Here is a 57,100-nt window from a genome sequence, read left to right on the forward strand (position 1 = left end):
TTCTCGGAAGCTCCCGTCTACAGCCCGTCAGGGCTTAGCGGGAGAGGATGTCACGCCTCATTGCCGCAGTTCACCTGCAGGGCCAGATGGTCGCATTCGGGGCCAAAGTGGCCATCAGGCTCCGTCCGAGTAGCGTGAACGGCCCGGCTCACCTGTCCCGAGAGCAGATGGACCGAAAACCCCATCCCCTGCAGAGCAGCGGCCAGCAGGCTGTTCAGCTCAAAGCAAAAGCCGCCCCGCCGCTCTCGGACGATTTTTTGGAACAAAAAATCCCGCTCCAGGCGAATGGGGCGACCCCAGTGAATATCCAGATTTTCAAACGGCACCCGCAGCAGGTGGGCCAGGTGGATCTGGCGCAGGGTTTGCGGGGTGAGCTGGGTGGGGCCGACGTAGCCAATGCGCTCCAGGTAGGCCCTGATTTGGGCAGGCGTCAGCGGCTCTAGCATCAGCACGGGAGGCGGTTGGGTTGGCGGCAAGCGAGCATCTGGCCTACCCTAGCCTTGCTGCAGCTCCCCGGCCAGAGCCAGAAGAACAGTTTTTGGCGACGCCCCAACTCTCTCCCACCAGAGAACAAAGCAAAAAGAGAATGCTACGATAGCGGCAAGAAAAAAGAAGGCGAAGCGTTACATGGCGGAATATACTCGGTCGATTTCCTTTTACGGGCGGGAAATTGACATCAATATTGGGTTGATGGCTCCCCAGGCAGGTTGCGGAGTCTGGTTGACTTCTGGGGAAACTTCGGTCTTGGTCACGGCTACGCGACAAGCCGGTCGTGCCGGTGTCGATTTCTTGCCTTTGCTGGTGGACTATGAGGAGCGGCTCTACGCTGCCGGGCGGATCCCAGGAGGCTACTTGCGGCGGGAAGGTCGGCCACCGGAGCGGGCCACCCTGATCTCTCGTCTTATAGACCGGCCCCTGCGGCCTTTGTTCCCAGAATGGCTGCGGGACGATGTGCAAATCGTGGCCACCACCCTCTCGGTGGACGACAAGGTGCCCCCCGATGTGTTGTGTATTTTGGGGGCCTCGCTGGCCATCCACAGCGCTCGCATCCCCTTCAACGGCCCGGTGGCGGCGGTGCGGGTCGGCTTGGTTAAAGATGAGTTCATCATCAACCCCACCTATGCCGAGATCGAGGCCGGCGATCTGGATTTGGTGGTGGCTGGCTGTGCCGACGGCGTAATCATGGTGGAGGCCGGCGCCAACCAACTGCCGGAAAAGGACGTGGTCGAGGCCATTGAGTTTGGTTTCGAGGCCGTTCAAGAGCTGCTCAAGGCCCAACAGCAAGTTTTCGCCGATCTCAACATCACCCCTGTGGAGCTGCCCCCGCCCCCTCAAAATGAGGAGCTGGTTGCCTTTGTGGCAGAACACGCCCAGGAGGAGATTCGCTCCGTCCTCAGGCAGTTCCTGGATAAGACCAGCCGCGAGCAACAACTGGAGGCGATCAAGGCCAAGCTAGAGGCCCAGATCCAGGCACGGCCAGAGGGGGATCCCTTGCGGCTGTATCTGCTGGAAAATCCCAAGGAATTGGACAACCAGTTCAAGGCTTTGACCAAGAAGCTGATGCGCCAGCAGATCTTGCAGGAGGGGGTGCGGGTGGATGGGCGCAAGCTGGACGAGGTGCGACCAGTCTCTTGTCGGGTGGGCTTGATCCCACGGGTACACGGCAGCGCTCTGTTCAACCGCGGCCTCACCCAAGTCCTTTCCATCACCACCCTCGGCACCCCTGGTGATGCCCAGGAGCTGGACGATCTGCACCCAGTGGACGAGAAGCGTTACATGCACCACTATAACTTCCCCGGCTTTTCCGTGGGAGAAGTGCGGCCCTCGCGCTCGCCGGGACGGCGGGAGATCGGCCATGGGGCGCTGGCGGAGCGGGCCTTGGTGCCGGTGCTGCCCAAGGAGGAGGAGTTTCCCTACGTGGTGCGGGTGGTCTCAGAGGTACTCTCCTCCAATGGCTCCACCTCGATGGCCTCAGTCTGTGGCTCTACCCTGTCTTTGATGGATGCCGGGGTGCCGATCAAAGCGGCGGTCAGCGGCGTAGCCATGGGCTTAATTAAGGAAGGGGACGAGGTGCGCATCCTCACCGACATCCAGGGCATCGAGGACTTTTTGGGGGATATGGACTTCAAGGTGGCCGGCACGCGGGCCGGGATCACCGCTTTGCAGATGGACATGAAAATTACCGGCATCACCGTGGATGTGGTGGAGAAAGCCCTCCTGCAGGCCAAGGCCGGGCGGGACTACATCCTTGACAAAATGCTGGAGGTTCTCCCGGCGCCTCGGCCCCAGTTGGCCAAAACAGCCCCTCGTCTGCTCACGTTCAAGGTGGATCCGGAAGATATCGGCAAGATCATCGGCCCTGGCGGCAAGATGGTGCGCAGCATCACCGAAGCGACAGGAGCCAAGGTGGACATCAGCGACGATGGCACGATCACCGTGTCCTCCTCGGTGGGCGGCCAGGCAGAAGCGGCTCGGGCGATGATCGAAAACCTGGTGCGGCGGGTGGAAGAGGGGCAGGTGTACCTGGGCAAGGTGACCCGCATCATTCCTATCGGCGCCTTTGTGGAGTTCTTGCCGGGCAAAGAGGGCATGATCCACATCTCGCAACTGGCGGAGTACCGCGTCAGCAGGGTGGAGGATGAAATTGCCGTAGCAGATGAGGTGGTGGTCAAGGTGCGCAGCATCGACCACAAGGGCCGCGTTAACCTCACCCGTCTCGGCATTAGTCCTGAGGAGGCGGCGCGGGTGCGCAACCATCACCCCTGAAGCTGCGGTTTTTCCCCAGCAACTGGGTGGGCAGGGATCCCCTCGCCAGCCGTTGTCAGCGGCCAAGATGGCAGAGGAGGCGCTCTTCAACCTGTTGGCCTCAACATGCCGAATCTCGCTTCTCCCCTTCTTGCTGGCCAAGAGCGTGGCCCTCAGAGGCGACTGTCTCCCTCCCGGCGGCGACTGGGCTGGGCCTTGGCTTGGGGCCTGGGGTGGGCCACCTTGCTCAACCTTTCTGCCCAGCACCCTTTGTTGCTGCGGCTGGAGAGCGACGCCCAGGAATGGCTCTATACTTGGCGCGGCCCTCAGCAACCTTCCCCGGAGGTGGTGATCCTCGGCATCGATGGCCGCATTGATGGGCAGGGAGAAAGTGGTGATGGCCAGCATAATGTTGACTTTCTCTTGGAACGGGCTAACTACGCCGGCCTGACCTTGCGCCTTCTGGAAGAGGCCGAAGCCAGGGTGGTGGTGCTGAACCTGCCCAGCAGCTTTGTGGTGCCGCAGAATCTGGGCAACGAGAACCTAGATGCTCCCCTGCGTCAGGTGGTGCAGCGCTACCCGGATCGCTTGGTTTTGGCCACCCGCAGCAGCGAGAGCTTTGGACGCTCCGAGATCAACATCTACAACCACTTCTTGCCTTTTTCGTCCTTGCGCCTTGAGTATTTGGTGCCGCCAGAGCATGTTCAGGGGGTGGTGCAACACCGAGTCGACAGAACCGGGATCCTACGCCAGGCCCAGTTGCGGGGGCTCTACCTACGCCGCGACAGCCAGGAGGAGCAGATGTTCGCCTCGGTGGAGGCTCTGGCTTTTGCCAAGTACGACCCGGAGAAGGCTAGCCGCTGGTTTCGCAAGCGGGGCTTACAGCCGTTTCAGTTCAATCCCCTTGGCTCTCAGCACAGCATCCCCATCATCCCCATCGAACGGGTCTGTCCGCCGCTGATCTCCCAGACGGGATCCGGCTCCCCGACGCTCAGCCCCGGCCAAGCCTGCCGCGGCCAAGAAGGGATCCCGCCCCTCGACCCCAAAGTTGCCGACCAACTGCGAGACAAAATTGTCCTGGTCGGCTTTGTGGGCGGCTACCCGGAGACCTTCCCGGTGCGGACGGCGGATGGATCCCAGATTGCGGCAGTCGAGCTGCAGGCGCAAATCCTCTCGAGCCTGCTCACCGGAGAGGTGTACCGATCCCTGCCGGCAGGGCTAGCGGCGGGAGTTGTCTTCCTGCTGGGGGCGGGAACGGGCCTGATCTGGGTGCTCTATCGCCCCTCCCCGCGACGGAATTGCTGGGACTGGAAACAACAGCGCTCTCTCCTCTGGCCAGTGGTGGGGCTGGTTGCTTATGAAGGGTGGGCCGTGACCCAATTTTTGCTGTGGCGTTGGATTTGGCCGCTGACCTTGCCGGCTTTGGCCGTCGGTCTAACGGGGGTGAGCCTGCTTCTGACCTTGGTAATCTTGGAGAACCAGGAGCGGCTCTTGGCCCAGCAACAGGAACTGGAGCGCCTGCGCCGGGCCGAACAAGAGGCTGCTATCGACCAAGCCCGCAAGCTGCTCTACCGCATTGCCACCGACATTCACGATCGCGAGCTGCAGGAGCTGAAGGTGGTGATGGACGAGCTGGAGAGCTTGCAATGGCAACAGCAGCAGGGTAAGGATCCCGATCCTGCCATTTACGATCGTCTGCTGGAACAACTGGAAAGGATCGGGCGAGGCATTCGCGAGCAGCTTAACGATGTGCGCACCCTGGCCACCAAGCTGCGCATTTCCCCCAGCTTGCGGGAGGGCTTGCACCGGGGCATCGACACCTATCTGGACGAGCTGATTCGGACGGGCAGCCTGACCTTGCCTGTGGAGCGCCACCTACAACCTCTGGAGGAGCCCAATACCGGCGAGTGGTTCGACCAACGGGAGGACATCTTGCGCTTTTTGCGAGAGGCCATCGGCAATGTCATCGCCCATGTGCAACCTCCCAAGGGCAACGCCTCCTTCGTCAAGGTGTCCTTGGTGCAAAAGGAGCGCCACTGCTGCTTGTCGGTCATCAATGACGGCGTAGAATACGCCCCCAGCCCCGGTGGCGGCTATGGCAGCAAAGCCATGAATACCATTGCCCGCTACCTGCCCAAGGGCTCCTGGCATCGCACCCACACTCCGGAAGGCCATACCTACGTCGAGCTGCACTGGGAGATGCCGCTCTAAAAGACTTAGACAACAGCGGGCAAAAGGGAACTTTTGTCTGTGCTTCAGCGACTCCTACCTAGCTGGTCGCCCAGCCCCGGCAGACCCCAGGCGTAACTTCCCCCAGAGCTTGAGGTACAGCCTGCTAAAGAATCAAGAGGTACAGTAGCAACACTTAGCAAACCCACTTCGGAAGCGGATAGAGGTCTTACCTGCCTGATAAGCTGTCACAACTCTTTGCCGTCAATCCAAAGAATGGGTTGGCATCCCCTCCTCTCCTGCCTCTTGAATACCTGTACCCTATTTTTAACAGGCTGTAGCATCGATGCTCTTGCGAGGGAGCTCAAAGGGGGAAAGTGACTGGAGAGGGTATCTGTTGGATAATGCCCAGATTCCTCGGAAGAGGGCGTGGGGCAGTTTACGCTTTGATGGGCACTTTCTTCTCCAGCCACTGGGCCACTTGATCGGCCAGATCAACCCCTTCTAACTGGCAGATCTCCCGCAGCATAGTTGGGCTGGTGACGTTAATCTCTGTCAGCCGTTCCCCGATGACATCAATTCCAACAAAATAGAGTTTCTCCTGCCGCAGCACTGGCGCCAAAGCCGCGCAGAGGGCCCGTTCTTTTTCAGCAATCTCGGTTTTCTCCACCCGACCCCCAGCGGCCACATTGCCACGGAAATCCCCCTCCCCAGGGATGCGATTGACGGCGCCCAAAGGCTCGCCCTCCAGCAGCAAAATGCGCTTATCTCCCGCTGCTGCCTGCGGCAAATACTCTTGCACCATCACGGGCAGCCGGCCAAACTGAGTGCTCAGCTCGATCAAGGAATTGAGGTTTGGATCGCCGGCATTGACCCGCAGGATCCCTTCCCCACCCTTGCCGCCCAGGGGCTTGAGCACCGCCTGCCCCACCTGCTCGACGAATTGGCGGAGCAAGGCCTTGCTGCTGCTGACGCAGGTACGCGGGATCCACTCTTTAAACCGCAAAGCATAGAGCTTTTCGTTGGCGGAGCGGATCCCGGCAGGATGGTTGAGCACTAGGGTGCGGCGGGGGGAGAGATGATCCAGAAGGTAGGTGGCGTAGAGATAGGCCGCGTCCACCGGCGGATCCTTGCGCATCCATACGGCTTGCATCTGGCTCAAGGGCAACAAACGCCGTTCTTTGACTTCGTACCAGGGATCCGCTCCTAGATCCAACACAATCTCCTCAACGGATCCCCAGGTTTCCCCTTGATCCCAGTAGAGGTCGGCCAATCCAAGGCAAAAAATGCGGTGGCCTCGTTTCTGCAGCGCCTCCATTAGGGCAACGCTGGTGTCGTGGCCCACCTGCAACTGAGACAACGGATCGACAATGAAAGCTACCTGCATGAATGGTTTGAGCAACGAAAAGCTGCCCTGAGTATGCAACAAATTGGAGCGGATTGCTCCGGGCAGGAAGTTAAACCGATGCAGAGCCGTCTTTAACATCCCCTTAACCCTGACCAGCGAAGCAAACGTTAGCTTAGTTAGATGAGATCCCTGTTAGACCTCAGTGTTTCGGCCAGGTTGACCAGGTTTCTGGCTCGCCTGTGAGGAATGGTCTGTCTGTGAGTGTTCCTTCTCCCCAACCCTCCGAGCCGGTTCGCATTGAAACCACGCGGGACTTGCTAGCAGCCCTGCGAGAAGGGCGCTCCCTGCTGGGTGCCAACCTCGAAGGCGCCTACCTCTCGCGGGGCCTGTTCGACCGCATCCAGATGCCCAAGGCCAACTTGACGCGGGCCAACCTGCGCTCGCTCAGTATGCAGCAGGCAGATCTGCGGTTATGCAACTTTCGCCGTGCCGAGCTGGAGCGGGCCAACTTCGCTGCCTCCGATCTCCGGGGATCCAGCTTCAGTCAAGCCCTGGGAGACTACAGCAACTTCACCGCTGCCAAGCTGGACAAAAGCAGCTTTCAGGGGGGACACTTCAGCCATTCCATCTTTCGCGAGGCCAGCTTGGTGGCTGCCAACCTAACGGAAGGCAACTTTTTTGCCGCCGACTTTCGCCAAGCCAACCTCTTTCGCTGCAACCTCTCCCAGGCCATCCTATCCAGTTGCCAGTTGCAGAATGCCAACTTTGACCAAGCCCTCCTGGTGGGGGCCAACCTCCAAGAGGCCCAAATTGAAGGGGCCAGCTTTGTCGGCGCCGACTTTACCGACGCCAAGCTCTCGGACGAAATGCGCAAGTTCTTGATCGAACGCGCGAGCGGCACCAACGAGCTTACTCAGCGGGACACCCTCAACACTCTGCTGGCGGGGCTCCAGCCCAAGTCACGCAAACTGTTTGGATTGCTGTGAACTGTAGCCAGGGCCACTCTTGCGCCAGCCCCAGCAGATCGGTTTTCAAGAGGTCAAGGCAGCGGATGATCCCTCAAAATTGGTTGAGGTCGATTCCAGCTTCGCGGGCCATGGCCCCTATCCCTTTGGCCTTGAGGGTTTTCAGTGCCTTGGTGGAAAGGCGCAAACGAACAAACCGCTTGCCCTCCTCCCACCAGATGCGTTTCCACTGCAGGTTAACCTCCTGCAGACGCTTGGTACGCCGGTGGGAGTGGGAGATGGCGAAAGCGTTGTTGCGTTTTTTGTTGGTCAGTTGACAGCGACGTGCCATGAGATCCAAGGGAACTCAGCTTCGCTATTCTATGGCCTCTTTTTGTCGAGCAGCAAGCTGCAGCTGAGCTTGCAACTGGGCTAGCTCTGTCCTCAATTGGTCAAAGGTTTGTTGGCAATGGTTGACGCTTCTCAGGGGCAGCTCTTCGTTTTTGGCGATGCAGGTGACCTGTACAGATCCGTCAGCGGCTTGGCGGGTGCGATCCACAAACACCTCTACCGTCACCAGTTTGGCGTAGGGATTTTTTCCAGGCGGCTCGCCGGCCACCCAGTAGTCAGGGCTGTTGTGTAGGACAGTAAGCTGGCAACGCTCCAAGACAGCGCGAATCGCTTCGCTTAACTGCTCGGCTGAGCCCATGAGCTGGGTAACGCAGGAGTATCGAGCCATAGGAGAAGCAAGTCACCACGGTTATCCTACCACCAAGTTTTCGGCTCCTGCAGCCAAAGGCGGGCGAGCAAAATTGCGTTTAAGAGTACTTCGCACCGGCTCGGCCAACCCTGCTGTGGGGGAGTAATTGCGTTAAAACATAAGGACATAAAGAGTGCCTTTCGGCTCTTTCCCCAGGAGAGTTGTGATGTCTAGGGTCTCCTGTTTAGCCCGTTCTCTCTTGTTGCTGGGATCCCTGGCTCTGGGTTGGATAGACCTGTCTTCTGCCCAAGCGCAGCCCTTTCAAGCAGGCGATCTGGATGGGGATGGTCGTTTGACGGTGCAGGATCTCAACCTGTTGGGGGCCTATTTGCGGGGAGAACGGGAGTTGACCGACGACCAGATCCGGGCTGCCGATGTCGATCAGGATGGGCGGATTACAGAAGCCGATTGGCAGGTGTTGCAGCAGCGCATTCAGGCGGCCACAGATGCACCCACCGGCCAGGTGCAGTTGGACTCGGCCTACTCTGGGCAGGTGGTGGATCGCCTGACAGGGCAGCCTTTGGCCGGGGTGGAGGTGGCCATTCCGGGGGCAGGGATTTCGGTGCGCACCGATGCCCAAGGGCGGTTTCGCCTGCCGGGGCCGCTGCCGGCAGAAGAAATTTTGGTGGCGCGGCTGGAGAACTATTTGCCCTATTCCCAGAGCACAGGCAACGGACAGACCGGCGGGGATCGGCCTTGGCAGTTGCAGTTGGAGCGCTGGGATCCCAACGCCACGCTGGTGCTGGAGGCCAATGTCATCCGCCTGGGCGATAACCAATATTCTCCAAAGTCGGCGGCTGCCGGGCAATTTCTGGCGCCTGCCCAAGGGGTGGAGATGACCCGCTCCTTCAGCCTAGACCGCCTGCCGCCTCGCCCACCGGTTTTGCGGCTTGGATCCCTGATTGGGTTGGATACTGCCGCTGCCTATCGGGCCGGCCAGTCCCGCATTCCCGGCGCCAATATGTCTCCCATGCGAGTGCTTTTAAACGGAGTGGAGGTGGAGCAAATCCACTTGGGGGGAGACGACCTGCGCATCCCTCTGCCACTAGAGCATCTGCGCCTGGGGCTGAATACGGTTACCTTGCGCACTGGCAAAACGGTGATCCAGCCTGGCAGGATCGCCGGCGGATCCCGGATCAGTATCCCTCTTTTGGGTGGATCCCTGGATATCTTTGTGCCGCTGGGGACTGACACAATCGGCCAGGACGGTGGGGCTTGGGTGGACTATGACGATGTGCAGTTGGCCAATGTCACGATCGAGATCCCCAACTAAATGCCCAGGCTAACTTGCGCTGGCTAGGCCGCGGGGATTTTGTTGCTCAGAAGCTTGCCCGAAGCCTTTTCGACAGGCCTACTGGGCCCTGACGTGTTGACTTTGCGCAGCTTGGTCTTCGGTTTAGTAAACCTGTTTTTAAATTGTTATCCTGCTGGATGGAAAGCGACTGTGGAGCTTATTTCTAAAGCCGTTCCCAGAGGAGTGGAAAGCTCGAATTACTGAAAGTGTGCGGCGGAATTTTTGGGATTTTTCTGGGGTTGAGCCGTGTTGTCGTTTTTCTTCGCTATTTCAGCTTTTCCAGTGTTTTTAGTACTTCGGATCCCTTCAGCTCTAACCTCATCGATGATTACAGGTTTATTTGATTTAATTCCAGGTATTGGAGCCACTATTGGGACTAGCCTAATTGCTCATATTGTCTTATCACAGAGCGTATGGCTCTCTATCCAGTAATTTGTATCTCCCTACAACAAGTAGAAGAGAGCTTACTCCTGCTTCGCGTGATGCAGGGATCCGTCAATATCAACCCTGTGATCATGTTTTTCTCTTTGTTTGTGAGCGGTACTGTGGCCGGCTTGTTGGCGGTGTTCTTGGCCATTCCGGTGACGTGAGTGTTGATCAACTTACTTGAGTAAAAGGGCATCCAAAACGGTGATCTCCGCTTCCAGATTGCCCTTCAGGTTTTCCTCTACACCACCGGGGATCAGGAGCTGTTTTACCAGCGCTACGGCCAGGCCACCCAGGAAACGGTGATCCAGTTTCTGGCTTTTGATAGGGTTGGCTTGCTAAGTGTTGCTACTGTACCCCTTAATTAGGCTGTAGCACTGGGTTGAACAGCTTGGCTCTATCCTCTGATCTACTGCTCCACATGTTCTTTTAGGGCAGTCCATCTTTTACTTCCGTGTCTTGAAAACTGTTGGTCTTAGGTTTTCTCGGCTCAGCCAGCGATAAACCGTTAACGACTGACTTCGTAAATCTATGCGGCTATTGTCGGGCTGTCCCCTTCCTTAACATACCCTACAACTCTCTCCTAAGTCTGGGCTGTGGCTCGTGGAGTTGCCTCTTGGAGTCTGCTCCATGCCATCTTATCTCTAACAGCGTTCCACCCTCAGCCAAATTGGCTATAGCAAGTCAGGGTCAGCCCTATCCCACCTTTTTTATAAAGCCGATAAAAAAAGCCCCATAAAGGGGCTTGTCGCTCAGCGACTTATAAAACTCTAGAGCAATATAGGGAAGCGCTCCATTGAATCTGTTGCTTTAAACACCGTTTTGATCACAGTCACTAGAATCTCAGAAAAAAGGCCAAACTGCGGCAGATATCATTTTTTTTTTAGATTTTCGGGAGGCTGGCCCTACACCGATCGGGCTGCTGTTGGGCAAGCCCTAGCTTGAGGACGACTTGGGATCCGCTGTCTCCCGCCCCAGCCAGCGCCAAGTGGTGGGCAGCAGGGCTGCTGCTAGCACACACTTCAGCAGATCGCCGGGGATAAAGGGGAACACGCCTTTGGTGAGCACGGCCAAGACGGAAGTGGGGCCGACATTCTCGTTCAGCCACACCCCCAGCCAGGTGGCTCCCAAGACGTAGATCAAAACCGAGCAGGAGAGCATGGACGCGGCCATCTTCCAAGGGCTGCGATCCACCCCCCAGCGCTCCACAAACCAGCCCATCAGCCCTGCGGCCAGGGGAAAGGCCAGCAAGTAGCCCCCTGTCGGTCCGGTTAGGTGGCTGAGCCCGGAGCCGCCGCCGTTGAAGAAGGGCAACCCCAAAAGCCCCTCCAGCAGGTACAGCAGCAAGGCGAGAAAGCCCAACCTCGACCCAAAGCCTGCCCCCACCAGCATCACGCCGAAGGTTTGTCCGGTGAGGGGTACTGGCGTAAAGGGCAAAGGGATCCGCACCTGCGCCAGGGCCGCTACCAACAAACTTCCCCCCAACACCAGCATGGAATCCCGAACCCAGGAAGGACGGGTCAGAAGGGTTTGCGCCAAAGGTGTGTGAACAAAAGTAGCAGTCATAGGATATTTGGGGCGCTGAGATACAAGAGATAACAGCTCTTTTCCGAGATCCCCTGACCCATCCCAAAAGCTTTTGGCCAGAGGCTGCAACTAACCGGCAAAGGGCCTTATCTGGGTAGTATATCGCAACCGGAGGATTCTGTACCTATGCACTACCTTGCTTGGCCGCGGCCATTTGTCTGGCGCATCCACTGAATCCGCAGAAGGGTGAGGCAAAAGATGAACCACAAAGCCCCCAGGCTATACCCCGCCAGCAGATCGCTGGGCCAATTCAACCCCCAGTCGGCCCGGCTGAAACCGATGAAGAATAGGATCCCCAGCACTCCTCCAGCGAACCAGCGCCGCTGAGCAGGATAATAGCTTGCCACCAGATAGCCCAAAAGGCCGTAGATTACCGTTGCTGCGATGACCTGTCCACTCCGACAGGATGGGATCCCAAAGATCTGGGCGGGGGCGAGAAAAGGTAGGCTGCAGGATCCCGGCGATCACGGCAGCTCCTAAGGCTGCAACCAACAGTCCCCAAGCCGTCCGTCTTTGTTGGCTGCGCCAGAGCAAAACCCATCCCCAGGCGGTCAAACCCACCAGCCCAATCGGATGCCCTAACCCCCACCCCACCCAAGCCAAGGGATCCAGCCAAGAGCTGGCCCGCTGCAGCCATTGCAAAATCCATGCATCGATGGCTTGACTGGAGGGCGCCAGTCCTTGCAAAGCCAGAGTCAGTCCCCAGAGGACCAGAGCCGAGCCGAGGATCCCGCCCAGGCCCACGGTTGCGCTCAGCAGGGTCAGGCTCGGCGAAACCCGTCTCACCCAGAAGATGGCGAGCTTTTCGGCGGAGTTGGGTTTCCGCACAGGCGGCGCGATGCACCTCGATCTGGACGGGGGTTGTGCCCACCACTTCTCCGTCGACAACCACCTTCTGGGGTGGGTTCGTCTCAACCCAGATGCGGGAAGCTTTGAAGGTGAGGATCCCTTTCAGCTAGAAACCGCAGGAGCCCCGCCCCCCTGCCCCCGTATACGGGGGGTTGGAGCGTGGCCAGGATCTCGGCAAGTTGCACCGGTAAGGGATCAGCTCTTGTTATTCTTCTTCTTCTTGTTCGGGTCGTCGGGATGCTGGCGATCTTCTTCGAGGAACATCAAACTGTGAAGACGAGCTGAGCGGTAGTCGGAGAGGCGCATCGCAAGGGAAGCCCAGGCTAATTTGCTGCCCAAGCCGGACTTCTGGTACAACAGGGAGGCGACGGGAGCGACGCCGACGGCCTTGGCATCGCGGATGGCAGCCAGATCGGCGCTCAAGAAAACAAACTGCCAGCCGTCTTTCTCTGTTTTTTCTTTGATCATCTTCTCGACTTGCTCTTTGCGGAACTCGCGGCTGGCGTTCTCTTGGCCATCGGTTACCACCACCATAACCACCCTCGCAGGGCGATCTGCTTCAGCGAGTTGGCTGAGGCCGCTTTCCAAGTCGGTGATGCCGCGACCCATGGCATCTAGCAAAGGGGTAGAGGCCCGCGGCACATAGGTCTCGCGGGTTAGCTCGGGAACTTCGGCGATGGGCTTGAAACGGTGGATAACTTCGTAGGGATCCTGCGAGTCAAACTGAACCAAAGTGAGGGTGGCAAACCCTGGCTCTGCCCTCTGCTATGGTCACCGGCCTCCTGTAGGAAATCTAACTTGGACTTCTGCCAGCGACCCGTTTGTGAAGGATTCTGTGCAACTATTTGCAAAGGTTATCAGCTTGATGGGCTTTGATAAATCCTTGTCGGCGCAGAGCCCTGAGAGAGTATCTTGAAGCGTCAAACGGCAGTGAAACCGCTCATTGCGCGGATCCCTGCCTTCCCTTTCCCGGGGAGAGAGGAACTGGGAGACGGTCTCAAACTTGTCTGAAATGACCGCAAAACCCTCTAAAAGCCCAGCCCATCTGCTCCTGAGGTCACCGTGCCTTTTTCTGGGTCTAGGGTGACGATGGCGCCGTCGCGGATGAGGCGCGTAGCATCCTTAACTCCCACCAGCACCGGCACCCCTAACCGCAGACCGATCACCGCCGCATGGGAGGAGGCCCCATCTTCTTCGGTGATCACCCCGGCCGCCTGTTTGATCGCCTCCACATAGTTGGCATCGGTAGCGCGAGCAACCAGGATGTCGCCGGCAGTGATCTTGCTGGCATCGAGGCTAGATCTGAGGATGCGGGCCGGGCCGCTGACAGTGCCTTTGCCAAACCCTCTGCCTTTGGCCACCACTGCCTTGACTACCTCTACCTTAATCAGATCGGTGGAGCCGGATACGCCTGGCAAAGTGCCGGCGCTGAGCACCACCAAGTCGCCATCCTTAAGCAAGCCTTCTTCCTGAGCCACGTTGATGGCGGCCTGAAAGGTCTGGCGGGTGGTAGGCAAATCCATGACCAACAAGGGCCGTACCCCCCACACCAACTGCAGTTGCCGCGCCACCTCTACATGAGGAGTTACAGCCAAGATCGGGGTGCGCGGGCGAAACCGGGAGACATTGCGAGCCGTAGCCCCGGTTTTGGTCAGGGTCATCACCGCCACCGCATCCAACTCCTGGGCAATCTCCCCTACGGCGCGGCTGATTGAGTCGGTGACCAGGGTTTTGGGCCGGGGCGAGCCATTGCCACCGGGGCTGCCGTTATTTTGACTCAGCTCCTGCAGGGTGAGGGTGCGCAGGTGTTGGCGGCGATCGACATAGATCGGGCTGAAGTAATCCCGTTCGATGCGCACAGCAATGCGGGCCATGGTCGCCACCGCCTCGACGGGATATTTGCCTACCGCCGTCTCGTTGGAGAGCATGACGGCATCGGTGCCGTCCAAAATAGCATTGGCCACATCCGAGATCTCGGCCCGAGTGGGACGAGGGCTGTGGGCCATGCTGTCCAGCATTTGGGTAGCGGTGATCACCGGGATCCCCAGGCAGTTGGCCATGGCAATGATCCGCTTCTGCAAAATCGGCACCTCTTCCGCCGGCAGCTCTACGCCCAGATCTCCCCGCGCCACCATTACCCCGTCGCTGAGGGCCAGGATCTGGGGCAGTTGTTGGATGGCCTCGTGTTTTTCGATCTTGACAATGATAGGAACCCGCTTGCCGACAGCGGCCATCAGTTCCCGCAGCTCCAGCACATCCGAGGGATCCCGCACAAAGCTGAGGGCCACCCAGTCCACCCCTTGGTTGAGGCCGAAGTAGAGGTCTTCTTTGTCTTTTTCGGTAACGGCGCGGATGCTGAGGCGCACGCCGGGGAAGTTCACCCCCTTGTTGTCGGAGAGGGTGCCGCCGACAATGGTGCGGCAGAAGAGCTCCCCCGCCTCGGGATCCACCGCCTCCACCCGCATCTCCACCCGACCGTCGTCGAGGAGGATCGTCGCCCCTTCCGGCACCTCTTGGGCTAGCTTGTCGTAGGTGACCCAACTGCGCTCCTGGGATCCCAAAATGGGCTTGCTGGTCAACACGAAGGGATCCCCGCTCCTAAGGGTGATCGAGCCTTCGGCGAACTTGCCGAGGCGAATTTTGGGCCCCTGCAGGTCTTGCAAAATGGCGACCTGGATGCCGAGGTCCATAGCGGTTTGGCGGATGAGGCGGATGTTGCGGCGGTGCAGGTCGTGATCCCCATGGGAGAAGTTGAGGCGAAGGGTGGTTGCCCCTTGCAGGATCATTTCCCTTAGGATGGCGGGGTTGGAGCTGGCAGGGCCGATAGTGGCAACAATTTTGGTGCGTCGAAAAGACTCGCTCGAATGCATGGCAATCTTTACCAAGGGAGAGCAGCCCAGATTGTTTCCCCACACAGGGATCCCCTTGATACGATAACCCGTTTTGACACTTCCGGCCTTAAGTGGCGGGGATTTTCAAGCAGCCCGGAAACAGACTCTTAAAGGCGTTGTCAAAGCGCCTCTGCTGACTTTCCACAGACAAAGTCCAAAGGTTGCCGTTACTTCGTATTCGTCGCCGCATGGGCGTCGGCGTTGATGAGCCAACCCTCTGGGGTTCTAAACAGCTCACACTTACCTGCTTTTTCCAGCCTTTTTTACCGCTTCTAGGCAGAAAATGCCATCTTGGGCCTCGACTGGAATGTGTCGCTGCGCATCCGCGGAGAGCAGATCCTCCTCGTGGAGATGGGTGGCAGCATCAACTGGATTTCCCTGCCTCAGTCGCTCACCAGCCGCTGCCGAGAGTGCTGGCGATCGTGCCAAGTGAGAGAAACGGTCTCCATCTGGCCAGGGATCCCACCTGGCGGCTCAACCAGCAGCTCCGTTACTGCAATAACCGCCGGCTCCTCGCCCAAAGCGTGTCGGCCTTCGCTCATCTCAGAGACTCCAGATATTGGCTGAGGTCTTCTTGCAGGCGGGAGAACTCCACTTCAATAGAAAGGCGCAATGCCCCTGTTTTCAACATTACTAACACCTTGGCGGCGTGGGGGCCGGGCCAGATATTGGGATTGCAGAACATCTCCAGGTACAAGTTTGGGGCGGCATGGTGAAACTCAATCGGCGCCTGGGGCTGGCGTTGGGGGCCGCTTGCCCCCACTTTGAGCCGCTCCACAAGGGTTTGCAAAGCCCTGTGCCACTCCCGCGCCCCCTCTGCCGAAAGCGGGAAGCTGGCCGACCCGGTTGCGAAGTTGAGGGCAAACTGAGGAGAATAGGTAGTCATAGAAGCCCGTACCTTCGGCAAGCATTCTCTGGAGGGCAGCGTTGGACAATAACAGTATCTTACGTCAGCTCTTACTAATGGGCGTGGGCACCACCGCTCTGCTCGCGGAGCAGTTGAAAAAGGCTGCTGACGAGCTGGTGCAGAAAGGTCAGCTCAAGCCAGAAGAGGCCTCCAACGTCATCAACAACCTGCTCAACCAGGTGAAATCCGAGCAGAGCAACCTGGAGTCTTACGTGCAGCGGCAGGTGCGCAACGTCCTGCAGGATTTGGGTGTTCCTCGCCAATCGGAAATGGACGAGCTGCGCGGGCGGCTGGATCGGCTGGAGCGGCAGGTGCGCAACCTGGAAAACCAAGTTTACCGCCGCTAGCCGAGCTGGATGGTTCGTTTCTGGCGCTTGGCTTGCCCCCTCGGCCAAGCAGAGTTGGGCAAGGGATCCCAGGCTATACCCTGCAAAACTCTGAAGCCAATTCCCAGCTTTTGAGTCCAGAAGGTCACTGCAATTCCCATGCCAAGCGAAGTTTTGACCATCACGGGCCGCGGGATCCCGCTGGTGGGCAACGACATCGACACTGACCGGATTATCCCGGCCCGTTTCTTGAAGTGCGTTACCTTTGAGGGCTTAGGCCAGCATGTATTTGCCGACGACCGGGCCCAGAATCCCGGCCAGCATCCCTTTGACCTGCCTCAGTACCAGGGGGCAGAGATCTTGCTGGTCAACGCCAACTTTGGCTGTGGCTCCAGCCGGGAGCACGCCCCCCAAGCCCTGGCCAAGTGGGGGATCCGCGCCCTCGTCGGCGAAAGCTTTGCCGAGATCTTTTTCGGCAACTGCCTGGCCTTGGGGATCCCCTGCGTCACGGCGCCCGCCAGCGTGATCCAAACCCTGCAAGGGGCGGTGGCCGAGAATCCACAGCTCCGGTTGACGCTGGATGTGCTCAACAAACAGGTGTGCTGGGAGGATAGAACCGCTGCTGTCGAGATCCCACAGGGGGCCTGGCAGATGCTGGTGCAGGGGACGTGGGATGCCACCGGACAATTGCTGGCCACCCGGGAGCGGATTCAAGAGGTAGCTGCTTCCTTGCCCTATTTGCGATGGCAGCGGGTCAGGTGAGCAGGTTTCTTCCCCCCACTACTCACCTGTGGCTGGGCAGCGCCGACCCCGATTTTCTGGATCTGGCGAGGCGGGAAATTGCGGCAGCGGATCCCGAGGCCGTCTTTCAGCCTTTGCCGGAGGCACCTGGCCTAGTGCGGGTGTGCAGCCAGCGCTCGTTTGCCGACCTTGCCCAGGCCTGGCAGGCTAACCCGCCCATTTTTTTGCGCCACATCTGCCCCATCCACCAAGAGCGACAGCTCGACGAGATCTCCCTGCTGCGCCTCGATCAAAACCTCTTGGCGGCCATCGACCCTGCCCTCAGCTTTTCGGTACAGACGCGCCGGTTTGGCAAGCTCAACGTCAAGCCCTTCCAGGTTAACGCAGCCCTGGCCGAACAGGTGATGGCGACGGTGGGATCCCCTCTGCAGGTCAAGGATCCCCAGCAGGTGATCTCGGTGGTGCTCCTGGCCAGCTCGACAGGGCTCCGGGCTTGGCTGGGCCTGTCGCTGGCGGCGCAAAACCTCTCCACCTGGGCCGGCGGCGTCCACCGCTTTCGCCGCGATCCCGACCAGATCAGCCGAGCGGAGTTTAAGCTGCTGGAGGCCATCCAGGTGTTTCGCGTCCCTTTGCAACCAGGGGGACGGGCCTTGGATCTGGGGGCGGCGCCGGGGGGCTGGTCGCGCATTTTGCGCCTGCATGGCCAGCAGGTGACGGCTGTGGATCCGGCGGAGCTGGACGAGCGCCTCCGCCACGATGCCGGCATTTGTCACCATCGCCTCAGCGCCCAAGCCTATCTGGCCCGCTGTCCAGGTCAGTTTCACCTCATCCTCAACGACATGCGCATGGATGGCCGTGCCTCTGCCCATCTGATGGCGGCTTTTGCCCCTCATCTGGAGCCGCAGGGGGCAGCCGTGATGACCCTAAAGCTCCCCCACCAGCATCGCCTGCGGGTGCTCCGCCAGACCCTAGACATCTTGGGCAGCGCCTTCCCGGTGGTGAGGGCGCGCCACCTGTTTCACAACCGCAGCGAAATTACCCTCTACCTGCAAAAAGGGATCCCGGCCCCTCACTCTTCCACCACCTGAATTTCCCGGCGCAGCACCTTCTCGCGAATGGACTCCAGCAAGCTCATCTCTTCCGGGGAGATTTTGCCATCGGCCCGGATGGCGGCGATGATTTGATCCACCTCGCTGCGGGTTAACTTCTTATCTTCCAGGGCTTGCTCCACCAGCACCTGCAGTTGGGAAAACTCCATAAAACCACTGCTCCTCTGGGCTTAACCGGTCTTCTCACTTCATCCAGGCTATCTGCGCCCATTCCGATCCCCGGCAGGCGCAAGATTCTCTTCAGGTCAGGTATTCTGAAGAAAATGTAAAAGCCTAGGAGAAAACGACCTCATGGCTGGCCCAACTCTCAAGAGCACTGAGCACGACTGCGCCACTCTTTGCCGAGATGGCTGTGTCTTGGGCGACGCCTGCCCCCACCGAGAGGCGGCTCGTCAAGCAGTGGCCTTCGTCATGAACACCGACTGGGAGACGCTGATGCGGATCGCCGAATCCAGGAACCTACCCAAGGATCCCCCCCAAGCAGAGGTGGATCCCCTGCAGTTTTTGGAGAACTACCGCCTGGGCGGCTAGCTAACAGCTCGGCAACAAATCCCAGTGCAGAATCCAGGTGCTTTGAGCCATACTAATTAAATGGGGTCGAATGCCTGGGTTGTATGGTTTGGCCCTGGGTTGTCTTCGGCTTGGTTCTCATTGCTGCCGAGCTGTTTTTGCCGGAGTTGGTGGCCGGGCCGGCGGGTGTGGCTGCCCTAGGGGCTGCTCTTTTGGCCTATTGGGGGTGGCCAGTTTGGGCCCAGTTCTCGGCCTGGATTGTGCTCTCCCTTGGGTTGATCGTTCTCAGCCGGCGTCTGCTGCCCTCTACTTCAACTCAGCTGGAAGATCTCCTGAAGGAATCGCGAGAAGCGCGGGCAGTTACGGCCATTCCGCCGGGCAAGCGGGGTCGGGTCTCCTATCTCGGCTCCACCTGGAATGCCAAGTGCAGCGTCCCCGACCTGGAGATCCAGCCTGGGCAAGAGCTCTACGTGGTCGATCGCCAAGGCAATACCCTGATCGTGATGCCGATGCAGATGCTCAAGTCTTGAGGGGGATCAGAGGCTTGGCTGCGACTCACTGGACAGGCTCTTTTGAAGAAACACCTGAGGAGTCGGGGAATCTCTGCGAAGGCGAACAAGAAGCTCGCCCTCAGTCCACCGTACTCGGCTACCCATCCCAACAGGTCTAGCAGGTTCTAAGTAGAAGATGCCGTTGGCGGTGGGGGGATAGAGGGCGGGGCTCCCGCGGTTTCTGGCTGAACGCTGGGGAGGCCTTCCCTACAGGCGGCGCAACAATTCCCAACAACAGGCCGGTATCGGTTTCGGCCCAGGCCTTCCCGCTCCCCTCGACAAGGCCAGCCAACCCAGATCTCAGCCGACGGCCACGCTCGCAGGGGAGCGCGGGATCCCTTGCAGCAGCCGCTCCATCTCCGCCTGCAAATCCTGGGTTAGAGCTTGTACGGCTTGCCGGCGGTTGGCCTGGTAGGCGGGCCAGCGCTCCGAAACCGAGAGGGGATCGCCGATGCTGAAACGGGCCAGCCGCGGCCCCAACCTGGGGGGGGCAGCGCCGACGGCGTTTTTGCCTTTGATCCAGGCCAACAGGTTCCACAGCCGCAGGGCGGTTTCGGCCAGTTCCTCCAAACTGGGTTGCTCCGGCAGGGGACGCACGGCAAACACCATCAGGGTCTCCACCAGGCGCATGTGCCAGAGGTGGAAGCTGGCCTCAGAGGCGACGCGATTGGCCAACCCCTTCTCCACAGCCGAAAGCGCCGCAATATCAGGGATATCTTCCCGGTAGATCCAGGCCCAGCCTGCCTGTTCGATGCGATGCCGCCGCTCGATCAAGTCTCCCTGGGGCTGCAGGCCAAAGTGCTGCTCGGCCACGCGCAGGGCCAGATCCGATAGGCTTTGCAGACGTGCCAACAGATCCCCTCCCCCTTTCAGGCTGACCCGCGCCGCGTCGGGCAAAGCTGGGGCGTAGAAGCGCTCGTAAAAACGCTCCATCACCTGAATCAGATGCTCGGCCAGGCGGAGCAGGCGGGCCATCAAAAACCCTTTGCCGACATGGGCCGAGCGCGTGGCCGGGAGCTTGCAATCCGCCTCCATGCGGCGGAGCAACCTGTCCAGCGCCAGGCTGGGATCCCTCAAGTAGGAGTAGCGGAGGCCCACCGGCAAGATCAGCACCTCCTCCGGGCGCCCCGCCTTGTGCAGATCCTCCACCGCCCAGAAACTCATTTGGGCCACCCCCGGCTCCAGCGGGTTGAGCAGCCCACTCATGCCGTTGATTGTCCCTTCGGGAGCCACCGCCAGGGGGTACGGGCCTGACACAAACTGCTCGCGAGAGCTCTTCAGCCCTGCCCGATCCAGACGGCCCCGCAAAATCGGGATCCCGCCCAGCCGGGGAAGCCCCCAGCGGCCAATGAAGCCCAGCCATAGGGGCAGGCCGCGGTCGTAGACAAACAAAACATGGGGACGCTGCCGCAGGCGGATCCCCTGTTGTCGAGCTACCTGAGGCAGAAGATGGGAAAACAGGTACATCAAGCAGGGGGGATCGTCGAGGGTGGGGTGGCGAAAGGCTACCAACAGGCGAATCTTGCCTGCCTCAAATTGCTGATAAAGCTGGGCCAAACGCTCGCCCCCCTCCACCTCAACGCGCGGGATCCCCTTGGCCCAGCGCAACCACAAGGGCAAACCCGCTTGCGCCAAACGAACTACCCAAGGCGTCAATCGCGGCGGCAGAAACTTGAGAGGAGGTTGAACAGTCTGGTACATAGGGATCTTCAGATCTAGGGTTGGCGAAGTCAATAAACCCAAGCTTCGGATCCCATCTTAAGGAGGGTTTGGAAGAGAGAAAGCCCTGCAGTGACAGTTTCTCAACTGGATTCCCTTGCCCAACTCCAGAAGAGGTTCAAGCTCCTGTTGTTTTTTTCCTGCGGCTCCGCGTCTTTTTGGGGGCAGCTTCTTCGTTCGAGGTTGAGTCCTCCATCACCTGACCGTTGAGCACTTGCTTGAGGTGAATGTGCTTATAGCCCAACTGAATCTCAAACTCATCGCCGGGCTTGAGATTCATTTTTTCGGTGTAAGCGGACCCGATGATGATCTGACCATTCTTGTGAACGCTCACGCGAAAGGTTGGCTCGCGACCGCGCCTGTCACGCTTGGCAGTTGGACTGAGGCTCAGACCTTTTGCCGCCAGCACCGCATCATAAAACTCATTTAAGTTGACGCGGAGCTTGTTGGTCTTGGTCATGGTTACGTAGCCACAGCGCTTTGCCGTCTCGCGGCGCGGAAGATGGCTCAACGCTTCTACCTTCTGCAGGAGAGCCTTTCCGGTTAAAGGTTGTGGTGGTATGTCCAACATTTTCTAATGCCCTACAGTCCTCTCCAGGATCATAACCTCCTGGCGTACTTCTGCAACCAAAAGTTGGGGACTCTTTTCGAGGCCACATTTTTCTCCTACTACTTGAAGTGGTTCTCTAAAGGAGAAAGGCTCTCCTCAATAGGCGTTCAATCGGTGTTCTTGCCGTGGTAAAAGGTGAGGGGGGAGCAGGGACTCAAGCGCGGAGGGGGGCTGCAGCTTTTGTTTTGATGGCGCCAAAGGCTAGAGAATCGGTATGGCTCTTCGGCGCGCTGGGTGCTTCGGCAGAGAGGCCAGAGGGATCCGCAGAATCGGGGGAAGAGAAGTGGGCCAGGCCAGGATTGGCGATGATAAAGTCGCGCCAACCAGACTAGATCTGTTCCTCCGATTCCCACCCCTCTGCCGCCCTAAACCCCCAAGACAGCTTCTCCGAACTTCAGCAAAAGGGGCTGGAGTTGTTTTGCACAACGGGTCGGAAAGATAGCCAAAGCAAGCCTGCGGCCCAATGCCATCACCTACAGGGCCGGTAAGGGATTTCGGGCTTCTCGGCGGGAGCCGGCGACGCCACGGGCGTTTTTTTTTCGCCGTTCGACGGGCGCGGGCGACGCAGGCCGCTAGCAGCCATTTCAAGACTGGCCGATGGCAGTAAGGGCTGGAGCGAAATGGGAGGGACAACTCAGCCGGATCCCAAGCGCTTGGCCACCTGGGAAGGAAGCTGGGCCAGCGGGATCCCCTCTAGGATCTCTGCCGCAAAGGCGTAGGTGAGGAGTTGCCTGGCCTGGGCTTGGGGAATGCCGCGGCTTTGCAGATAGAAGATCTCTTCCGCCTCCAGTTGGCTGACGGTGGCTCCGTGGGCGCATTTGACGTTGTCGGCAAAGATCTCCAGTTGGGGCCGGGTATCCACCCGCGCCTTGGGGCTCAACAGCAGGTTGCGGTTGGTCTGGGCGGCGTCTGTCAGTTGGGCTGCTTGGCTCACCAGGATCCGCCCGCTGAAGACCGCGCGGGCCGCCTCGTCCACGATGCACTTGTGCAGTTGGCGGCTGCTGCCGTGGGGCGCTTGATGGAGCAAGCGGGAGTGGGTGTCGCTGTGCTGGGATCCCTTCACCAGGGTCAGCCCCTGCAGCTGGGTGTGGGCCTGGGGCTCCACCTGGACAAGCTCCAGGTTGTGGCGGGAAAACTGGGATCCCCACTGGATGGCCTGCAGCCGGTAGTGGCTGTCGCGGCCCTGGCGCACGGCAGTCTGGTTGATGTGAAAAGCCTGGGATCCCTGCCGCTGCAGGATCACATGGTGTAGACGGGATCCTTCGGCCAGGGCGATCTCGGTAACAGCGTTGCCGAAGGGGATCCCTGCCCCCCACGAGACGTGGTCTTCGATGAGGGTGAGGGAGCTGTGGGCCTGCAAAGCCACCAGACAGCGGGGCTGGGCCAGAACCGCCTCTCCTTCAGAGGCCACCGTCACCCAGAGCAGGTGCAAGGGCGGCAAAACTTCCTGCTGGGGTGGCAGCTCGATTTGGATCCCGTCGGCCAGATGGGCGGTGTTGAGGGCGCTGAAGACATCGACCTTGGCGATGGTTTGCAACAATCCAGGGGCAGACTGGCTCAGAGGAGCTATTCGCAGGGCCGACGGCAGGCCGCTCAAGTCAGAAAGCTGGGGGGCAAAGTAGCCGTTGACGAACACCGCATAGCTGTGACGGCTCTCCGGCCACAGCCAGGGCTCCAGGGTGGCCCGCTCCAGACCCAGATCCCCAGGGCCGGCCAGGCGAAAGGCATGGGCCACTAGCGGCGAGAGGTCGCTGTATTTCCAGTCTTCCTCGCGGGGGGTGGGGATCCCCAGCTCCGCCAGTTGGGCGCGGGCCTGCTGCCTCAGGGTGGTATGGGGATCTTCTACCTCCGGGATTTGGCGGAGGAGGTGCTCCAGAAAGGAGTGGCCAAAGCGCTCAGCCCTCTCGGAGGGGTTGCTCATCGCGCCTCCTCCTTGAGCCAGTCGTAGCCCCGCTCTTCCAGCTCCAGCGCCAAGCTCTTGTCCCCGCTAAGGACAATGCGCCCCCCTTCCATCACATGCACATAGTCAGGGGTCACATACTCCAGCAGGCGCTGGTAGTGGGTAATGAGGAGTATGGCCTTCTCGGGGCCAGCTAGCTGGTTGATGCCCTGGGCAACGATGCGCAGCGCGTCGATGTCGAGGCCAGAGTCCGTCTCGTCCAAAATGGCCAGGGTCGGCTCCAGCACGGCCATCTGCAGGATCTCGTTGCGCTTTTTCTCGCCGCCAGAAAACCCCTCGTTGACGGGGCGCTCCAAAAAAGCGGGATCCATCTTGACAATGCTCAGCTTTTCCCGCACGAAGTCGTCAAACTCGAGGGGATCCATTTCCGGCTGATCCCGGTATTTCTGCCGGGCGTTGTAGGCAGCCCGCAGAAAATCCAAGTTGCTCACCCCCGCAATCTCAATGGGGTACTGAAAGGCCAAGAAGATCCCGGCCCAGGCCCGCTCCTCCGGCTCCATGGCCAAGAGATCCTTGCCCAAATAGAGGATCTCGCCCCCTGTTACCCGGTAGTCGGGGTGACCGGCCAAGATCTTGGAGAAGGTGCTTTTCCCAGAGCCATTGGGCCCCATGATGGCGTGGATCTCGCCGGCGCGGATTTCCAAGTTTACCCCCTTGAGGATAGGAGTGCCGTCGATCTCGGCCGTGAGATCGCGAACGGAGAGGATGACAGGGCTGTTTTCCCGGATCATGTCAGCAGTTGCTCTCGAATCGATGACAGCTTGGCGCCTAGGAGTTCCCCCCAGCGCCGCTCCCCAAAATCTAGCTGCGCCAGACCCCTCGGCAATGGACAACAGGCAGGATCCCTTGCCAAGGATCTAGCCAACGGATCCCTCTAGCTTCAGGCTCAGCAGCCGATCCGCCTCGACGGCAAACTCCATCGGCAGTTGGTTGAACACCTCGCGACAGAAGCCGCTGATGATCATGGACACGGCGTCTTCTGTGGAGATACCGCGCGACTGGAAGTAGAACAGTTGCTCTTCTCCGATCTTGGAAGTTGAGGCCTCGTGCTCGACCTTGGCGGTGTGGTTTTGCACCTCGATGTAGGGGAAGGTGTTGGCGCTGCACTGATCCCCAATCAACAGGGAATCACACTGGGAAAAGTTGCGGGCGCCCTCTGCCTTGGGCCCAATTTTCACCAGGCCGCGATAGCTGTTTTTCGAGTGCCCTGCCGAGATGCCTTTGGAGATAATTCTGCTGCGGGTGTTGCGGCCGATGTGGATCATCTTGGTGCCCGTGTCGGCCTGCTGGTAGTGGTTGGTGAGGGCCACTGAGTAGAACTCGCCCACCGAGTTTTCCCCCACCAACACACAGCTTGGATACTTCCAGGTGATGGCCGAGCCGGTCTCCACCTGCGTCCAAGAGATCTTGGAGTTGGCCCCCTGACAGAGGCCGCGCTTGGTCACAAAGTTGTAGATGCCGCCTTTGCCGTTTTCGTCGCCGGCATACCAGTTCTGCACCGTCGAGTACTTGATCTCGGCATTGTCCAGGGCGATCAGCTCCACCACCGCCGCGTGCAGTTGGTTGGTGTCGAACATGGGGGCTGTGCAGCCCTCCAGGTAGCTAACGTAGGATCCCTCGTCGGCAATGATCAGGGTGCGCTCGAACTGGCCCGACTCGCCGTTGTTGATACGAAAATAAGTGGAGAGCTCCATCGGGCAACGCACCCCTTTGGGCACATAGACAAAGGAGCCGTCGCTAAACACCGCCGAGTTCAGCGCCGCGTAGTAGTTGTCGGCAATGGGCACCACCGTGCCCAGGTACTTGCGCACCAGCTCAGGGTACTCCCGCAGCGCCTCCGACATGGAGCAGAAGATGATCCCTTCCTTGGCCAGCTTCTCCCGGAAGGTGGTGGCCACCGAGACGCTGTCGAAAATGGCGTCCACCGCCACGTTGGCCAGCCGCTTCTGCTCTGACAAAGGGATCCCCAACTTCTCAAAGGTTTCCAGCAGCACCGGATCCACTTCGTCCAGGCTTTTCTTCTTCTGCTGCACCTTGGGGGCCGAGTAGTAGACGATGTTCTGGTAGTCGATGGGGGGGTAGGTGACGTTTGGCCAGGTGGGCTCGCTCATCTTCAGCCACTGGCGGTAGGCCCGCAGCCGAAACTCCAGCATGAAGTCCGGCTCCCCCTTCTTGGCCCAAATTTGCCGGATGATGTCCTCGTTTAGGCCTTTGCCGATGGACTCAGAAGGGATGTCGGTAACAAAGCCGTACTTGTAGGGCTGGCTAATGAGGGTGCGGACGCTCGTAGACATGGATGGCTCTTGGTTAGGGACAGGGTCAAGACAGACGGCCAACTAAAACAACACGGTTGTTGCTTAACTAACCCTCAGGTTACTGTAGCAATGATCCCGTTGTCAAAGTAGCTGTGCTGGCAGCGGCAGCCGAGTGAACCCAGTCTAACCAGGAGGGCGAGGGTGGAGAGCGCGCACAAGATCACCGGGCGGTTCACGCAGCCCCTTTCCAGCAAGCAGGCCATCCTAGTCTATTTGCGCAAGGCGGGGCAGGCCACCGCCCAGACTCTGGCAGAGCACTTGGGCATTTCTCCCCAAGCCATTCGCCGCCACCTCAAGGATCTAGAGGCGGAGGGGCTGATCCACCACGTCGCTCAAGCCAGTGGCCTGGGCCGCCCCCAGCACTTCTATCAGCTTAGCCCCCAAGGGGAAGCGCAATTCCCCACAAGCTACGACGAGTTTGCCCTGGGCCTGCTCAATACGCTGGCCGAAACCCTGGGATCCGAACAGATGGGATCCCTGCTCCAGCAGCAGTGGCAGCGCAAAGCCCAAGAGTACCAAGCCCAGATGGGATGCGGATCCCTGGCCAAGCGGCTGGAGCGCTTGGTGCAGTTGCGCCAGGCAGAAGGCTACATGGCGGAGTACTACCCCTACCCCAACCACCTGGCTGCGGCCAGGGCAACAGAAGGCGCTGAGCAGTATGCCGAGCAATACGTATTGGTGGAGCACCACTGCGCCATCGCCCAAATTGCCCAGCGTTTTCCCAGCGTCTGCGGCCACGAGCTGGAGATGTTTGCCGCCGCCCTGCCCGACTGCCGGGTAGAGCGCCTCACCTGGCAGGTGAACGGAGAACACCAGTGCGGCTACTGGATTGCCAGGATGGGATCCCCTCCTAGACCCAGCCACGAGTAGCAGTAGGTGGCGGCTTCGGAAGACAGGCAAGAGCAGCTATAGCTCTGGCCGTGCAAGGGCCATGGGTCAGTTGGCTCAAGTCCGCCTTTGAGCAGTATTTCCTAGCCAAGATGCGCTGGGGGTGGGCGGTGCCTTGGTTTGAGCGCCTCAGTTTGCAGGGGGTGGGGCTCTCATAGAGCCCATCTCCAAGCCATTGGGAGATTTGGTCTTTCCTTAGCCTCTTTCTCTCGTCACTCTCAAGTTACGCCTTGGACACTTGCACTATGGAAACTCAAGTCGGCAGGTTGCACCAACAAAGGTTTTCCGGCTGGAGCTGGGGCCACCTGGGCTGGGCGCTGCTGTTCCTCTCGCTAGGGGGGCTGGGCGGCTGGCTGCTGGGATCCCAAAGCCGGCCCGGTCCAGGGGTAGCCGCTTCGGAGCTTCCCGTCAGCGAGACGGAGTCCTTGGAAACCGCCAAGGCCGCCCCGTTGGCCACGATGGAGGTCAAGCCTCGGGAAATCGGCCAAGAGCGGATTCTGGTGGGCAGCCTAGAGGCTGTGGAGCGCACCTCCCTCAGCAGCCGCATTGTGGGCCGAGTTCTGGAGCTGCCGGTTCAGGAGGGGCAGCAGGTGGCGGCCGGATCCCTGATTGCCCGTCTGGATGTCAGCGATGTGCAGGCCGCCCAGCAACAGGCCCAGGCCCAGCGGCAACAGGCTGAGGCGCAACTGCAGCAGGCCCAAGCAGGCCTTCTGGCCGCCCAGGCAGGGGTGAGGGGAGCGGAAGAAGCCTTGCGCCAGGTGCAAGCCCAGAAGCAGCAGGCGGAAGCGGAGCTGCAGGAGGCCCGTTTGCACCAAGAACGCATGCAGAAGCTGCACGCCGAAGGGGCCGTGGCCCAAGCCCAGGTGGATCAGGCCAATACGCGGGTAGCCGTGCTCTTGGGCCGGCTGGCCCAGCTCGAGGCCGGGATCCAGCAGGCCGAACAGGGATTGACCCAAGCGCGGGCCCAGCTTGCCCAGGCCAAAGGCCGGATCCCTGAGGTGCAGGCGGCCATGGCCCAGGCGCAGGCGGGGGTGGCACAAGCCCAAGCCAACCTGGCCTACGGAACCCTGGTTGCCCCCTTTGCCGGCGTCGTCACCCGCAAGTATGTGGAGGTAGGGGCTTTGGCGGGGCCGGGCCAGCCGATAGTGGAGCTAGAAAGCAGCGAGCGGCTGCGGTTTTCCGTGGCTGTGCCCGAATCGCTGGCCGGCCAGATCCGGGTGGGACAAGGGGTGCCCATCAGCATCGACAGCCTCAACCAAACCGTGGAGGGAGCCATTCGCCAAATCATCCCCAGCGCCGATCCCAGCTCGAGAACCGTGGAAGTCAAGGCGGAGATCCCTCCGCTCCCCGGAGCCATGCCGGGCATGCTGGGCCGTCTGAAGTTGGCAGGAGAAACCCGCCAAGCCCTGCTGCTGCCCCAGACAAGCCTGGTAGAACAGTTCGGCCTGACGGGCGTGTATCGGCTGGCGGACGGCAAGCCGCTGTTTACGCCGGTGGCGGTGGGATCCCGCTATGGGGATCTGGTGGAGATCCACGCCGGGCTGCAGCCTGGAGACGAGGTGATCCAGGAAGCGGCTGCCGTTCGGGCCGGATCCTTCTGAAGCCTGTTTTCTGGGACAGAAGCCCAGAGTCCTGCTGACTGTCTTGGTTTCCGCCGGGCTTGCGGGGCTTTCGCCGCTGCGGCCCTGTCAGGCTGAGGCAGCGGCAGGAAGTTCCTAGTTGCCCTGAAGCTTTTCTCCTCGCACCGCTTGCAACAGCGTCGCAGAGCGATGGCTACGGGGCGGGCAAGCCTCTTGAGCTGGGTGGGGGAAAGCCGTCCTCTGGGCTGCGCCCGGGGAACCCTGGGAGCGACCCAGAACCTGAGCCCGTCTTGGCAAATCCAGTTTCTTTTTGGGTATACTTCCGCTATACTCATCTCGTACAGATTCCGAGTTCCTTCCCCTGAAGATGATCTTGCGCGCTCCCTTTTTTGGCTACTTTACCTTTCCCTGGCAGCGACCAGGGCGGAAGGGTGGCGCGTAAACTATAAAGCCTAGGTTTACCTGAGTCAGTCCTGAAGCCCTGAGCCCAGTGCCAGGGCTTTTTTGATGGCTCGACAGCTCAATCCCTCACTTGCCCATCCCTTGGACACAATGAAGGACAGTTCTATGCCCCCCCAAACCGACAACTGCAACATCCAAGAGGTGACTCCCTTGATTGCCCCTGCTGCTGTCAAGGCCAAGCTGCCGCTGACGGAAACGGCAGCCCAAGTGGTGCTCTCCACGCGGCAGGCCATTCGCGACATCATCCACGGACGGGATCTCCATCGCCTGGTGGTGATCGTCGGCCCCTGCTCCATCCACGATCCGGAAGCGGCCTTGGAGTACGCCCACCGCCTCAAGCGGGTGGCCGACCGAACCCGCGAGCACCTGGTGATCGTGATGCGCACCTATTTTGAGAAGCCGCGCACCACCGTGGGCTGGAAGGGGTTGATCAACGATCCCCACCTGGATGGCTCCTGCGACATTGCCACCGGCTTGCAACTGGCCCGCTCCATCCTGCTGCAGATCAACGAGCTGGGCCTGCCCTGTGCCACCGAGATGCTGGATCCGGTGACCCCTCAATACACCGCAGACCTGGTGAGCTGGGCGGCCATCGGCGCCCGAACCATCGAAAGCCAGACCCACCGGGAAATGGCCAGCGGCCTCTCCATGCCCGTGGGCTTCAAAAACGGCACCGACGGGCGGCTGGAAATTGCCCTCAACGCCATCTTGTCTGCCAGCCACCCCCACAGTTTTCTGGGCATTGGCCAAGACGGCATGACGGCCTTGGTGAAAACCACCGGCAACCCGGATCGGCACATCGTGTTGCGCGGCGGCGGCGGCAGAACCAACTACGGCCCGGAAGATGTGGCGCGGGCGGCGTTGCTGATGAAGGATCAAGGGATCCCGCGCTCGGTGATGGTGGACTGCTCCCACGACAACTCACAGAAGGACTACCGCCGGCAGGGATCCGTCTGTCGGGCGGTGCTACAGCAGTACCAAGCGGGGCAGCGGGCCTTGATGGGGCTGATGCTGGAGAGCAACCTCAACCCGGGCAAGCAAACCTGGCAGGAAGGGGCGCCGCTCCAGTACGGCGTTTCCATTACCGACGGCTGCATTGGCTGGGAAGAGACCGAAGACCTGTTGCAGGAGATGGCGGCGGTCGTAGCAGGGAAAACCTTGGCTCTGAGCCATTGAGGCGGGGGCCAGCCTTCTGAAAAATCCCCGAACTCCCCTCTCCCTCTGGGAGAGGGGCCGGGGATAGGGACAACTGCTGCCAGAGCGTCAGACGGGATCCAAGACTTAGAAAGGGGTACGCCGGCAAAGCTAAGATCCGATTAACCCAGTTCCGTTCCCTGCTCCCGCAGCGGGCAGGGTGGGTCAACCTGGAAGCTGTTGATGCCTGAAACCTCTTCTGACCCTGTGCCGACGCTACAACTGGCCTCGCCGACTTCTGCGGCCTGGATCGACCAAGCCATTCGTCACCTCGACCTTATCTTGTTGGATCACGCCAACTGCGAGAAAAAAGCGGCGGGCAACGCCCTTAGTTTGCTGTTTCGCTACCCGGCCAACGGGCGGCTGGTGGAAGCGCTGTCGCCGCTGGCGCGGGAGGAGCTGCAGCACTTTGAGCGGGTGCATCGCCACCTGCAACGGCTGGGGATCCCGATCAGGCCCCTCTCGGCTGCTCCCTACGCCAGCCGTCTCAACCAGCACCTGCGCCGCTCCGAGCCGGAGCACCTTTTGGACGCTTTGCTGGTGGCCGCCATCATCGAGGCCCGCAGCCACGAACGCCTGGGCCTGCTGGGGATCCACGCCCCCGACCCGGAGCTGCGGCAGTTTTACCTCTGGCTGGCGGCGGCTGAAGAGCGGCACTGGCAGTTGTATCTAGACCTGGCGCTGGAGCAGTTCCCCGCTGACGAGGTGCAGGAGCGGCTGGACACCCTGCTGCAGGTGGAAGCGGAGATTTTATCGACCCTTCACCCTGAGCCTCGTGTCCACAGCTAACCCATCCCCTTCCCGCGCAACCCCCATGTTCCAGGCAACGCGGCGGTGGTTGGCCCTCTGGTACACCGTGGTAACAGGGGTGTTTTTGTTGCTGTTTGCCGGCAGCTTCTACTGGTATGTGCAGTCAACCCTGATCGAGCGGGTGGACGACACGCTGGGCCATGTGGTGGAAATTGTCGAGCGCTCCCTGGTGGTGGACGAGAGCCTCTTGGATCCACAGCAGGCCCGCCAGAGCTTAGAGGCCAGCTTTCGGGATGATCCCAGCACCCTGGAGGACGACCACATCGACCTGGAGTGGTTTGATCCCCAGGGATCCCTCATCTGGTCCACGGTGCCCGGCGGCATCCCTGCCCCCCTGCTGACCGAGGGATCCCTGCACACCGCCCGCATCGCGCCTGGGTATTGGCTGCGCCAGTTCACCGAGCCGATCCTGGCCGGTGGGAAGCTGCTGGGGTATTTGCGGGTCAGCCACCCCTGGTTTGAGGTGAGCAAGCCGACACGCCAGCTCATTCGGGATCTCGGCCTCTGGGTAGTGGCCAGTTTGGCCTGTGTGGGGGGAATCGGCTGGCTGCTCTCCGGTTTGGCCATGCAGCCCATCCGCCAGTCTTACCAGCAGCTCAAGCAATTTACCGCCGATGCCTCCCACGAGCTGCGCAGCCCCTTGGCCAGCATTCAAACCACGGTACAGGTGGCTTTGGCCGATCCGCACCTGGACGCCGACACCCGCCAGCGCTGGCAGATGGTGGAGCGGCTGTGTTTGCGGCTGGGCCGCCTGGTGGACGACCTGCTGTTTCTGGCCCGCCACGACAGCGGCATGGTGCCTTTCCAGCCCCGCTGCTGTGCGCTGGATGCTCTGCTGCTGCAGGTGGTAGAGGAGTTGCAAGGGCTGGCCAACCAGAAAGGGATCCACCTCAAGCTGGACATTGTCACCCCCGACGAGGAAGCAGAGGGCTATCCCTTCGCCTTTTGGGGAGATGAAGACCTGTTGGCCCGCCTGTTCACCAACCTGATCGAAAACGCCCTTCTCCACACTCCCTCTGGCGGCGAGGTGCAGGTGCGCCTTAGGCAGCGGCTGCGCTCCGGATCCCCAGAACTGGTGCTTCAGGTGCAAGATAGCGGGCCGGGGATCCCACCCCAGGCGCTGCCCCACCTGTTCGACCGTTTCTACCGGGTGGATCCGGCCCGCAGCGGGGATCCCAATCGGCGGTCGGGATCGGGTTTGGGGCTGGCCATTGTCAAAAGCATCGCCGAGCAGCATCGGGGGCAGGTGCAGGTGGAGAGCGAGGTGGGGCAGGGATCCACCTTTGAGGTGATTTTGCCCCAGCGACAATTGGAAACTTGCACTCCAGAAACCCTCTGAAAGTGCTCCAGAAAACAGACAATTCTTGGACAGTATGTTAAGTTCAAGCTAAAGTTCAATTGTTCTTTACTTAGAGAGCTTTACTTTGGGGCTTTAGGTCTTTTTTGTGGCCTTCTGTGTTTTCTGTTTGCGGATCTGAGAACTTCTTTTTTTTAAAACTCAGGATAGGCCAGACAAGGCGGAACTGGATCGCAGCTTTTGTTTTCTCTTACCAGTTGTCGGCAGGGTAATAAGCCAACTGATCAAGCCTGTCTATCTACCGGCAAATCCAGAATAGGTTCCTCTCCCTCTCCTTCGGAAAATGTATCGCTTTCAAGTTCGCGCCACCACTCAGCCCGGCGATCGAATTGCCCTGGTGGGATCCAGCCCTCAACTGGGCGCCTGGGATCCCTGCCGCTGTGTTTGGCTGCAGACGGATCCCGATCGCTACCCGCTCTGGTGGGTGGAGTTGCCATTAGGCCCGGCAGATGGCACTTCTAGCCCACTGTCCTCTGGGGAGGGACTCGAAGAAACCCCTCGACTGGAGTACCGGTACCTGCGCGTTCAGGCCGATGGCGAAGTTATTTGGGAAGCCGCCGATAGGAATCGCTGGGTGCCGCTTGAGCCGGAACCTTTGCCGGCAGTTTTGATCGTGGAAGATGGCGAGTTTGGCCGGATCCCTTTCTATCCATACGGCTATTTTGCCTTGCCGGTGAGCGAGCCTGAGCCCGAAGATTGTCCGGGACTGAAGATAGTCGTCTTGGGCAGTTCGGTGGCCCTGGGGTGCAGCGCCTGGCTGTTGCGAGGATGGGCCTGGCTGTTGCAGAAAGCTCTACGAGAACGCTATGGCCATCAAGTGCGGAACCTCTCCGAATTGGGGGCAAACGTCAGCCGAACCCTGGCCCGATTTGAGCAGGTGGTGATCCCTGAACATCCCGATGTCGTTATTGTTGCCTTGTCTTTGGGAAATGAAGGCTTGGCCACGGCTCTGCCGGAGCATCGCCGTGCCGTCCAAAGGCGGTTTGAAAACGGCCTGCAGCGGTTAATTCAGCGAATTCAAGACATTGGAGCCTTGCCAGTTTTGGGAGGGGTTTACCCCCATGCAGACTACGGCCTAGAACAGCATCTGCTTTTGCAGGAAACTCAGCAAAGGATGCTCAGTTGGGGATGCCCCGTGTTCAACTGGCTGCCCATCTTAGACGATGGCCAGGGGCGCTGGAAGCCAGATCTGGCTTTTGACGCGGCCCACCCTAATACCAAGGGGCACCAACTCATGTTTGCGGCTATTGACCTCTCGATTTTTGATCCCAACACTGTGAAGTCAGCCCCCCTAAAGCTGGCATCATCCAAAGAAAAGCTGATTTTTGAGGATCCCTCTGGCTTTTGGGCGGCCTTGGAGGGTCAGAATCGATTCCGCCTTGTTAATATTACTCCTTATGATTACACCTTGACACCGACTTGGCAATCTTTACAAGCTGCTTTTCAAGAAGCTCGACTACAGCCAGGCTTATATATTGGTAAAAGCGGTGAGAAAGGGCAAGATCAACCTTTGTACTCCCTCTCCATTCATGAGAATGGCTTGATTCAAACAACCCTTTCCATTCCCCCAGATGCCGACCTTGTCTTTTCTCCGGCAGCCGATTTTTTCTCTCCGGAATCCTCAGAAATAGTCTTTAGTGACGGGACTCTAACACTCCTCAAACTTAGCTACCCATCCGCCGGCTTGGATCCCAAGCCCCGCCTGTGTGTGATTAACCAAAGCAGCTATGAGTACAACATCCACCCTATGTGGAAAGAAGTGCGGGCTGCCCTCAAAGCTCTGCCAACAGGCGTTTATGAGGATCCCCTCTATCGCGATGCTCCCTTTCGCACGTTGATGATTGGAGAGGGGGGGTTGGAAAGCCGGGTCAAGGCTGCTCCCAACTCGGTCATGCTATTGGAATACACATGCGCCTTATCTGATATTCATCGCGTTGCTGTTGTTCCCCTGGGGGATCGCTGTGCGGTGCGGATGCTGCTCTACAAGTTGGAATACGACGGGCCTGCCTTTCCGTTTGATCTAACCCGCACCAGCAACCTAGCGGATGTAGCCGATATGATCCACCACGAGTTTCAGGGCATGTGGGATCCGCAATATTTGCACTACAGCCCTGAAGACAGGCGAATTTATCACAGCAAGTGGACAGGTCTTTCTTTCGGCCATGAGGTGGAAGAGGGGGAAGACCCCCTGCAGAATATGAATCCAATCCATGAGCGGATGCGGACTCGTTATACAGCTCGCGCCAAGCGCTTTCTATATGTCTTGGAAAAGGCGGACAAGATCTTGTTCGTGCGCACAGGCGGCTGTCAGCGGGGCGCGGTGATCGACTTGATGGATAAATTGTCCGCTAAGCGAAAGGGCAAGCCCTTCCTACTCCTTATCATTTCCCCTCAGCCTTCAGAGGAGTTTGCCGGGATCCCCAATGTCATCCACTACGATATGGAGTTCAACCCCGACCGCATGTGTGCGGATCCCGAGCATTGGCGGTACTGCACAGAGATCATGAGAGAGATCCTCCATTCTCTGGGAGTTTCCAGCCGCAATCTTTTCTGGTGTCCTCCCCAGCCGGCTTAATTGCCTGAGATCCTACCTAGAATGCGATGCCGGTAGGATCCTGCTCTGCCCTACCTCAGCGGTGTTTGCTTGGCACAGAAAGAGCATCAGCCCAGAGGATCAGCCTTGCTTGTAGGTTTAGCCAAATCCCATCGTTCATTCGCAATAAAAATACGATATACAAGCCCAATATAAACAAAATGCACAAGTTCCCTAACCATTTGTAGGTCTGGATAATTTGGTCGGCACTCCAGCCAAAATCATCAACCAAGCGGTTCATATCCCCACCAGCATCCCCCTGGCCACACAGCAGAGTTCCCCACGGGATCGGAGCTAGCCCTTTTTGGATTCTGTGCCATTGCCAAAAGCTTCTCCAGAGGCTGCTGGCTGCAACTCCCAGAACGACGAATCGCCAAAAGTCCCACCGCCAGCGATCTGGCAAGCGAAGATAAAAGCAGGCCATCAAGAAGGTGCTGATGTAAAACTCGCCGCCCACGCCGCCAAAGGTAATTAGCATTTCTTTGGTGCGATTGGGCATTAGCCAGGTCATATAAAACTGCAGCAGCGCAAGAACAACAACCAATGCCTGTAGCCATCGAATCCGCTCCTTGCGGGTCGACCAGAATAGCAAGCTCAGCAAAAAGAGGATCCCAAAGTACACAAAGGGATCCTTTTCCGGACTGATGCTGGTCCAGCCAAAAGGTAAGGGCAAAGCTCGATGCCCGCTCCACCAGGCAATGCTGGCATGGCCCAGCTCGTGAATCCAAATGTGCCAAGGCAAATGTAACAACTCCAATAGGGCAATGCTGTTTACCAGCAGGGCTACCACAAATGCAACTGGGTAAGCCCAGATATTTATCGCCCAGCTATCAAAAGAAAACCGATCCCATCGCTTTTGGGATCTCAAACGCAGGCTGCGCTGCCAAAGCAACTGAGAGCCACAGAAAGCGCGGATTTCCAATTGCTCTAGGCGTGGAATCCGCAGTTGCTTCACCATCAAAAACAGCCGGGCCACAACAACCGGCGGAGAGGGGCTTTGGGACGGGGATCCCAGCAGGTCGATGCGCAAGGTGTTGTCGGCAAGATACACTTGCGCGGGCCAGCGCCACTTCAGGAGCTCTGCCCGAACCACCCGCAGGATCGCTTGGCTGTCCCCAGCGCGGGCCAGGGGGAGGGGATCAGGTAGGGGGGACATCCACACTCCAGAGGCAGGACGAGGATCCCTACCCATTGTGGCCTGGGCCGACTGGCAACGGCGAAATTGCGCTCCCTCTCAGGCCGCTCTGGGGGGAGCTTGGTATAGTTGAGGGCAGCAGGTGTGCCGGAGTGGGTGCAATTCATGCCTGGATTGGAACGGGAGCCCAAACTGTCTAGGCAGAGCTCTCTGTGGGGGGCAACGCTGCTGCTGGGCTTGGCCGGAGCAGGTTTATTTTCCCCCTTGCCCGCTCAAGCAGAGCTGACCGCCGTTCCTGGCTTGTCTCGCATCGAGAGTTGGCACTACGACCCGCAGCGGGGATGGCTAGAGGTCAACACCCAGGGAGAGGTGCGTCCTTTTCTGTTTGTGCTGCAAAACCCTCCTAGGGTAGTGCTGGATTTTCCCAACACTCTCTTTGGGCGGGAGCCCCAAACCCAGACCTTTCCGGGGCGGGTTACCTCGTTGGAGATCAAACAGTTCACCCCAACGATCACTCGCTTTGTGCTGCACCTGCAGCCGGATCAGCCTCTCAGCCTCGACCAACTGCAACTGCTCACGGCTGGTCCCTCCCGCTGGGCTGTCCAGTTCCTCCAACCCGAGCAGCCCTTGCCCGCAGCAGCACCGCTATTTCCCTCGGCAGCCGGCCCCAGGGATCCCATCTCACCGTCCCCGCCGCTGCCCCGCCGCCCCGAAGCCAGCCCACTCTCTCCTCCTGCAACCTCCCCTTCCAGCCATCGGATCTTGGCCATTTCTCCGCAAGCGGAGGGCTTTTTCATCCGCACTCAGGGTAGCCCTTCCACCACGGTGCGGCGCATCCTCGATCCGGATCGAGTGGTGGTGGATTTTCTCAACACCACCCTCAGCCCCGCCCTCACCCAGCGGGTCTATACCGTCAACCGCCTGGGGGTTTCGCGGCTGCGGGTGGGGCAATTCGAGCCCACCATCGCCCGCGTGGTCTTGGATGTGGATCCTTCCAGTGGCGACTGGGAGGCCCGCTACGACCCGCAGCAGGGAGGAATCTGGATCCAGCCCGCCGGGGGTGCTGCCCAGGCCAGCCTTCTGCCCGATCTCAGCTCTGCCGACTCCCAAGGGCCCCTGGCTACCTTGCGCTCTGTGGAGCTGCGGGGGAATCAGCTCATCATCAGCGCCGATGGGTTCATGTTCTACCGGGCCGGCTGGGATCCGGAAAGCGGCGGCTACCGCATCAACGTGGCACCGGCCCGCCTACCCGAGTCCTTGCCGGATCCCGGCTTGCCAATTGGAGGGCCGGTGCAGCGGATCCGCTTTGTGCAGGAAGATGCCCGCACGGTCAGCATTCTGGTGCAACCTGCCGAAGAGTTCAACGTCTTTGAGCCCAATCCCGGCCAGGGATCCCGCCGCATCACCCTGGAGCTGCGCCCCCTCCACGCTCCGCCGTCCGCACCCCAGCCGCAACCGCCTGCCCAAGCTTCCCTTCCTTCCCGCCGGGGCCGGACGGTCATCGCCATCGATCCAGGCCACGGCGGACGGGATCCCGGTGCCATTGGGGTGGGTGGGATCCAGGAAAAGGACATCGTGCTCTCCGTTTCCCACCAGGTACGACACCTGTTGCAAGAGCGGGGGTATGAGGTGGTGATGACCCGCACCGACGACCGGGAAGTGCTGCTGCAGCCGCGGGTGGATATGGCCGTGCAGGCCAACGCCACTCTGCTGGTGAGCATCCACGCCAATGCTCTAGAGCGCTCCAGCATCCACGGCATTGAGACCTACTACCTGCGGCCCGACAGCGCCGAGCTGGCTGTGGTCTTGCACCGCAGCTTGGTGAGGGCCAGCGGCGCCGCCGACCGGGGGGTGCGACGGGCCCGCTTCTTCATGGTGCGGGAAACGCCGGTGGGCATGCCTTCGGTGCTGCTGGAGCTGGGGTATGTAACCAACCCAACCGAAGGGCGAAAGTTGGCTACCCCCGAATACCAGGCCATTTTGGCGCGGGCCATTGCCGAGGGCATCGAGGCCTTTCTGCGTAGCCGCCAAAGATAGGGACTCGGTCGGATCTTTGGTTTGAGCCGTTCGCCCCTACGGCCCACTCCGTGAAGGGACGAAGTCCCAGGGTAGGGAAGCTGTCGCCGAGACTCTCGGAAGCAGGGTAGGATACAGCAGCTTCAGCCAAGGTGTTGAGGAGAACGGAGCATGCGTTGGGAGTGGGGATCAGATCCGGATCCCAGTTGGCCAATTGGGGTGTTTGACAGTGGCTTGGGCGGGCTCACCGTCTGGCGGGCCCTGCGCCGTCGCTTGCCCCAGGAGCGCCTTGTCTACTTTGCCGACACGGCGCGGCTGCCCTATGGGGATCGCTCCGCCGAGGAGATCTTGACTTTTGTGCGGCAGATCCTCCGCTGGATGCAGGCGCAGCCGGTGAAGGTGGTGGTGATGGCCTGCAACACCAGCTCGGCGCTGGCCCTGGAGCAGGTGCAGCAGGAGTTTGCCCTGCCCATTCTGGGGCTGATCCTGCCCGGCGCCCAGGCGGCCCTGGCCCAGGGATCCCGCATTGGGGTCATTGCCACGGCAGCCACGGTCAAAAGCCGCGCCTACTCCAAGGCCATTCAAGAGTACAGCGCCCTGGATCCCCGGCGCTTTCCCCAACCTGTCCAGTGCTGGGAGCAGGCCTGCCCGGAGTTCGTCCCCCTCATCGAAGCCGGCCAGTTGGACGGCCCCGAGCTGCGCCAAGCGGCTGAACGCTATTTGCAGCCGCTCCTGCAACAGGGGATCGACACCCTCGTCTACGGCTGCACCCACTACCCGCTGCTGGATCCTCTCCTGAAGTCCTTGCTGCCCTCTTCGGTCAGACGGGTGGATCCCGGCGTGGCGCTGGTGGGATCCCTGGCCCGGGAACTCAGCCTCTGGGGCCTGCGCCGACCCTCAACTGCTAGCCAGGCAGAACCTCACCGCTTCTATGTGAGTGGGGATCCGGAGCGGTTTGCCCAGTTGGCCACTCCTTGGCTGGGCTTTCGACCCCAGGTGGAACGGGTGGAATGGCCGGCCTTGGACGTCAACAACTCCCGCCGGCCCTAGGCGAGAGCAGCAGGCCAGCCCAGGCAAATTGGCCCTACTTGCCCCCCTGTTGCTGCAGCGATCCCACAGGTTCCCTGCCTGCAGCCAGGTCGACACGGAGCAAGGGACAGGGAAAGGCCCTTTGGGTGGCTTTGGAATTGGAAGAGTGCAAGGTTGCCCAGGGCCTGGCCGATTCTCCTTAACTTGATAACCCCGAGTTAGCTCTGGTATGCTTTAGGCGAGATTCGGCTGGGGGGAGGGGATCTATGGCGGCACGGGTGGGTATCAACGGTTTTGGCCGCATTGGGCGTTTGGTGCTGCGGGCGGCTTGGGGTTGGCCGGAGCTGGAGTTTGCCCACATCAACGAGATCAAAGGTGGGCCTGCTACTGCGGCTCACCTGCTCAAGTTCGACTCAGTGCAGGGCCGCTGGAACACCGACATCGAGGCATCTGAGCAACGGCTGCGCATCCAAGACAAAACCCTTACCTTCAGCGAGTTCAAATCTCCCGGCGAAGTCCCTTGGGCGGATCTGGGGATCGACCTGGTGCTGGAGTGCTCGGGCAAATTCGTCAAGGCGGCAGAGCTGGATGCCTACTTCAAAGCAGGGGTGCGCAAAGTCATTGTGGCTGCCCCCGTCCAGGATGAAGAGGCCCTCAACATCGTCATGGGCGTCAACGACCACCTCTACGACCCCGCTCGCCACCATTTGCTCACAGCCGCCTCCTGCACCACCAACTGCCTGGCCCCCTTGGTAAAGGTCATCCACGAGGGGATCGGCATCCTGCACGGAGTGATCACCACCGTCCACGACGTCACCAATACCCAAAGTATGGTGGATGCCCCCCACAAAGACCTGCGGCGGGCCCGCTCGGCTCTGCTGTCTTTGGTGCCCACCACCACCGGCTCGGCCAAGGCCATCGGCCTCATCTACCCTGAGCTGAAGGGAAAGCTCAACGGCCTTGCCGTGCGCGTGCCCCTGCTCAATGCCTCTTTGACCGACGCGGTGTTCGAGGTAAAGCGGCCCACCACGGTGGAAGAGGTGAATCATCTCTTAAAAACGGCAGCCGAGGGGGAACTCAAGGGCATCCTTGGCTATGAGGAGCTGCCGCTGGTCTCGGTGGATTTCAAGGGGGATCCCCGCTCCAGCATTGTGGATGCCCCTTCCACCATGGTGGTAGATGGCACGCAGGTGAAGATCCTGGCCTGGTACGACAACGAATGGGGCTACGCCAACCGCATGGCGGAATTGGCCCGCAAGGTGGCCCTCAGTTTATAGAAGCGTTTTTTGAAGCATCCCCCTTGGAGGCCTGCCCATGACTGCTGTCTCGAGCGCCCAAGCTGCCGCCGTGCGCAACTATGCCCTGGTAACGGCTGCCTACTGGGGCTTTACCCTCACCGACGGCGCCATCCGCATGTTGGTGCTGCTCCACTTCCACAAGTTGGGCTTCACCCCGATTCAGATTGCCATGCTGTTTCTCTTCTACGAGATCTTTGGGGTGATCACCAACTTTCTGGGCGGCTGGATTGGATCCCTGTTTGGCCTGCGGCTGACGCTGTACGGGGGCATCGCCATCCAGATCTTCGGCTTGGTGATGCTGGGGGTGATCAACCTGCAATGGCCGGTCTGGGGCCAGGTGGCCTATGTGATGACGGCCCAAGCCCTGGCCGGGATCGCCAAAGATCTCACCAAGATGAGCTCCAAAAGCGCCATCCGCCTGGTGGTGCCCAAGGAGGCCGAGTCCCGCCTCTTCCGCTGGGTGGCCATGCTGACGGGATCCAAAAACGCCCTCAAGGGGGTAGGGTTTTTCGTCGGGGCGGCCCTGCTGCAGATCTTCACTGAGATCTACGGGGATCCCATGGGCTTCCGCATGGCCAATTTCGTCCAGGCGGGGGCGCTGGCTTTGATCTTCTGTTCCGGGATCCTGCTGCCGGCGGACATGGGCAAGGTCAAGGCCAAGATCCCCTTCAAGCGGCTGTTTTCCAAAAGCCGCGAGATCAACCTCCTCTCAGCCGCCCGCTTTTTCCTCTTTGGGTCGCGCGATGTGTGGTTTGTGGTGGCCCTGCCGGTGTTCCTCTACGACAGCCTAGGCTGGAGCTTTATGCAGGTGGGCAGCTACATGGCCCTCTGGGTCATTGGCTATGGGATCATCCAGTTCCTGGCGCCCCAGCTCCTGGGAGGAGGTCGCCCGGGTCGCGCCCCCAAGGCCCGCACCATCCAGATCTGGACGTTCACCTTGACGGCGGTGCCGGCACTCATTGCTACCGCTTTTATGGCCGGCCTGCCGCCGCAATGGGTGGTTACCGGCGGCCTCATCCTCTTCGGGATCGTCTTTGCCTTCAACTCGGCGGTGCACTCCTATCTGGTACTGGCCTACACAGAGGATGACGATGTCGCCCTCAACGTGGGCTTTTACTACATGGCCAACTCCGGTGGGCGCCTGCTGGGGACGGTGACTTCGGGGATCCTCTTCCAGCTTTACGGTCTGGAGGGCTGCCTCTGGTTTTCCACCCTGTTGATTTTGATGGCAGGGCTGTTTTCGCTGAAATTGCCCGATCCCAGCAAAACCCCCGTGGAGTGGGTGGTTAAGCCGGGGGATTGAGGTGTTAGTCAAGCAGGGCCAGGTTATCCCGGTGAACCGCTGTATCGACTCCCTCGTAGCCCAAGATGTAGGGGATCTCGGCGGTTTTCTTGCCTTTGATCCGCCGCAGTTCCTCGGCGCTGTAGTTGACTAGGCCCCGCCCCACCTCTCGCCCGCTGGGATCGCACAGGCGCACGGCTGCCCCTGCCTCAAAGTCGCCAGAAACGTCGGTGATCCCTGCCGGCAGCAGCGAGCGCCCCTGCTCACAGACTGCCCTTACAGCTCCCTCATCCAGAGTCAGGGATCCCTCGGGGATGAGGCCGTAGGCAATCCACCGCTTGCGAGCACTAACGGGCTGGGGAGCTGGCTCAAAGCGGGTGCCGATGGGCTCTCCGGCCAAGATGGCCGGGATCTGATCGGGCCGTTTGCCGTTGGTGATCACCACCGTCACGCCGGCGGCTGTGGCGATTTGAGCCGCCGTGAGCTTGGTGGCCATGCCGCCCGTGCCCCAGCCACTTTTGCCTTGGGCTTCCGCCTTTATCTGCAGCGGCATCCCGCGCCACACCCGTTCGATCGGCTCGGCGGAGGGGTCCCGATGGGGATCCGCCGAATAGAGCCTGTCCACGTCGGTGAGCAGGATCAGCCACTTGGCCTGTACCATGCTGGCCACGAGGGCAGAGAGGGAATCATTGTCACCAAACTTCAGCTCCTCCACTGCCACCGTATCGTTCTCGTTGACGATAGGGATAACCCCCATCTGCAACAGCTGGGCAAAGGTGCGATTGGCATTGACATAGCGGCTGCGCTCCACAAAGTCGCCGCGGGTAAGCAGCACCTGAGCAATGGGTTGGTTGAGAGCAGAGAAGAGATCATCGTATAGGCGAATTAGCCGTCCCTGCCCCACTGCTGCCACCGCCTGTTTTTCTGCAATTGCCGTGGGTCGTTGGCGCAGGCCCAGGCGGGCACAGCCTACCCCTACCGCTCCGGAGGAGACAAGGATTACCGCATAGCCCTGGCTGCGCAGCCGAGTCAGCACCTCCACCAGCGGCCCCAGCACGGAAAGGCGCAGCGAGCCCGTCTGCATGTCTGTCAAGCTGGAGGTGCCGATCTTCACCACCACTGTTCCCTCTGTTGCTGCCATCTTCTCATTCGATCCACTTGTTCGATCCAGCCAGGGTTCCCCATCCGTATCCCACCATAGCGGAACCGGGGCCCTTGCTTGCCCTCAGAGTCGCTGCAGGGGACAATAGAGGAAAGCAATAAATCTGCCTCAAGGTCTCTCTTTCTCTGCCTGTGAACCCTGTTCGTACCCTCTCCGCCACCAAAGCGGCCTTTTTCAGCGCCTACCCTCGTCCGATCAACGCCGCCTACCGGCGAGTGGTGGAGGAGTTGCTGGTGGAGCTGCACCTGACCACCGTCAACAGCGCCTTCGTCTACGATCCTTTTTTTGCCCTGGGTCTGGTTACTCTCTACGACAGCCTGATGGAAGCCTACCATCCCCCAGAGCAGCGCGAGGCCATCTTCAACGCCCTCTGCAAGGCGCTGCACCTGAAGCCGGAGGTGTTGCGCAAGAACGCCCGCGACCTGCTGGAGCTGATGCGCAGCGGGGATCCCGTCCAGCGATACAACCTGCTCTGTCTCAAGCCGGAGGCAGAAGATGTGGGCGGGCTGAAGGCGATTTTGCAGCGCATGACCCAGCCCCCCTACGCCTACAGCCGAGTTTTGGCGGTTGGCCTCTACACGGCCTACGAAGCGGTGGCCACCTCGCTCTACAAGGAGCCGGAAGAGCGCACCCGCCACTTTCTGGAGGACGTGATCGGCAACCTACCCTTTTCGCCGGAGCGAGTCAAAAAAGATCTGGAGCTTTACCGCAGCAACTTGGATCGCCTGAAGCAGGCGCGGGCCATCGTCGAGGAGATGGTGAAAGCGGCCCGGCGCCAACAGGAGCGCCGCCAATCCACCGCCTCGCTGCCCGAGACTCCCGCCGCCGATCGCAGGGAGTCCAGCGGCTAAAACCCCCTAGACCAAATAGGGGGCCCACCTGTCCACCACCTCAGGCGAGCCGTACCAGCGCCGCCCGCCTCGACCAGAATGGTGACAGTCGGGAAGGGTGAGGTTGATGGCCCCTGGCAGATGGGCGGCCTCGATGGGGGTGATGCCATCTCCCCACAGCTCCCCTTGGCCGGCGGTAAGCCGGTAGCTGTTGTAGGCCAGCCAAGCCAGATAATGCTCCTGCCGCCATAGCGATCCCAGGCCCACGCGCCGCCCTTGGATGGCCTTGCCCGCCACACAGACGTATTTGACCTGTGGCCAGAAGGCTCCCGGGTAGTGGGTGTTAACGAAGTCCAGGTTGCGCCTTGTCCAGCGCTCCCGGCTGGTGTGCGGGGATCCCAGGCTAATTAGGGTGGAAACGTGCTCCCGCCCCTGCCAGACCTGCCCCCCGTAGGGCACGGATCCCAGGTAGATGCGGGCAATCCAGCCGCCCGCGGAGTGGGCCACCAGGTTAACCCGGTCCACTTCAAACTCGGCTTGGGTACGCCGAATCGTGGCCTGCAGCGCCTGCAAGATGGGCGTGACGGGCCTTCCTCCCAGGGTAGGCAGCCAACTGCGCACCTGCAGCGGCACCACCCGAGCCGGGTAACCGCGGGCCTCCAGCTCCCGACGCAAAGGCTCATACTCAGAGGCGCCCGCCAGATAACCGGGCAAGATCACCGTGGGCAGAGCAGCCATGGGCTAGCGGGGGTACCAGAACATGCCCTTGATCCCCTCCGGGTCGGGCGTAAAGCCCAGCCGCTCGTAGAAGCTAACCACATCGCGGTCGGCAAAGAGGGTGATGTTGCTGATGTCTTGGGCGCGCAGCTCGTGGATCACCTTTTCCATCAGCCGCCTGCCCAGCCCCCGGCCCTGAAACTCAGGATGCACCACCACATCCCAGATGGTGGCATTGAAGGCGTGGTCAGAGGTGGCGCGGGCAAAGCCGATGAGGCGACGGTAGCTGCCCCGCTGCTGCCACATCGACACCACCAGAAAACTGTGTTGCAGGGCTTTCCTAACCTTGTGGATGGGGCGACGCGACCACCCTACTGCATCGCAAAGTTCCTCCAGCTCATACAGATCCAAGTTGGGATCCAGGCTAAAGACAATAGTCTCCCCCCCCACCGCCAACGTTTCCTGGCGACGGTCGGCTTTGGCTGTTTGCGCCGGCTCTTTGGTTGTAGCGGCCCCTGCTGCCCCAAACAGGCCTTTCCAAAAGCTCATCTGAATTTTTGCCGAGTAAAAGCCCACCTCTAGCCTGGGCGGGCGTGTCCTCAGTATAGCCAGGATCGGCAGCAGAAATGGTGCATCTGCCCAGGTGTTTCCGCGCAGGCTTGGGACGAACCTTATATCCGAGACTGAGAAATAATCGAGAAAGCTTAGCTCTGGGCACGTTGTATGGCTCCTCCCGGCACCGGCACCCTTGTCAATGCCCTCGCGATCCTAGTGGGCAGCGGCCTCGGTTGGGCGGCGGGCCGTCGCCTGCCCGAACGCATAAGCCAAACCCTGTTGCAAGCCCTGGGATCCCTGGTGTTGGTCTTGGGGATCCAGATGGCTCTCACCCTCAGCAGCGCTGCCCAGGCGGTAACGGTTTTGCTGGCCCTGATCGGGGGGGCTTTGCTGGGGGAAGGGATCGACCTCGAGGCCGCCTTTGAGCGGCTGGGACAGGGCCTGGAAAAGCGGGTGAGCCCCTGGCTGGGCCCTAGCCCTATCGCCCGCGCCTTCGTGACCACCACCATCCTGTTTGTGGTCGGCCCCATGACTCTGCTGGGAGCTATCCAGGATGGCCTGGGGGATCCCTCGCTGCTCTTGGTCAAGGCCGCCTTGGATGGCATTGCCACCCTTGCCTTTACGGCCAGCCTCGGCTGGGGCACGCTGTTTTCCGCCCTGCCGGTGCTCTTGGTTCAGGGAGGCGTGGCCCTGCTGGCGCGGCAACTGCAGCCGCTGTTGCGCCCAGACCTGCTCGCCGCCTTGGAAGCCACTGGCGGGATCCTCATCCTGGGTATTGGCATTAACCTGCTCGGCCTGGCCCGCCTGCGGGTGGCCAACCTGCTGCCCGCTTTGGTGATTGTGGAGCTGCTGGTGGGATTTTTCCCCCTCTGGGATCTCGACTTCTAGGGAACTGGAGGGGGCTCTCGCCCTGGGGGAGAAGGGAACCCAGCACAAGAGCGTCTGGAACCTCCCTCTCTATCCTCTAAGCCCTACCCTGACCGCCGTCCTAGCTGCTGGGGGCCAGCAGCAGTAAGGGTCGCGTCTTGAAAAAGCCTGATCCGGAAACTGACCCGGTGCGCGGCAAGCCCCGTCGTGCCGCTGCGCAGAAGTCGGCAGCCTGCCTCGTGGCACCCACCTACAGTTCAACTTTTGCCAAAGCTTCTTCCGGCCCCACCAGGGCAATGGCCGGGTTGACCAGGTAGGTTGTTGCGGCCTGATGGAGATGGGCAGGGGTGAGCTGCCTTACTCGCTGCAAATACTGCTGGTCGAACTCCAGGCCCAGGCCCAAAACCTCGTACCAACCGGCCAGTTGGGCCACTTGGGCGTTGGTTTGTTTGCTGAGGGCATATTGGCCCAAGAGCTTGCGCTGGGCCATCTCCACTTCCTCGCCGCTCAGGAGGGTGTCGTGGAGGCGACGGATCTCCGCTTGCAGGCGCTCCAGGGCCACCAAAGTGTTCTCCGGTGCCGTGCCCAGGTAGGCCCCAAAAGGGGCGGGATCCCGGCGGGTGGCAAAAAAGGCCGAGACCTCATAGGCCAGGCCGCTGCGCTCGCGCAGCTCCACAAACAGGCGGCTGGACAGGCCGCTGCCCAGGTAGGTGGCCAATAGCTTCAGGGCCGGATAGTCGGCGGAAGCGGCAGGGGAGCCGCGGAAGCCCATCAAGATCGTCGTCTGCTGGGTGGGCTGGGGCAGCTTCAGCAGTTGCGGCCTCTCCAAGGGAGACAGCGGCAGGGCTGGGTCGGGGGCGGGCGGGCCGGCGCTCACCCAATCTCCCAGAGCCGCTTCCACTTGGGCCGCCACTGTCTCGGGCGGCTCTGGGCCGATCACCGCCATCACCATGCCCTCTGGGCGGCAGTAGGTGGCGTGGTAGGCCAGCAAATCCTCGCGGGTCAGGGATCCCACTGTTTCCACTCCTCCCAGCTCTGGCAGGGCGTAGGGGTGATCCCCATAGAGGGCCCGCCGCACCTGATCAAAAGCCAAGCTGAAAGGCCGTTCCTGTCGGGCGCGAATGGCTTGCAGCATCAAGTCCCGCTCCCGCGCCACCTCTGCCTCGGGAAAGCTGGGATCGCGGAGGATCTCCGCCAGCAACTGCAACAGCTCCGGAAAATCCTCCGCTACACAGCGCAGGGCGACCTCGAAATGATCGGCGGCGCTGTCTACCGAAAGGGAAGCTCCCAACGATTCCACCCAAGCGGCAATAGCCTGGGAGTCGCGCTGCCGGGTGCCCTTGGTGAGGACAGCGGCCAGCAACTGGCTCAAGCCCGCCTGCTGCGGTTGCTCTACCCGGCTGCCGCCGCGAAAAAAACAGTGGGCAGCCAGGATCTCCACCGCCGCGTTCTGGCCCACCAGCAGCGTGATGCCGTTGGTCAAGCAGAGGCGCTGCAGATGGCCGCGTTGGGTGGTGGACAGGGTGGGGTGCATTGGGCAAGGGATCCAAGACTGAAAGGCCATCAACGGCAGGCCAGTTGCAGCTCCGAAGCCGCGGCAGCGTCAGAGGCAGCCGGCTTGAGCAGAGCGACCACGTAAGCCTGAGGGGAGAGATACTGCTGCGCCAGCTCGCGGATTTGCGCCGGAGTAAACGCTTGCAACAGCTCCAGGTACTCCTGCAGGCGCTGTACCCCAACCAGGGTCTCGTAGTAGCCGTAGAGGCTGGCCAGTTGACTGGGGGACTCGGCGGAGAAGAGCAGCTCGTGGGTGAGCATGCGCCGGGCGCGATCCAGCTCCGCTTGGCCAATGCCGTCCTGCTGTAACTTCTCGATCTCGTGCAGGATGGTTGACTCCACCTGTGCCAAATCCTCTACCTCCAGTTGAGCGCTGATGCAAAAGAGCCCCCCCTCCTTCAGCACCAGCGAAGAGCAGCCGATAGCCCTCACCCAGCCCCGCTGCTCGCGCAACAGATGCACCAGCCGCGAACTACGGCCCTCCCCCAGCACTACGGCCAACAGCTCCAGGCCGCAAACCTGCTCCCAGGCCTCGAGGCTGACGGTGGGCCAGGCCAATTTTAGACGAGCCTGCTCCAGGCGGGTATGGGTGCTCTCGCGGCGCAGGATCCCTTGGGGGCGGGGCTGAGGCGGGATTGGGGGCCTTGTCCAGGCAGAGCCACTGGCAGGATCCCCAAACTCTCTTTCCACCAGCGCCAGCACCTGGTCCGGATCGATGCCTCCCGTCACCACCACCGTCATGTACTCGGGTCGGTACCAGCCGCGGTGGTAGGCGCGTAGCAGCTCTGGGGTCAACCCCATCAGGCTTTCTGGCGTGCCCAGCACGGGTCGCCCATAGGGGTGCTCCACCCCAAAGGCAGTTTCCAGGAGAAGCTGATAGGCCGTGTGCCCTAGGTTGTCGGCAGCGCGGCGAATCTCCTCCAAAACCACCTGGCGCTCCCGCTCCATCTCCTCCGGAGGGATCCCAGCCCGCAACACTGCCTCCGCCAGATAGGGCAAAGTATCCGGCAGGTCGGTGGCAGCTACGGTGATGTAGTAGTGGGTGTAATCCTGGCCAGTGGCAGCGTTGGTGATCCCTCCCCGCCCTTCAATAACCCGGTCCAGCTCCCCGGGGGCCAGCCGCTCGCTGCCCTTAAAGACCATGTGCTCCAGAAAGTGGGATATGCCCAGCCACTGCAACGGCTCGTTGCGCCCGCCTGTTTGGACCCAGACGTCCACCGTGGCCGAATCGGCAATGGGAAGGGGGTGAAGAATGACGCTTAGCCCGTTGTTTAGGCGATGGGTGTAAGCAGGAAGAAGACGCGGTGCGCGGCTCAAGGTCAAAGTTCTTAATCAGCAGAGAACAAACTTAATCTTACTCGCACAACCGCCGCTGAGAGCCTTCAGGGAGCAATTGGGTTTATCTTTACTAGTCTTGGGAAGGGGTATCCGTTGATCCTGGCCACGACAAGCTGGGGGATCCCTCACCAACTAGGCTCTCTTCTACCTGAAAGCCAGGCGGCCATTCTTCACTTTCGCGCACCCGCTGCACCACTTCCTTAGGCAGGGTCACTCCCAGCTCCCGCGCGGCTACGGCCACCACGTCTCCCCGATCGATCAGGCCGGCAATGGCGCCGCTGGGGGTGAAGACCAAGACTCGGCGCGACTCCGCCTGGCCCATCATCTGGATGACCTGGACAATGGGAGTTTCCTCCCGCACCCCTTGAAGTTGCTCCATTGGCTTGAGAATGGCTTTGAGGGTGAGGTGATCCCACTGGCTGCGCTCGATGTCGTTGAGCAGTTCCGGCCTAACCAAGCCCCGGTAGCGACCGTCCTCCTCGGCAAAGTACACTTCCTGAACGCCTCTTGCGGTCTCTGGCTGGAGGGAGGCAGGGATCAGGTAGCGATCGACAAACTCCCGCAGGCTCATGCCCGCATCCACCACGCGAAAGCGGCGGCTCATGACATCTGCGGCCTTCAGGCGAGCCAACACCCGCTGCAGCTGCGCATACTGCTCGTAGCGACGGGCGCTACTTAAAATAAACAAGCCAATTAGCCCCGTCCAAAGGCCATTGAGGCTCCCCAAAAATACCACTACTAGACCCAGGCCCACCAAGCCCCAGCCCACTCCCTGGCCAGCTCGAGCTGCCCACAACATGCCCTTTTGCCGATCCCCTGTCCAACCCCAGATGGCTGCTTTGAGCATCTGCCCCCCATCCAGGGGCAGCCCTGGCAGCAGGTTAAACAGGGCAATCACTAGGTTGATGGCAGCCAAGCTGGCCAGCATTGAGGTCAGCGGCGACCCTGGCCCCGCCCAAGCTCCAGCCACGCTGAAGAGGACAAACAAGCCCAAACTGAGAAGGGGCCCTGCCAAAGCCACCCAAAAAGCGCCCAGGGGGCGAGGCACTTCTCGCTCAATGGCCGCCATGCCGCCAAAGATGAACAGGGTGATGGAGCTCACCCGTACTCCATAGGCCCGGGCGACTAGGCTGTGGGCCAACTCATGGGCCAATAGCGAAAGAAAAAGCCCCACCGCTGGCACCACCCCGTAGGAGAGCACCAGCAGCAGAGCCGCTGGAAACCAGGTGTAGTCGAGGAACAAGGGGATCCCCCACAAATTCCCGATGCGCAGGCGACTGGTCATGGCCTTAACTCCTACACAGCTCTTGCCCAGGAGGGCTTTTAGGACAGCAGGCAACCTTTCTCCTTGGGATCCCTTCCTTTCCACTCTAGCCCTTTCCGGGGCTTCGCAGCGAATCCTTGTGGTACCCTGGGTAGCTGTCCAGCAAACCAGGCAACCCTGCTAGAGCGGCCGGGTTAGCCGCAGTGACCCTATTTTTTTGTCCCTCTTTCTGGGGGACGACGGAAACAGCTATGGTATCGACTTCCTCCTACGAGCAGAGCAAAGCGGTACCCTCGCCCCAGGAACAAGCGCCAGGTTTTGTAGACGAGTTCCCCGCGACAGCCCCAACGGCTGCCCCAGTGTTCTACCGCACCTATAGTCGGCGCCGCCCCGATGGCAGCCGCGAGACTTGGAGTGACGTCTGCGATCGCACCCTGGCCGATATTGCCCGCCTAGGGCGCCTTACTCCCCAGGAGCGGGAGCTGTTGGAACGTCTGCAGCGGCAGTTGAAAGCGTTGATCTCAGGTCGGGCCCTGTGGGTGATGGGCACCGAGTGGATCCAGAAGCCGGAAAACTACTCCGGCGCCTACAACTGCACTAGCCTCACCGTGGTGGACTGGCGCTCCTTTGGCCTGATGATGGATCTGGCCATGATGGGCTGTGGCACGGGAGCGGTGCTGGAGCCTCAGTTCATCAGCCAGTTGCCCCCCATCCTCAGCCGCCTAGAGGTGCAGGTAGTAGGATCCATTGGTGCCACCCCCCCCGAAGCGCGGCAGGAACACACCCGCATCCAGCGCCAGGGCTCTCACGTGCACATCCAGGTGGGCGATAGCCGCCGCGGCTGGGTGGAGTCTTACCAAGCTCTCTTGGAGCTGGCGGCGGATCCCAGTTTTGGGGGTCAGGTGGAGGTGACAGTGGATCTCAGCCATGTGCGCCCCGCTGGGGAGCGGCTAAAAGGGTTTGGGGGCGTGGCCAACCCCATCAAGCTGCCCGGCTTGTACCAGCGCTGTGCCGCCATCCTCAACAAAGCCGTGGGCAGGCAACTGAACTCGGTGGAGTGCTGCCTGCTCATTGATGAGGCGGCCGCAACGGTGGTGGCGGGGAATATCCGCCGTAGTGCAGGTATGCGCCAGTTTGCCGCCGACGACGAGCTGGGATCTAGCGCCAAAGACAATCTCTGGCAGCAGGACGAGCAGGGCAACTGGAGAATTGACCCTGAGCGAGATGCCCTGCGCATGGCCAACCACACCCGGGTGTTTCACCGCAAGCCAACGCGGGAAGAGTGCATTGCTGCCGTGCGCAAGCAGTTTTACTCCGGCGAGGGGGCCATCCAGTGGGCTGGGGAGGCCGTAGCGCGGGCCAACGCCGACCTAATCAACACCCCGGAGCTGAAGCGGGAGTTCCTCAACGTCTATGCCTCGGAGGGACCCGAGGGAGCTAGGCGCTGGATAGAGGAGCGGCAGGCAGCTAGTAGCTCTCCGTCTGTCCAACCGCCAACGTGGCATAGGGTGCAACGGTATGGGCTGAACCCCTGCGTTACCGCAGACACTTGGATCCACACGGGCGACGGCCCGCGCCAGGTGAAAGACCTTATTGGCAAGCAGCACAGCACCTACGTCAACGGCGAGCTATTCAGCACGACGCCAGAGGGGTTTTTCTACTCCGGCACCAAGCCCGTGCTCAAGCTGGTGACCCAGGAGGGATTTTCTCTTCGGCTGACGGGCAACCATCGTGTTCTCAAAGTCATTGCCCAGACTCCAAAGGCGCAATACACGGAATGGGTGCCGGCAGAAGAGCTCCGCCCGGGCGACCGCATTCTGCTGCACAACCATCGCGACCTAACCCCCTGGGATGGTGAGGGGACCTGGGAGGAAGGCTGGCTCTTGGGGAATTTGCTGGGCGACGGCAGCCTTGCCACAACCCAGTGGAATGACACGGCTGTACTGCGCTATGGGCAGGATACGCAGCAGGAGATGAGCCTCCATGGGGCTCAGTTGTTGCAGGCTGCGGTAGGGTACGAACCTCGCCGGCCAGAGACCTGTTATCACCCCAAGCTGAAGTGCCGGGTTATCCATTCCACCGGCTTGGCGAAACTGGCAGCTAAGTTCGGCATGGCTCCAGGACAGAAGCAAATGACTGCGGCACTGGAAGCCACAAGCTTTGATTTCCACCGCGGCTTTTTGTGCGGCCTGTTTGACGCAGACGGCAGTGTGCAGGGCGGTCAAGAGAAGGGAGTTAGTGTGCGGCTTTCCCAAAGCAACCTGGACACCCTCAAAGCTGTGCAGCGCATGCTGGCGCGTCTAGGGATTGTCTCGGTCATCTACGAGAATCGCCGTCCCGCTGGGTATCGTCTGCTGCCTGATAGCAAGCGCCAGCCAGCCCCCTACGCCTGCCAGGTGCAGCACGAGCTGGTCATTAGCGGGGACAACCTGCACCAGTTTCAGGCAGTGGTGGGCTTTCGAGAACCGCGCAAAGCTCAGAAGCTAGGTGAACTGCTCGGCAGCTACCAGCGCCGGCTCAACCGGGAGCGGTTTACGGTTACAGTTGCAGCCCTGGAGCCTGACGGCGTGGAACCGGTCTATGACTGCACCGTGCCCGGCCCAAGCTGCTTTGATGCCAATGGGTTGGTTGTCCACAACTGCGGTGAGATCATCGGATGCGACTTCCACTGCAATCTGGCCGAGATCCACCTCAACCGGCTAGATCCCCACAACCGCCAGGAGCAAGAGGAGGCCTTTACGGCAGGGGCCCTGTCGGCTGCGGCGCTATTGCACCACCGCTTTGTTGAGCCCCGCTTCCAGCGCTCAAGGGAATGGGATCCCATTGTCGGCGTCTCGTTTACTGGTCTATTTGACTTTTGCGTCAAAGCCTTTGGGGTGGACTGGCTGCGCTGGTGGCAGGAAGGGAGGCCCGATACGCCTCTGGGGCGGGAGTTTAAGCAGCAGGAGCGGGAATACCTCAGCTTCTGGAAGGAGGTCGTTCACCGCGTGGTTTGGGACTACTGCGACCGTCACGGGTTGCGCCGCCCCAACCGCTGCACCACCGTTCAACCTGCCGGCACCAAGTCGCTCCTGACTAACGCCTCTCCCGGCTGGCACCCGCCCAAGGCTCAGCGCTACATTCGCCGCATCACCTTTGCCAAAAACGACCCCGTGGCCCTGGCCTGCCTGGACTACGGCTACTCGGTGGTGCCCGCCCAGTCTGACAAGGATGAGCACGGCAACCTGCTCAACGACCCCTTTGATCCCCGCTGCACCGAGTGGTTGGTGGAGCTGCCGGTGGAGGTGGAGTGGGCCAATTTGCCCGGCGCCGAGGAGATTGAGGTTGAGCGCTTCTCTGCCCTGGCTCAGTTTGACTTCTACATGCAGGTGCAAAAGTACTACACCACCCACAACACCTCCGCCACCATCGAGCTGCGCGAGGACGAGATCGAAGCGCTGGGATCCCGCATTTACGAGGCCATCCGCGACGACGAGGGCTACATCAGCGCAGCACTGCTGGCCCGCTTCGACGCTCCCTTCCCCCGCTTGCCCTTCGAGAAAATCGACAAGGCCACCTACGAGCGGCTGATGGCCGAGGTCAAGCAAAGACGAAAGACCGACAACTTTTACGAGGCGCTGGCGCGCTATGACCGCAACCTCGCCCTAATAGCAGAGGGTCCAGCAGGGTGTGATGCCCTCGGCTGTCTGATGCCGGAGGCTAGCTCGCAGGGCGAGAACCCGTCCCGTTAGCAGAGGGGGGGATCCCGCCTCGGGCTCTGGCTACACTGTTCTTGGCCGGGAATCCGAGCACTGCGCGCCTTGGCAGCCCCCTCGGCAAGCTAGGGGCAGGGGGGGTTGGCACGGTCCGGTTTTCCCTGCTCGAGCGTTTGGTGGCTGGAGGATCTGATGCAGACAGGAGCGCAGCTCCCGAGGAAAGCCTGGACGGTGGAAATCTGGCGCAGGCTGAGGGGGCTGGTGCTGGCGCTGGCGGTGCTGCTGGGGATCGCCTGTTCTAGCCTCAAGGGCTCTGGGACCTCCCCTCCTGGATTGATCCCTCCTCCGCCTGAGCCGGGCAGCCGGTCGATTCCTCTAGCGGTGCGCACTCTGGGCACCAGCCGCTTTAAGTTGCTGGGCTTGACAGTGGGTGTGGCTGGAAGCGAGGCTGAAGTGCTTCTGGATACCGGCTCAGCAGGGCTGCGTATTCTGTCGTCGGTGGCAGGGCGCTTTGGCTTAGAGCGGACGGGGATCCCTTCCACGGTAACCTTCGCCGATGGCACGCAATTTATCGGTGTGCTGGCTCGCGCTCCCTTCAGCTTGGGTGGGATCCAGAGCCGGGAGCCGGTCACGATTCAGTTGATCGACCAAATCACCTGTGTGGAGCCCCTGGTGGCTACCTGCTCCGACAACCTGTTTGGGCCAGGGCGCCCCTTTGCCGGGATCCTCGGCACCTCTTTGGACGAGCGCAGCCCCGATCGCAACTTGTTTAGTCCCCTCACCCGCCTGCCGGGCAATTTCCGCTCTGGGTACATTGTTCAGACAGGGGGGTTCGACTCTGTTCAAGGCCTTTTCACAGTCGGCCTGACGGAGGCCAACACCGCCGGCTTCAGTTTCCGGCAACTGCCCCAGGTGGGTAGCTTTCCCGATGGCACACCCATCTGGCGGGATGAGGCCCTGCAGGTGGCCTACAGCATTGGCAACACTTCTATTCAAAATGTCCCTAGCCCCACCGTATTTGACAGCGGCGCTTCCGACATCTTCCTCAACGTTCGACTATTGGGATCCGCTCCTTTTCCCACCGCTACCCTACCCCCAGGCTCGGAGTGGCGAGCTGTGCTGGGAGGAGCCTTTGACTACCGCATCCGGGTTGGCTTTCCGGTAACGCCCAGCCGGGATCGGATCTTTGTCAACGGCAACCAGAGCGTGCAACTGTTGGGCATGCCCCTGTTTTTCAACGCCGATGTTGCCTTTGATATTGAAAGGGGGCGGATCGGCTTTCGCCTGCGCTGAGGCCGATCCCCTCTTCTGAAGCCTCGAGTTAACTGCGGAGGAAAGTGATGGTTGCCCAAGGGATCCCTGCCCATCGAAGGACACGCCGCTGGCCCTGGGTCTGGGTTCTGCTGCTGTTGTGTTGGCTGGGGTTGGGTGCACCAGCCTGGCCGATTAGCTTGGGGGATCCCTTGCCGGAGTGGGCTAAGTCTATGCAAGTGGGGCGGCAGCGGCTGCGCGGCGTGGAGCACTACCAAGGCCAAGAGCAGATCCGGGCCTACGGCAACCAGGCGGGACGAGTGTTTTGGATTCAAATCGAAAGCAGTGCCGACCTGCCGCCGGATCCCCGGCAGTACCTGGGAGAGTACCAGGCGTTTCCAGCCGAGGTCCTCCAGGTAGTACCGCTGCGGGCGCAGCGGTTGCGCTTCCAGCAGGGAAATCGCAGCGCCGAATGGCAAGTGGTGGGCATGAGCGGCCACTTTGAAGCTGAGGCGTTTAGCTATGACCTGGCCCCGCCCGAGTTGTTTCAGCCCTGACCTAGGGGCACGATTGAGACAATTAGGGCTTATCCTAGAGAGGAGCTTAAACGCAAAGTTTGCTAATGAGACTGCTTCAGCAAGAAGTTCCAGTTATCCTCAATCGCTTTCTTGTTAAGGAGCTAGCTCAGGAAGACCTCACCTTTTATGAGTACGACTGTAGGCCAAACCCACCCCCGGAGCTAGGAGAAGAGCAGAGAGCTATCGCTAGGGTTTGCAATCGGCTAGATGTAATAGCTGCTCGTTTGGGAAGTCGCATTATCACGCAGGAAAGAGTTTCGCCCAGCCAGCTCAAAACACCAGAGTGGGAGTTGGAAGAGCGTGGGCTTAGGGTTCTAACCTGTGCCAATGCTCAAGAAAGAAGCGCCCTCGAAAGCTTTGAGCGCAAGAGGATAGGGTTGCGCCTTAAATCTCAGTACAAGAAAACTGAAGTCGAATGGATAGGAGGCGGCCTGCTCTGGTGGGTGACTGCTCAGAAAGAGGTAGAACTTTCCGGAGAAGGCTGGGAAATCCACAGAGGGAGAATGATAGATGTTGCCGTCGAACCAGACGGAAAGCTTTACTTAGAAGTCGATATTCATTACCGCTTCTACACGCCGTGGACTTTGCATGAATGGTTGGAAAGCTATCCGGACGTTCCAATCGAGATTGTGCGAAATACATACTTTGATGCGAACGGCAAACGTTTGACTTGGAAATATCTGGGTATTCTTTCTAACCAATCCCCACGGGAGATTCGGTTACCAGAGCAGAACATCAGTCTGGCGGAGTATCATTTGCAGAAGTACAATGCACTTGTAGAAGAAGTTGAGAGCTCTTGGGTAGTCGAAGTAGCATCAAAGGAAAGACGTTATCCCCATCTCTCCCGAAGGTTATCGCCTGCTTTAACCTTGGAGATGCTAGCCAGTCTAGAAGACAACAGAAGCCCTGGCGGAAAAGTTAGCGCCGCTGTTATCGAGTGCATCAGAAAAAGTTTGAAAGAACGATTCGAAAAGTCCGAAGAGACTGCGAGGACCATTATAAAGGAAGTCTACAAACTTTCCCCTGAGGAAATTAAGCCGCTAAAGACCCAAGGCTACATCCTGCCCAAGCCAAAGCTATTGGGATCGGGTCGCAGACCAGTTGAAAATCCTGCTCGGGTTAGATACCGGGGATGTGCGAAGGTAGGCGAGACCAAGTTTGCATGTCTAAACCTCTATGACGACAAGCGAGAGTACCCTAGCGAAGTGCTCAACTGCTTGCTTGAGGTAGCCCAAAAAAGCGGCGCGGAAATTGAAGTAGACTTCTATGCCACTCAGCAAGACTTGCCTGAGGGCGATCTCGCCCGAAAAAGGTTCTGGCAAACCTGGGCTGAGCAAGGGATCAAAACGGTTTTGGTCGTTATGCCTTGGTCACCCAATGAGCGCAAGCAAAGGATCCGCATGGAGGCCCTTGAAGCAGGGATAGCGACTCAGTTTATGATCCCTGGGGCTGATCCCTACAAGGCTCTAAACGTCGTCCTCGGGCTTCTGTGCAAGGCAGCGTGGCAGCCGGTACTCCTGGAACCCCTCGACGATCCTGTAGGCCCTGAGCTGATCATCGGCTTCGATGTGGGAACCAATCGGCGGCTATACTACGGAGCCTCTGCTTTCGCTGTTCTGGCTGATGGGCAGAGCTTAGGTTGGGAGCTACCTGCTGTGCAGAGAGGAGAAACCTTCTCCGGGGACGCAATTTATCAAACTGTGTCCAAACTTGTCAATAGGTTTTATGACAAGCTTAGTCGATATCCAAGCAAGGTTCTCTTGATGAGGGATGGTTTAGTTCAAGGAGGCGAATTTAGTAGAACAATTGAGGAGCTAGAAAAAGAAAAGATTGCTGTGGATATTGTTGGCATACGCAAAAGCGGTACAGGAAGAATGGGAATAG

At 60.2% G+C, this 57,100-nt stretch carries 49 protein-coding genes (1 of these 49 cut by a window edge); 26 read left to right on the forward strand and 23 right to left on the reverse strand.

What is annotated here, in order from left to right; translation table 11 throughout:
• Positions 1 to 50: 50 nt before the first annotated feature.
• Entirely contained in the window at positions 51 to 476 is a 426-nt protein-coding gene (locus tag NW848_RS17055) for an arylamine N-acetyltransferase family protein (protein WP_011431031.1), read from the reverse strand.
• A gap of 151 nt (positions 477 to 627) precedes the next feature.
• Here NW848_RS17055 and NW848_RS17060 point away from each other — a divergent pair, with 151 nt between their 5' ends.
• Positions 628 to 2,766, forward strand: coding sequence for a polyribonucleotide nucleotidyltransferase (locus NW848_RS17060; RefSeq protein ID WP_414402451.1), 2,139 nt, complete (start codon positions 628 to 630; stop codon positions 2,764 to 2,766).
• A 105-nt stretch (positions 2,767 to 2,871) separates the two neighbouring features.
• The gene (locus tag NW848_RS17065) at positions 2,872 to 4,956 is read left to right on the forward strand and encodes a CHASE2 domain-containing protein (protein WP_414508266.1); all 2,085 of its coding nucleotides are present in this window, start codon (positions 2,872 to 2,874) and stop codon (positions 4,954 to 4,956) included.
• 397 nt (positions 4,957 to 5,353) lie between these two features.
• Here NW848_RS17065 and gshB read toward each other — a convergent pair whose 3' ends face one another.
• On the reverse strand, positions 5,354 to 6,301 hold the full coding sequence (gene gshB / locus NW848_RS17070; RefSeq protein WP_011431028.1) for a glutathione synthase: 948 nt from the start codon (positions 6,299 to 6,301) through the stop codon (positions 5,354 to 5,356).
• Positions 6,302 to 6,519: 218 nt separating this feature from the next.
• Between gshB and NW848_RS17075 the strand changes: the two genes are divergently transcribed.
• Entirely contained in the window at positions 6,520 to 7,248 is a 729-nt protein-coding gene (locus NW848_RS17075) for a pentapeptide repeat-containing protein (protein WP_240527835.1), read from the forward strand.
• Between the two features lie 73 nt (positions 7,249 to 7,321).
• Here NW848_RS17075 and rpmB read toward each other — a convergent pair whose 3' ends face one another.
• On the reverse strand, positions 7,322 to 7,558 hold the full coding sequence (gene rpmB, locus NW848_RS17080; protein WP_011431026.1) for a 50S ribosomal protein L28: 237 nt from the start codon (positions 7,556 to 7,558) through the stop codon (positions 7,322 to 7,324).
• Positions 7,559 to 7,582: 24 nt separating this feature from the next.
• Positions 7,583 to 7,945 carry a hypothetical protein gene (locus NW848_RS17085; RefSeq protein WP_011431025.1) on the reverse strand — a complete coding sequence of 121 codons (363 nt, stop codon included), beginning with the start codon at positions 7,943 to 7,945 and terminating at the stop codon, positions 7,583 to 7,585.
• 187 nt (positions 7,946 to 8,132) lie between these two features.
• Between NW848_RS17085 and NW848_RS17090 the strand changes: the two genes are divergently transcribed.
• Together NW848_RS17090 and NW848_RS17095 are read left to right on the forward strand one after the other, a co-directional pair.
• Positions 8,133 to 9,239 (forward strand): dockerin type I domain-containing protein, encoded by a 1,107-nt coding sequence (locus tag NW848_RS17090; protein WP_099812909.1) that lies wholly within the window; start codon positions 8,133 to 8,135, stop codon positions 9,237 to 9,239.
• 434 nt (positions 9,240 to 9,673) lie between these two features.
• Positions 9,674 to 9,850 carry an AI-2E family transporter gene (locus NW848_RS17095; protein ID WP_011431023.1) on the forward strand — a complete coding sequence of 59 codons (177 nt, stop codon included), beginning with the start codon at positions 9,674 to 9,676 and terminating at the stop codon, positions 9,848 to 9,850.
• 772 nt (positions 9,851 to 10,622) lie between these two features.
• Here NW848_RS17095 and NW848_RS17100 read toward each other — a convergent pair.
• From NW848_RS17100 to NW848_RS17125, 6 genes are all read right to left on the reverse strand, one after another.
• The gene (locus NW848_RS17100; RefSeq protein WP_414346730.1) at positions 10,623 to 11,252 is read right to left on the reverse strand and encodes a biotin transporter BioY; all 630 of its coding nucleotides are present in this window, start codon (positions 11,250 to 11,252) and stop codon (positions 10,623 to 10,625) included.
• A gap of 152 nt (positions 11,253 to 11,404) precedes the next feature.
• Positions 11,405 to 11,620: a hypothetical protein gene (locus NW848_RS17105; protein ID WP_414390416.1), complete on the reverse strand. Its 216-nt coding sequence runs from the start codon at positions 11,618 to 11,620 to the stop codon at positions 11,405 to 11,407.
• A gap of 697 nt (positions 11,621 to 12,317) precedes the next feature.
• Entirely contained in the window at positions 12,318 to 12,854 is a 537-nt protein-coding gene (locus NW848_RS17110) for a VWA domain-containing protein (protein WP_011431021.1), read from the reverse strand.
• 296 nt (positions 12,855 to 13,150) lie between these two features.
• Positions 13,151 to 14,992: a pyruvate kinase gene (gene pyk, locus NW848_RS17115; protein WP_011431019.1), complete on the reverse strand. Its 1,842-nt coding sequence runs from the start codon at positions 14,990 to 14,992 to the stop codon at positions 13,151 to 13,153.
• A gap of 404 nt (positions 14,993 to 15,396) precedes the next feature.
• Positions 15,397 to 15,555, reverse strand: coding sequence for a hypothetical protein (locus NW848_RS17120; protein WP_011431018.1), 159 nt, complete (start codon positions 15,553 to 15,555; stop codon positions 15,397 to 15,399).
• Positions 15,552 to 15,899: a hypothetical protein gene (locus NW848_RS17125; RefSeq protein ID WP_011431017.1), complete on the reverse strand. Its 348-nt coding sequence runs from the start codon at positions 15,897 to 15,899 to the stop codon at positions 15,552 to 15,554. The genes NW848_RS17120 and NW848_RS17125 overlap by 4 nt, the downstream gene beginning before the upstream one ends.
• Before the next feature lie 41 nt (positions 15,900 to 15,940).
• Between NW848_RS17125 and NW848_RS17130 the strand changes: the two genes are divergently transcribed.
• The 3 genes from NW848_RS17130 to NW848_RS17140 all read left to right on the forward strand — a co-directional run bounded on the left by NW848_RS17130 (position 15,941) and on the right by NW848_RS17140 (position 18,075).
• The gene (locus tag NW848_RS17130; protein WP_011431016.1) at positions 15,941 to 16,267 is read left to right on the forward strand and encodes a phasin family protein; all 327 of its coding nucleotides are present in this window, start codon (positions 15,941 to 15,943) and stop codon (positions 16,265 to 16,267) included.
• A 138-nt stretch (positions 16,268 to 16,405) separates the two neighbouring features.
• Positions 16,406 to 17,008 carry a 3-isopropylmalate dehydratase small subunit gene (gene leuD / locus NW848_RS17135; RefSeq protein ID WP_414402452.1) on the forward strand — a complete coding sequence of 201 codons (603 nt, stop codon included), beginning with the start codon at positions 16,406 to 16,408 and terminating at the stop codon, positions 17,006 to 17,008.
• Positions 17,005 to 18,075, forward strand: coding sequence for an SAM-dependent methyltransferase (locus tag NW848_RS17140; RefSeq protein ID WP_011431013.1), 1,071 nt, complete (start codon positions 17,005 to 17,007; stop codon positions 18,073 to 18,075). The genes leuD and NW848_RS17140 overlap by 4 nt, the downstream gene beginning before the upstream one ends.
• On the opposite strand, the gene NW848_RS17145 is transcribed toward NW848_RS17140, so the two are convergent.
• Positions 18,057 to 18,245 (reverse strand): hypothetical protein, encoded by a 189-nt coding sequence (locus NW848_RS17145; protein WP_011431012.1) that lies wholly within the window; start codon positions 18,243 to 18,245, stop codon positions 18,057 to 18,059. The two genes, NW848_RS17140 and NW848_RS17145, sit on opposite strands and share 19 nt — an antisense overlap.
• A 142-nt stretch (positions 18,246 to 18,387) precedes the next feature.
• Here NW848_RS17145 and NW848_RS17150 point away from each other — a divergent pair, with 142 nt between their 5' ends.
• Positions 18,388 to 18,627, forward strand: a complete 240-nt coding sequence (locus NW848_RS17150; protein ID WP_011431011.1) for a hypothetical protein — start codon at positions 18,388 to 18,390, stop codon at positions 18,625 to 18,627.
• 83 nt (positions 18,628 to 18,710) lie between these two features.
• Positions 18,711 to 19,136: an NfeD family protein gene (locus tag NW848_RS17155; RefSeq protein ID WP_011431010.1), complete on the forward strand. Its 426-nt coding sequence runs from the start codon at positions 18,711 to 18,713 to the stop codon at positions 19,134 to 19,136.
• Positions 19,137 to 19,457: 321 nt separating this feature from the next.
• Here NW848_RS17155 and NW848_RS17160 read toward each other — a convergent pair whose 3' ends face one another.
• The 5 genes from NW848_RS17160 to sufB all read right to left on the reverse strand — a co-directional run bounded on the left by NW848_RS17160 (position 19,458) and on the right by sufB (position 25,740).
• Positions 19,458 to 20,858 (reverse strand): 1-acyl-sn-glycerol-3-phosphate acyltransferase, encoded by a 1,401-nt coding sequence (locus NW848_RS17160; protein WP_011431009.1) that lies wholly within the window; start codon positions 20,856 to 20,858, stop codon positions 19,458 to 19,460.
• A gap of 136 nt (positions 20,859 to 20,994) precedes the next feature.
• On the reverse strand, positions 20,995 to 21,447 hold the full coding sequence (locus NW848_RS17165) for an AbrB family transcriptional regulator (RefSeq protein WP_011431008.1): 453 nt from the start codon (positions 21,445 to 21,447) through the stop codon (positions 20,995 to 20,997).
• 673 nt (positions 21,448 to 22,120) lie between these two features.
• On the reverse strand, positions 22,121 to 23,407 hold the full coding sequence (gene sufD, locus NW848_RS17170) for a Fe-S cluster assembly protein SufD (protein ID WP_099812916.1): 1,287 nt from the start codon (positions 23,405 to 23,407) through the stop codon (positions 22,121 to 22,123).
• Complete coding sequence (sufC, locus tag NW848_RS17175) at positions 23,404 to 24,177, reverse strand: Fe-S cluster assembly ATPase SufC (RefSeq protein WP_414508265.1); 774 nt, start codon at positions 24,175 to 24,177, stop codon at positions 23,404 to 23,406. The genes sufD and sufC overlap by 4 nt, the downstream gene beginning before the upstream one ends.
• Positions 24,178 to 24,303: 126 nt before the next feature.
• Complete coding sequence (gene sufB / locus NW848_RS17180; RefSeq protein WP_414346244.1) at positions 24,304 to 25,740, reverse strand: Fe-S cluster assembly protein SufB; 1,437 nt, start codon at positions 25,738 to 25,740, stop codon at positions 24,304 to 24,306.
• Between the two features lie 162 nt (positions 25,741 to 25,902).
• On the opposite strand from sufB, the gene sufR reads away from it, so the two are divergent.
• From sufR to NW848_RS17210, 6 genes are all read left to right on the forward strand, one after another.
• Positions 25,903 to 26,631 carry an iron-sulfur cluster biosynthesis transcriptional regulator SufR gene (gene sufR, locus NW848_RS17185; protein WP_011431002.1) on the forward strand — a complete coding sequence of 243 codons (729 nt, stop codon included), beginning with the start codon at positions 25,903 to 25,905 and terminating at the stop codon, positions 26,629 to 26,631.
• 263 nt (positions 26,632 to 26,894) lie between these two features.
• Positions 26,895 to 28,250 carry an efflux RND transporter periplasmic adaptor subunit gene (locus NW848_RS17190; RefSeq protein WP_099883714.1) on the forward strand — a complete coding sequence of 452 codons (1,356 nt, stop codon included), beginning with the start codon at positions 26,895 to 26,897 and terminating at the stop codon, positions 28,248 to 28,250.
• A gap of 546 nt (positions 28,251 to 28,796) precedes the next feature.
• Positions 28,797 to 29,867 (forward strand): 3-deoxy-7-phosphoheptulonate synthase, encoded by a 1,071-nt coding sequence (locus tag NW848_RS17195; RefSeq protein WP_011431000.1) that lies wholly within the window; start codon positions 28,797 to 28,799, stop codon positions 29,865 to 29,867.
• A 201-nt stretch (positions 29,868 to 30,068) separates the two neighbouring features.
• Positions 30,069 to 30,674: a tRNA-(ms[2]io[6]A)-hydroxylase gene (locus tag NW848_RS17200; protein WP_011430999.1), complete on the forward strand. Its 606-nt coding sequence runs from the start codon at positions 30,069 to 30,071 to the stop codon at positions 30,672 to 30,674.
• A gap of 25 nt (positions 30,675 to 30,699) precedes the next feature.
• Entirely contained in the window at positions 30,700 to 32,034 is a 1,335-nt protein-coding gene (locus NW848_RS17205; protein ID WP_414511370.1) for a sensor histidine kinase, read from the forward strand.
• Positions 32,035 to 32,335: 301 nt separating this feature from the next.
• The gene (locus NW848_RS17210) at positions 32,336 to 34,627 is read left to right on the forward strand and encodes a DUF1796 family putative cysteine peptidase (RefSeq protein ID WP_414346236.1); all 2,292 of its coding nucleotides are present in this window, start codon (positions 32,336 to 32,338) and stop codon (positions 34,625 to 34,627) included.
• 55 nt (positions 34,628 to 34,682) lie between these two features.
• On the opposite strand, the gene NW848_RS17215 is transcribed toward NW848_RS17210, so the two are convergent.
• Complete coding sequence (locus NW848_RS17215; protein ID WP_240527936.1) at positions 34,683 to 35,675, reverse strand: hypothetical protein; 993 nt, start codon at positions 35,673 to 35,675, stop codon at positions 34,683 to 34,685.
• A gap of 270 nt (positions 35,676 to 35,945) precedes the next feature.
• Between NW848_RS17215 and NW848_RS17220 the strand changes: the two genes are divergently transcribed.
• The 4 genes from NW848_RS17220 (at position 35,946) to arsJ (ending at position 41,426) form a co-directional block, all read left to right on the forward strand.
• On the forward strand, positions 35,946 to 37,817 hold the full coding sequence (locus NW848_RS17220; RefSeq protein WP_011430995.1) for an N-acetylmuramoyl-L-alanine amidase: 1,872 nt from the start codon (positions 35,946 to 35,948) through the stop codon (positions 37,815 to 37,817).
• A 150-nt stretch (positions 37,818 to 37,967) separates the two neighbouring features.
• On the forward strand, positions 37,968 to 38,846 hold the full coding sequence (gene murI / locus NW848_RS17225) for a glutamate racemase (RefSeq protein ID WP_011430994.1): 879 nt from the start codon (positions 37,968 to 37,970) through the stop codon (positions 38,844 to 38,846).
• A gap of 245 nt (positions 38,847 to 39,091) precedes the next feature.
• The gene (locus NW848_RS17230) at positions 39,092 to 40,102 is read left to right on the forward strand and encodes an ArsJ-associated glyceraldehyde-3-phosphate dehydrogenase (protein WP_011430993.1); all 1,011 of its coding nucleotides are present in this window, start codon (positions 39,092 to 39,094) and stop codon (positions 40,100 to 40,102) included.
• 37 nt (positions 40,103 to 40,139) lie between these two features.
• The gene (gene arsJ, locus NW848_RS17235; RefSeq protein ID WP_011430992.1) at positions 40,140 to 41,426 is read left to right on the forward strand and encodes an organoarsenical effux MFS transporter ArsJ; all 1,287 of its coding nucleotides are present in this window, start codon (positions 40,140 to 40,142) and stop codon (positions 41,424 to 41,426) included.
• A gap of 4 nt (positions 41,427 to 41,430) precedes the next feature.
• Here arsJ and proB read toward each other — a convergent pair whose 3' ends face one another.
• Positions 41,431 to 42,546 carry a glutamate 5-kinase gene (proB, locus tag NW848_RS17240; protein ID WP_414511371.1) on the reverse strand — a complete coding sequence of 372 codons (1,116 nt, stop codon included), beginning with the start codon at positions 42,544 to 42,546 and terminating at the stop codon, positions 41,431 to 41,433.
• 152 nt (positions 42,547 to 42,698) lie between these two features.
• Between proB and psb29 the strand changes: the two genes are divergently transcribed.
• Positions 42,699 to 43,418, forward strand: a complete 720-nt coding sequence (psb29, locus tag NW848_RS17245) for a photosystem II biogenesis protein Psp29 (RefSeq protein ID WP_011430990.1) — start codon at positions 42,699 to 42,701, stop codon at positions 43,416 to 43,418.
• Positions 43,419 to 43,424: 6 nt separating this feature from the next.
• On the opposite strand, the gene NW848_RS17250 is transcribed toward psb29, so the two are convergent.
• Together NW848_RS17250 and NW848_RS17255 are read right to left on the reverse strand one after the other, a co-directional pair.
• Positions 43,425 to 44,135, reverse strand: a complete 711-nt coding sequence (locus tag NW848_RS17250; protein WP_011430989.1) for an esterase/lipase family protein — start codon at positions 44,133 to 44,135, stop codon at positions 43,425 to 43,427.
• A gap of 3 nt (positions 44,136 to 44,138) precedes the next feature.
• Positions 44,139 to 44,663, reverse strand: coding sequence for a GNAT family N-acetyltransferase (locus tag NW848_RS17255; protein WP_099812932.1), 525 nt, complete (start codon positions 44,661 to 44,663; stop codon positions 44,139 to 44,141).
• Positions 44,664 to 44,837: 174 nt separating this feature from the next.
• Here NW848_RS17255 and NW848_RS17260 point away from each other — a divergent pair, with 174 nt between their 5' ends.
• Complete coding sequence (locus NW848_RS17260; RefSeq protein WP_011430987.1) at positions 44,838 to 45,557, forward strand: DUF554 domain-containing protein; 720 nt, start codon at positions 44,838 to 44,840, stop codon at positions 45,555 to 45,557.
• Between the two features lie 229 nt (positions 45,558 to 45,786).
• Here the strand turns inward: NW848_RS17260 and NW848_RS17265 are convergent, their stop codons facing one another.
• From NW848_RS17265 to NW848_RS17275, 3 genes are all read right to left on the reverse strand, one after another.
• Positions 45,787 to 47,100, reverse strand: coding sequence for a M16 family metallopeptidase (locus NW848_RS17265; RefSeq protein ID WP_414508262.1), 1,314 nt, complete (start codon positions 47,098 to 47,100; stop codon positions 45,787 to 45,789).
• Positions 47,100 to 48,407, reverse strand: a complete 1,308-nt coding sequence (locus tag NW848_RS17270) for a M16 family metallopeptidase (protein ID WP_414508261.1) — start codon at positions 48,405 to 48,407, stop codon at positions 47,100 to 47,102. The genes NW848_RS17265 and NW848_RS17270 overlap by 1 nt, the downstream gene beginning before the upstream one ends.
• A 91-nt stretch (positions 48,408 to 48,498) precedes the next feature.
• A complete protein-coding gene (locus NW848_RS17275) occupies positions 48,499 to 49,713 on the reverse strand; it encodes a site-2 protease family protein (RefSeq protein ID WP_414402886.1) in 1,215 nt (404 codons plus the stop codon).
• Positions 49,714 to 49,943: 230 nt separating this feature from the next.
• Between NW848_RS17275 and nrdJ the strand changes: the two genes are divergently transcribed.
• From nrdJ to NW848_RS17295, 4 genes are all read left to right on the forward strand, one after another.
• Positions 49,944 to 53,423 carry a ribonucleoside-triphosphate reductase, adenosylcobalamin-dependent gene (gene nrdJ, locus NW848_RS17280; RefSeq protein ID WP_414508260.1) on the forward strand — a complete coding sequence of 1,160 codons (3,480 nt, stop codon included), beginning with the start codon at positions 49,944 to 49,946 and terminating at the stop codon, positions 53,421 to 53,423.
• A gap of 156 nt (positions 53,424 to 53,579) precedes the next feature.
• On the forward strand, positions 53,580 to 54,680 hold the full coding sequence (locus NW848_RS17285) for a hypothetical protein (RefSeq protein WP_414402884.1): 1,101 nt from the start codon (positions 53,580 to 53,582) through the stop codon (positions 54,678 to 54,680).
• 47 nt (positions 54,681 to 54,727) lie between these two features.
• Entirely contained in the window at positions 54,728 to 55,195 is a 468-nt protein-coding gene (locus tag NW848_RS17290; protein ID WP_414346720.1) for a hypothetical protein, read from the forward strand.
• 65 nt (positions 55,196 to 55,260) lie between these two features.
• Positions 55,261 to 57,100, forward strand: partial view of an argonaute PAZ domain-containing protein gene (locus tag NW848_RS17295; protein WP_414402883.1) — the 5' portion only. The gene runs 350 nt beyond the window's last position; the window shows 1,840 of its 2,190 coding nt (coding positions 1-1,840); its start codon is at positions 55,261 to 55,263; its stop codon lies beyond the right edge, outside the window.

It is taken from the genome of Synechococcus sp. RC10A2 (assembly GCF_047502605.1).

What these genes read in the sequence shown, in the direction of transcription:
- NW848_RS17060 (WP_414402451.1), top strand. Translation starts at nt 628, where the DNA reads ATGGCGGAATATACTCGGTCGATTTCCTTTTACGGGCGGGAAATTGAC.
- NW848_RS17065 (WP_414508266.1), top strand. Translation starts at nt 2,872, where the DNA reads ATGCCGAATCTCGCTTCTCCCCTTCTTGCTGGCCAAGAGCGTGGCCCT.
- gshB (WP_011431028.1), bottom strand. Translation starts at nt 6,301, where the DNA reads ATGCAGGTAGCTTTCATTGTCGATCCGTTGTCTCAGTTGCAGGTGGGC.
- rpmB (WP_011431026.1), bottom strand. Translation starts at nt 7,558, where the DNA reads ATGGCACGTCGCTGTCAACTGACCAACAAAAAACGCAACAACGCTTTC.
- NW848_RS17085 (WP_011431025.1), bottom strand. Translation starts at nt 7,945, where the DNA reads ATGGCTCGATACTCCTGCGTTACCCAGCTCATGGGCTCAGCCGAGCAG.
- NW848_RS17090 (WP_099812909.1), top strand. Translation starts at nt 8,133, where the DNA reads ATGTCTAGGGTCTCCTGTTTAGCCCGTTCTCTCTTGTTGCTGGGATCC.
- NW848_RS17095 (WP_011431023.1), top strand. Translation starts at nt 9,674, where the DNA reads ATGGCTCTCTATCCAGTAATTTGTATCTCCCTACAACAAGTAGAAGAG.
- NW848_RS17100 (WP_414346730.1), bottom strand. Translation starts at nt 11,252, where the DNA reads ATGACTGCTACTTTTGTTCACACACCTTTGGCGCAAACCCTTCTGACC.
- pyk (WP_011431019.1), bottom strand. Translation starts at nt 14,992, where the DNA reads ATGCATTCGAGCGAGTCTTTTCGACGCACCAAAATTGTTGCCACTATC.
- NW848_RS17120 (WP_011431018.1), bottom strand. Translation starts at nt 15,555, where the DNA reads ATGAGCGAAGGCCGACACGCTTTGGGCGAGGAGCCGGCGGTTATTGCA.
- NW848_RS17125 (WP_011431017.1), bottom strand. Translation starts at nt 15,899, where the DNA reads ATGACTACCTATTCTCCTCAGTTTGCCCTCAACTTCGCAACCGGGTCG.
- leuD (WP_414402452.1), top strand. Translation starts at nt 16,406, where the DNA reads ATGCCAAGCGAAGTTTTGACCATCACGGGCCGCGGGATCCCGCTGGTG.
- NW848_RS17145 (WP_011431012.1), bottom strand. Translation starts at nt 18,245, where the DNA reads ATGGAGTTTTCCCAACTGCAGGTGCTGGTGGAGCAAGCCCTGGAAGAT.
- NW848_RS17150 (WP_011431011.1), top strand. Translation starts at nt 18,388, where the DNA reads ATGGCTGGCCCAACTCTCAAGAGCACTGAGCACGACTGCGCCACTCTT.
- NW848_RS17155 (WP_011431010.1), top strand. Translation starts at nt 18,711, where the DNA reads ATGGTTTGGCCCTGGGTTGTCTTCGGCTTGGTTCTCATTGCTGCCGAG.
- NW848_RS17160 (WP_011431009.1), bottom strand. Translation starts at nt 20,858, where the DNA reads ATGTACCAGACTGTTCAACCTCCTCTCAAGTTTCTGCCGCCGCGATTG.
- NW848_RS17165 (WP_011431008.1), bottom strand. Translation starts at nt 21,447, where the DNA reads ATGTTGGACATACCACCACAACCTTTAACCGGAAAGGCTCTCCTGCAG.
- sufD (WP_099812916.1), bottom strand. Translation starts at nt 23,407, where the DNA reads ATGAGCAACCCCTCCGAGAGGGCTGAGCGCTTTGGCCACTCCTTTCTG.
- sufC (WP_414508265.1), bottom strand. Translation starts at nt 24,177, where the DNA reads ATGATCCGGGAAAACAGCCCTGTCATCCTCTCCGTTCGCGATCTCACG.
- sufB (WP_414346244.1), bottom strand. Translation starts at nt 25,740, where the DNA reads ATGTCTACGAGCGTCCGCACCCTCATTAGCCAGCCCTACAAGTACGGC.
- NW848_RS17190 (WP_099883714.1), top strand. Translation starts at nt 26,895, where the DNA reads ATGGAAACTCAAGTCGGCAGGTTGCACCAACAAAGGTTTTCCGGCTGG.
- NW848_RS17195 (WP_011431000.1), top strand. Translation starts at nt 28,797, where the DNA reads ATGCCCCCCCAAACCGACAACTGCAACATCCAAGAGGTGACTCCCTTG.
- NW848_RS17200 (WP_011430999.1), top strand. Translation starts at nt 30,069, where the DNA reads ATGCCTGAAACCTCTTCTGACCCTGTGCCGACGCTACAACTGGCCTCG.
- NW848_RS17205 (WP_414511370.1), top strand. Translation starts at nt 30,700, where the DNA reads ATGTTCCAGGCAACGCGGCGGTGGTTGGCCCTCTGGTACACCGTGGTA.
- NW848_RS17210 (WP_414346236.1), top strand. Translation starts at nt 32,336, where the DNA reads ATGTATCGCTTTCAAGTTCGCGCCACCACTCAGCCCGGCGATCGAATT.
- NW848_RS17220 (WP_011430995.1), top strand. Translation starts at nt 35,946, where the DNA reads ATGCCTGGATTGGAACGGGAGCCCAAACTGTCTAGGCAGAGCTCTCTG.
- murI (WP_011430994.1), top strand. Translation starts at nt 37,968, where the DNA reads ATGCGTTGGGAGTGGGGATCAGATCCGGATCCCAGTTGGCCAATTGGG.
- NW848_RS17230 (WP_011430993.1), top strand. Translation starts at nt 39,092, where the DNA reads ATGGCGGCACGGGTGGGTATCAACGGTTTTGGCCGCATTGGGCGTTTG.
- arsJ (WP_011430992.1), top strand. Translation starts at nt 40,140, where the DNA reads ATGACTGCTGTCTCGAGCGCCCAAGCTGCCGCCGTGCGCAACTATGCC.
- proB (WP_414511371.1), bottom strand. Translation starts at nt 42,546, where the DNA reads ATGGCAGCAACAGAGGGAACAGTGGTGGTGAAGATCGGCACCTCCAGC.
- NW848_RS17250 (WP_011430989.1), bottom strand. Translation starts at nt 44,135, where the DNA reads ATGGCTGCTCTGCCCACGGTGATCTTGCCCGGTTATCTGGCGGGCGCC.
- NW848_RS17255 (WP_099812932.1), bottom strand. Translation starts at nt 44,663, where the DNA reads ATGAGCTTTTGGAAAGGCCTGTTTGGGGCAGCAGGGGCCGCTACAACC.
- NW848_RS17260 (WP_011430987.1), top strand. Translation starts at nt 44,838, where the DNA reads ATGGCTCCTCCCGGCACCGGCACCCTTGTCAATGCCCTCGCGATCCTA.
- NW848_RS17265 (WP_414508262.1), bottom strand. Translation starts at nt 47,100, where the DNA reads ATGGCCTTTCAGTCTTGGATCCCTTGCCCAATGCACCCCACCCTGTCC.
- NW848_RS17275 (WP_414402886.1), bottom strand. Translation starts at nt 49,713, where the DNA reads ATGACCAGTCGCCTGCGCATCGGGAATTTGTGGGGGATCCCCTTGTTC.
- nrdJ (WP_414508260.1), top strand. Translation starts at nt 49,944, where the DNA reads ATGGTATCGACTTCCTCCTACGAGCAGAGCAAAGCGGTACCCTCGCCC.
- NW848_RS17285 (WP_414402884.1), top strand. Translation starts at nt 53,580, where the DNA reads ATGCAGACAGGAGCGCAGCTCCCGAGGAAAGCCTGGACGGTGGAAATC.
- NW848_RS17290 (WP_414346720.1), top strand. Translation starts at nt 54,728, where the DNA reads ATGGTTGCCCAAGGGATCCCTGCCCATCGAAGGACACGCCGCTGGCCC.